68 protein-coding genes and 1 tRNA gene (1 of these 69 running past the window's edge) are annotated in these 54029 nt (G+C 63.8%); 27 read left to right on the forward strand and 42 right to left on the reverse strand.

From position 1 onward, the window contains the following. Positions 1–161, reverse strand: a 161-nt coding sequence (locus tag WP12_RS23865) for a transposase (protein WP_152663870.1), incomplete at its 3' end; no start/stop codon positions are given. A 515-nt stretch (positions 162–676) separates the two neighbouring features. Here WP12_RS23865 and WP12_RS03120 point away from each other — a divergent pair. The 4 genes from WP12_RS03120 to WP12_RS03135 all read left to right on the forward strand — a co-directional run bounded on the left by WP12_RS03120 (position 677) and on the right by WP12_RS03135 (position 2883). Continuing rightward, positions 677–886 (forward strand): hypothetical protein, encoded by a 210-nt coding sequence (locus WP12_RS03120; protein WP_046192307.1) that lies wholly within the window; start codon positions 677–679, stop codon positions 884–886. Positions 887–981: 95 nt separating this feature from the next. Then, positions 982–1058 (forward strand) — tRNA-Ile (locus WP12_RS03125). 162 nt (positions 1059–1220) lie between these two features. Further along, the gene (locus WP12_RS03130) at positions 1221–2213 is read left to right on the forward strand and encodes an L-histidine N(alpha)-methyltransferase (protein ID WP_046192308.1); all 993 of its coding nucleotides are present in this window, start codon (positions 1221–1223) and stop codon (positions 2211–2213) included. Positions 2214–2262: 49 nt separating this feature from the next. Further along, positions 2263–2883 (forward strand): ribonuclease HII, encoded by a 621-nt coding sequence (locus tag WP12_RS03135; RefSeq protein ID WP_046192309.1) that lies wholly within the window; start codon positions 2263–2265, stop codon positions 2881–2883. A gap of 3 nt (positions 2884–2886) precedes the next feature. Here WP12_RS03135 and WP12_RS25685 read toward each other — a convergent pair whose 3' ends face one another. Further along, positions 2887–3120 carry a hypothetical protein gene (locus WP12_RS25685; protein ID WP_235398925.1) on the reverse strand — a complete coding sequence of 78 codons (234 nt, stop codon included), beginning with the start codon at positions 3118–3120 and terminating at the stop codon, positions 2887–2889. A 336-nt stretch (positions 3121–3456) separates the two neighbouring features. On the opposite strand from WP12_RS25685, the gene WP12_RS03145 reads away from it, so the two are divergent. Together WP12_RS03145 and folP are read left to right on the forward strand one after the other, a co-directional pair. Further along, positions 3457–4599: a site-specific DNA-methyltransferase gene (locus tag WP12_RS03145; protein WP_046192311.1), complete on the forward strand. Its 1143-nt coding sequence runs from the start codon at positions 3457–3459 to the stop codon at positions 4597–4599. Between the two features lie 37 nt (positions 4600–4636). Further along, positions 4637–5749: a dihydropteroate synthase gene (gene folP, locus WP12_RS03150; protein WP_046192312.1), complete on the forward strand. Its 1113-nt coding sequence runs from the start codon at positions 4637–4639 to the stop codon at positions 5747–5749. A 28-nt stretch (positions 5750–5777) separates the two neighbouring features. Here the strand turns inward: folP and WP12_RS03155 are convergent, their stop codons facing one another. Further along, complete coding sequence (locus WP12_RS03155; RefSeq protein ID WP_046192313.1) at positions 5778–7217, reverse strand: sigma-54-dependent transcriptional regulator; 1440 nt, start codon at positions 7215–7217, stop codon at positions 5778–5780. Positions 7218–7374: 157 nt separating this feature from the next. Here WP12_RS03155 and WP12_RS23870 point away from each other — a divergent pair, with 157 nt between their 5' ends. The 4 genes from WP12_RS23870 to WP12_RS03170 are packed head-to-tail and all read left to right on the forward strand — an operon-like array spanning position 7375 to position 10374. Next, positions 7375–7518 carry an aa3-type cytochrome c oxidase subunit IV gene (locus tag WP12_RS23870; RefSeq protein WP_084690939.1) on the forward strand — a complete coding sequence of 48 codons (144 nt, stop codon included), beginning with the start codon at positions 7375–7377 and terminating at the stop codon, positions 7516–7518. 4 nt (positions 7519–7522) lie between these two features. Continuing rightward, the gene (locus WP12_RS03160; protein ID WP_046192314.1) at positions 7523–8644 is read left to right on the forward strand and encodes an NAD(P) transhydrogenase subunit alpha; all 1122 of its coding nucleotides are present in this window, start codon (positions 7523–7525) and stop codon (positions 8642–8644) included. Positions 8645–8666: 22 nt separating this feature from the next. Next, a complete protein-coding gene (locus tag WP12_RS03165; protein ID WP_046192315.1) occupies positions 8667–8954 on the forward strand; it encodes an NAD(P) transhydrogenase subunit alpha in 288 nt (95 codons plus the stop codon). Between the two features lie 4 nt (positions 8955–8958). Next, positions 8959–10374, forward strand: coding sequence for an NAD(P)(+) transhydrogenase (Re/Si-specific) subunit beta (locus WP12_RS03170; RefSeq protein WP_046192316.1), 1416 nt, complete (start codon positions 8959–8961; stop codon positions 10372–10374). Between the two features lie 52 nt (positions 10375–10426). Here WP12_RS03170 and WP12_RS03175 read toward each other — a convergent pair whose 3' ends face one another. The 4 genes from WP12_RS03175 to pdxR all read right to left on the reverse strand — a co-directional run bounded on the left by WP12_RS03175 (position 10427) and on the right by pdxR (position 15553). Further along, positions 10427–11560: a carbohydrate porin gene (locus WP12_RS03175; protein ID WP_235398927.1), complete on the reverse strand. Its 1134-nt coding sequence runs from the start codon at positions 11558–11560 to the stop codon at positions 10427–10429. A gap of 2 nt (positions 11561–11562) precedes the next feature. Next, entirely contained in the window at positions 11563–12876 is a 1314-nt protein-coding gene (locus tag WP12_RS03180) for a putative porin (RefSeq protein ID WP_084690940.1), read from the reverse strand. Beyond that, positions 12873–13943 carry a PepSY-associated TM helix domain-containing protein gene (locus WP12_RS03185; RefSeq protein WP_235398928.1) on the reverse strand — a complete coding sequence of 357 codons (1071 nt, stop codon included), beginning with the start codon at positions 13941–13943 and terminating at the stop codon, positions 12873–12875. Before WP12_RS03185 ends, WP12_RS03180 begins: the two co-directional genes overlap by 4 nt. A gap of 140 nt (positions 13944–14083) precedes the next feature. Then, positions 14084–15553 carry a MocR-like pyridoxine biosynthesis transcription factor PdxR gene (gene pdxR, locus WP12_RS03190; protein ID WP_046192319.1) on the reverse strand — a complete coding sequence of 490 codons (1470 nt, stop codon included), beginning with the start codon at positions 15551–15553 and terminating at the stop codon, positions 14084–14086. Between the two features lie 184 nt (positions 15554–15737). Here pdxR and WP12_RS03195 point away from each other — a divergent pair, with 184 nt between their 5' ends. Beyond that, the gene (locus WP12_RS03195) at positions 15738–16364 is read left to right on the forward strand and encodes an FMN-binding negative transcriptional regulator (protein ID WP_046192320.1); all 627 of its coding nucleotides are present in this window, start codon (positions 15738–15740) and stop codon (positions 16362–16364) included. Positions 16365–16389: 25 nt separating this feature from the next. Here WP12_RS03195 and WP12_RS03200 read toward each other — a convergent pair whose 3' ends face one another. From WP12_RS03200 to WP12_RS03215, 4 genes are all read right to left on the reverse strand, one after another. Continuing rightward, positions 16390–16683, reverse strand: a complete 294-nt coding sequence (locus WP12_RS03200) for a hypothetical protein (RefSeq protein ID WP_046192321.1) — start codon at positions 16681–16683, stop codon at positions 16390–16392. Positions 16684–16760: 77 nt separating this feature from the next. Continuing rightward, the gene (locus WP12_RS03205) at positions 16761–17954 is read right to left on the reverse strand and encodes a mechanosensitive ion channel family protein (protein ID WP_046192322.1); all 1194 of its coding nucleotides are present in this window, start codon (positions 17952–17954) and stop codon (positions 16761–16763) included. Positions 17955–17970: 16 nt separating this feature from the next. Then, positions 17971–19419 (reverse strand): putative O-glycosylation ligase, exosortase A system-associated, encoded by a 1449-nt coding sequence (locus WP12_RS03210; protein ID WP_046192323.1) that lies wholly within the window; start codon positions 19417–19419, stop codon positions 17971–17973. Next, complete coding sequence (locus tag WP12_RS03215) at positions 19412–19702, reverse strand: hypothetical protein (protein ID WP_152663871.1); 291 nt, start codon at positions 19700–19702, stop codon at positions 19412–19414. The genes WP12_RS03210 and WP12_RS03215 overlap by 8 nt, the downstream gene beginning before the upstream one ends. Between WP12_RS03215 and WP12_RS03220 the strand changes: the two genes are divergently transcribed. Continuing rightward, entirely contained in the window at positions 19676–20872 is a 1197-nt protein-coding gene (locus WP12_RS03220; RefSeq protein WP_046192371.1) for a TIGR04063 family PEP-CTERM/XrtA system glycosyltransferase, read from the forward strand. The genes WP12_RS03215 and WP12_RS03220 overlap by 27 nt on opposite strands. Before the next feature lie 92 nt (positions 20873–20964). After that, complete coding sequence (locus tag WP12_RS03225; RefSeq protein ID WP_046192325.1) at positions 20965–22449, forward strand: hypothetical protein; 1485 nt, start codon at positions 20965–20967, stop codon at positions 22447–22449. 20 nt (positions 22450–22469) lie between these two features. Here WP12_RS03225 and WP12_RS03230 read toward each other — a convergent pair whose 3' ends face one another. From WP12_RS03230 to WP12_RS03360, 27 genes are all read right to left on the reverse strand, one after another. Continuing rightward, positions 22470–22778: a hypothetical protein gene (locus tag WP12_RS03230; RefSeq protein ID WP_046192326.1), complete on the reverse strand. Its 309-nt coding sequence runs from the start codon at positions 22776–22778 to the stop codon at positions 22470–22472. Between the two features lie 504 nt (positions 22779–23282). Then, the gene (locus WP12_RS03240; protein ID WP_046192328.1) at positions 23283–24122 is read right to left on the reverse strand and encodes a DNA adenine methylase; all 840 of its coding nucleotides are present in this window, start codon (positions 24120–24122) and stop codon (positions 23283–23285) included. Positions 24123–24417: 295 nt separating this feature from the next. Continuing rightward, positions 24418–25758, reverse strand: coding sequence for a PBECR2 nuclease fold domain-containing protein (locus WP12_RS23315; RefSeq protein ID WP_052730174.1), 1341 nt, complete (start codon positions 25756–25758; stop codon positions 24418–24420). Continuing rightward, the gene (locus tag WP12_RS25190) at positions 25751–25909 is read right to left on the reverse strand and encodes a hypothetical protein (protein WP_160299131.1); all 159 of its coding nucleotides are present in this window, start codon (positions 25907–25909) and stop codon (positions 25751–25753) included. The genes WP12_RS23315 and WP12_RS25190 overlap by 8 nt, the downstream gene beginning before the upstream one ends. Positions 25910–26069: 160 nt before the next feature. Further along, complete coding sequence (locus WP12_RS03250; RefSeq protein ID WP_152663872.1) at positions 26070–26303, reverse strand: hypothetical protein; 234 nt, start codon at positions 26301–26303, stop codon at positions 26070–26072. A gap of 224 nt (positions 26304–26527) precedes the next feature. Further along, positions 26528–28561 (reverse strand): phage portal protein family protein, encoded by a 2034-nt coding sequence (locus WP12_RS23320; RefSeq protein WP_052730175.1) that lies wholly within the window; start codon positions 28559–28561, stop codon positions 26528–26530. Then, entirely contained in the window at positions 28561–30156 is a 1596-nt protein-coding gene (locus WP12_RS03260) for a terminase large subunit domain-containing protein (protein ID WP_160299133.1), read from the reverse strand. The genes WP12_RS23320 and WP12_RS03260 overlap by 1 nt, the downstream gene beginning before the upstream one ends. Further along, on the reverse strand, positions 30153–30392 hold the full coding sequence (locus WP12_RS03265) for a hypothetical protein (protein WP_046192330.1): 240 nt from the start codon (positions 30390–30392) through the stop codon (positions 30153–30155). Before WP12_RS03265 ends, WP12_RS03260 begins: the two co-directional genes overlap by 4 nt. After that, a complete protein-coding gene (locus tag WP12_RS03270; RefSeq protein ID WP_046192331.1) occupies positions 30392–30739 on the reverse strand; it encodes a hypothetical protein in 348 nt (115 codons plus the stop codon). The genes WP12_RS03265 and WP12_RS03270 overlap by 1 nt, the downstream gene beginning before the upstream one ends. Next, positions 30736–31350: a hypothetical protein gene (locus WP12_RS03275; protein WP_052730176.1), complete on the reverse strand. Its 615-nt coding sequence runs from the start codon at positions 31348–31350 to the stop codon at positions 30736–30738. The genes WP12_RS03270 and WP12_RS03275 overlap by 4 nt, the downstream gene beginning before the upstream one ends. Next, positions 31347–31889 carry a phage protein Gp27 family protein gene (locus tag WP12_RS03280; protein WP_046192332.1) on the reverse strand — a complete coding sequence of 181 codons (543 nt, stop codon included), beginning with the start codon at positions 31887–31889 and terminating at the stop codon, positions 31347–31349. The genes WP12_RS03275 and WP12_RS03280 overlap by 4 nt, the downstream gene beginning before the upstream one ends. A gap of 1 nt (position 31890) precedes the next feature. Then, on the reverse strand, positions 31891–32178 hold the full coding sequence (locus WP12_RS03285) for a hypothetical protein (RefSeq protein ID WP_046192333.1): 288 nt from the start codon (positions 32176–32178) through the stop codon (positions 31891–31893). Then, entirely contained in the window at positions 32175–32630 is a 456-nt protein-coding gene (locus tag WP12_RS03290) for a DUF2730 family protein (RefSeq protein ID WP_160299135.1), read from the reverse strand. The genes WP12_RS03285 and WP12_RS03290 overlap by 4 nt, the downstream gene beginning before the upstream one ends. Positions 32631–32638: 8 nt before the next feature. Further along, positions 32639–33091 carry a L,D-transpeptidase gene (locus WP12_RS23325; protein ID WP_052730177.1) on the reverse strand — a complete coding sequence of 151 codons (453 nt, stop codon included), beginning with the start codon at positions 33089–33091 and terminating at the stop codon, positions 32639–32641. 88 nt (positions 33092–33179) lie between these two features. Continuing rightward, entirely contained in the window at positions 33180–33665 is a 486-nt protein-coding gene (locus tag WP12_RS03300) for a hypothetical protein (RefSeq protein ID WP_046192335.1), read from the reverse strand. After that, on the reverse strand, positions 33665–34378 hold the full coding sequence (locus WP12_RS03305; RefSeq protein ID WP_052730178.1) for a regulatory protein GemA: 714 nt from the start codon (positions 34376–34378) through the stop codon (positions 33665–33667). Before WP12_RS03305 ends, WP12_RS03300 begins: the two co-directional genes overlap by 1 nt. Further along, positions 34371–34655 carry a hypothetical protein gene (locus tag WP12_RS03310; RefSeq protein WP_046192336.1) on the reverse strand — a complete coding sequence of 95 codons (285 nt, stop codon included), beginning with the start codon at positions 34653–34655 and terminating at the stop codon, positions 34371–34373. The genes WP12_RS03305 and WP12_RS03310 overlap by 8 nt, the downstream gene beginning before the upstream one ends. Continuing rightward, positions 34648–34974, reverse strand: a complete 327-nt coding sequence (locus tag WP12_RS03315; RefSeq protein WP_046192337.1) for a hypothetical protein — start codon at positions 34972–34974, stop codon at positions 34648–34650. The genes WP12_RS03310 and WP12_RS03315 overlap by 8 nt, the downstream gene beginning before the upstream one ends. Before the next feature lie 181 nt (positions 34975–35155). Further along, positions 35156–35635, reverse strand: coding sequence for a helix-turn-helix domain-containing protein (locus WP12_RS23330; RefSeq protein WP_052730179.1), 480 nt, complete (start codon positions 35633–35635; stop codon positions 35156–35158). Positions 35636–35831: 196 nt separating this feature from the next. Then, positions 35832–36407, reverse strand: a complete 576-nt coding sequence (locus WP12_RS23335; RefSeq protein ID WP_052730180.1) for a host-nuclease inhibitor Gam family protein — start codon at positions 36405–36407, stop codon at positions 35832–35834. Further along, positions 36404–36568: a hypothetical protein gene (locus tag WP12_RS25195; protein ID WP_160299136.1), complete on the reverse strand. Its 165-nt coding sequence runs from the start codon at positions 36566–36568 to the stop codon at positions 36404–36406. Before WP12_RS25195 ends, WP12_RS23335 begins: the two co-directional genes overlap by 4 nt. Next, a complete protein-coding gene (locus WP12_RS03335) occupies positions 36568–36945 on the reverse strand; it encodes a helix-turn-helix domain-containing protein (protein ID WP_046192339.1) in 378 nt (125 codons plus the stop codon). The genes WP12_RS25195 and WP12_RS03335 overlap by 1 nt, the downstream gene beginning before the upstream one ends. Continuing rightward, a complete protein-coding gene (locus WP12_RS23340) occupies positions 36945–37592 on the reverse strand; it encodes a hypothetical protein (RefSeq protein WP_052730181.1) in 648 nt (215 codons plus the stop codon). The genes WP12_RS03335 and WP12_RS23340 overlap by 1 nt, the downstream gene beginning before the upstream one ends. Further along, the gene (locus WP12_RS03345; protein ID WP_052730182.1) at positions 37592–38365 is read right to left on the reverse strand and encodes an AAA family ATPase; all 774 of its coding nucleotides are present in this window, start codon (positions 38363–38365) and stop codon (positions 37592–37594) included. Before WP12_RS03345 ends, WP12_RS23340 begins: the two co-directional genes overlap by 1 nt. A gap of 2 nt (positions 38366–38367) precedes the next feature. After that, a complete protein-coding gene (locus WP12_RS03350; protein WP_052730183.1) occupies positions 38368–40143 on the reverse strand; it encodes a DDE-type integrase/transposase/recombinase in 1776 nt (591 codons plus the stop codon). Continuing rightward, entirely contained in the window at positions 40140–41075 is a 936-nt protein-coding gene (locus WP12_RS23345; RefSeq protein WP_052730184.1) for a ParB/RepB/Spo0J family partition protein, read from the reverse strand. The genes WP12_RS03350 and WP12_RS23345 overlap by 4 nt, the downstream gene beginning before the upstream one ends. A 1-nt stretch (position 41076) precedes the next feature. After that, entirely contained in the window at positions 41077–41394 is a 318-nt protein-coding gene (locus WP12_RS03360; protein ID WP_046192340.1) for a helix-turn-helix domain-containing protein, read from the reverse strand. Positions 41395–41486: 92 nt separating this feature from the next. On the opposite strand from WP12_RS03360, the gene WP12_RS03365 reads away from it, so the two are divergent. Continuing rightward, a complete protein-coding gene (locus WP12_RS03365) occupies positions 41487–42155 on the forward strand; it encodes an XRE family transcriptional regulator (protein WP_160299138.1) in 669 nt (222 codons plus the stop codon). After that, entirely contained in the window at positions 42152–42634 is a 483-nt protein-coding gene (locus WP12_RS03370) for a hypothetical protein (RefSeq protein ID WP_046192342.1), read from the forward strand. Before WP12_RS03365 ends, WP12_RS03370 begins: the two co-directional genes overlap by 4 nt. 128 nt (positions 42635–42762) lie before the next feature. Here the strand turns inward: WP12_RS03370 and WP12_RS03375 are convergent, their stop codons facing one another. From WP12_RS03375 to WP12_RS03395, 4 genes are all read right to left on the reverse strand, one after another. Continuing rightward, entirely contained in the window at positions 42763–43140 is a 378-nt protein-coding gene (locus tag WP12_RS03375) for a hypothetical protein (RefSeq protein WP_046192343.1), read from the reverse strand. A 245-nt stretch (positions 43141–43385) separates the two neighbouring features. Continuing rightward, on the reverse strand, positions 43386–43763 hold the full coding sequence (locus WP12_RS03385) for a DUF5658 family protein (protein ID WP_046192345.1): 378 nt from the start codon (positions 43761–43763) through the stop codon (positions 43386–43388). Continuing rightward, positions 43760–43993: a hypothetical protein gene (locus WP12_RS03390; protein ID WP_046192346.1), complete on the reverse strand. Its 234-nt coding sequence runs from the start codon at positions 43991–43993 to the stop codon at positions 43760–43762. Before WP12_RS03390 ends, WP12_RS03385 begins: the two co-directional genes overlap by 4 nt. Then, on the reverse strand, positions 43990–44421 hold the full coding sequence (locus tag WP12_RS03395) for a hypothetical protein (RefSeq protein WP_046192347.1): 432 nt from the start codon (positions 44419–44421) through the stop codon (positions 43990–43992). The genes WP12_RS03390 and WP12_RS03395 overlap by 4 nt, the downstream gene beginning before the upstream one ends. A gap of 328 nt (positions 44422–44749) precedes the next feature. Between WP12_RS03395 and WP12_RS03400 the strand changes: the two genes are divergently transcribed. The 12 genes from WP12_RS03400 to WP12_RS03455 form a co-directional block, all read left to right on the forward strand. Next, positions 44750–45505 carry a hypothetical protein gene (locus tag WP12_RS03400; RefSeq protein WP_152663873.1) on the forward strand — a complete coding sequence of 252 codons (756 nt, stop codon included), beginning with the start codon at positions 44750–44752 and terminating at the stop codon, positions 45503–45505. A 38-nt stretch (positions 45506–45543) separates the two neighbouring features. Then, positions 45544–45927 (forward strand): capsid cement protein, encoded by a 384-nt coding sequence (locus tag WP12_RS03405; RefSeq protein ID WP_046192349.1) that lies wholly within the window; start codon positions 45544–45546, stop codon positions 45925–45927. Positions 45928–45968: 41 nt separating this feature from the next. Next, on the forward strand, positions 45969–46892 hold the full coding sequence (locus tag WP12_RS03410; protein ID WP_046192350.1) for a hypothetical protein: 924 nt from the start codon (positions 45969–45971) through the stop codon (positions 46890–46892). A gap of 87 nt (positions 46893–46979) precedes the next feature. Next, on the forward strand, positions 46980–47381 hold the full coding sequence (locus WP12_RS23350; RefSeq protein WP_052730186.1) for a hypothetical protein: 402 nt from the start codon (positions 46980–46982) through the stop codon (positions 47379–47381). A gap of 91 nt (positions 47382–47472) precedes the next feature. Continuing rightward, a complete protein-coding gene (locus tag WP12_RS03420; protein WP_046192352.1) occupies positions 47473–48207 on the forward strand; it encodes a DUF1320 domain-containing protein in 735 nt (244 codons plus the stop codon). Then, a complete protein-coding gene (locus tag WP12_RS03425; RefSeq protein ID WP_046192353.1) occupies positions 48201–48761 on the forward strand; it encodes a phage virion morphogenesis protein in 561 nt (186 codons plus the stop codon). The genes WP12_RS03420 and WP12_RS03425 overlap by 7 nt, the downstream gene beginning before the upstream one ends. After that, positions 48758–49174, forward strand: a complete 417-nt coding sequence (locus tag WP12_RS03430) for a phage tail terminator protein (RefSeq protein ID WP_046192354.1) — start codon at positions 48758–48760, stop codon at positions 49172–49174. The genes WP12_RS03425 and WP12_RS03430 overlap by 4 nt, the downstream gene beginning before the upstream one ends. Beyond that, on the forward strand, positions 49174–49518 hold the full coding sequence (locus WP12_RS03435; RefSeq protein WP_046192355.1) for a hypothetical protein: 345 nt from the start codon (positions 49174–49176) through the stop codon (positions 49516–49518). Before WP12_RS03430 ends, WP12_RS03435 begins: the two co-directional genes overlap by 1 nt. Before the next feature lie 3 nt (positions 49519–49521). Continuing rightward, positions 49522–50460 carry a hypothetical protein gene (locus WP12_RS03440; protein ID WP_046192356.1) on the forward strand — a complete coding sequence of 313 codons (939 nt, stop codon included), beginning with the start codon at positions 49522–49524 and terminating at the stop codon, positions 50458–50460. Between the two features lie 60 nt (positions 50461–50520). After that, positions 50521–50922 (forward strand): hypothetical protein, encoded by a 402-nt coding sequence (locus tag WP12_RS03445; protein ID WP_046192357.1) that lies wholly within the window; start codon positions 50521–50523, stop codon positions 50920–50922. After that, positions 50919–51260 (forward strand): DUF1799 domain-containing protein, encoded by a 342-nt coding sequence (locus WP12_RS03450; RefSeq protein WP_052730187.1) that lies wholly within the window; start codon positions 50919–50921, stop codon positions 51258–51260. The genes WP12_RS03445 and WP12_RS03450 overlap by 4 nt, the downstream gene beginning before the upstream one ends. After that, on the forward strand, positions 51257–54029 hold the 5' portion of the coding sequence (locus tag WP12_RS03455) for a phage tail length tape measure family protein (protein WP_046192358.1). It continues 152 nt past the right edge of the window; only the first 2773 of its 2925 coding nucleotides appear in the window; it begins with the start codon at positions 51257–51259; its stop codon lies off the right edge, out of view. Before WP12_RS03450 ends, WP12_RS03455 begins: the two co-directional genes overlap by 4 nt.

The following is a 54029-nucleotide window of genomic DNA, read 5'->3' on the forward strand; positions in this document are numbered from 1 at the left end:
GTCGGCAGATCACGCCATGGACTGCCCGTCCGGACAATCCATAGCACTGCCTCCAAAAATAGACGGTTGTTCCTCCCGCTTCGTCCCGGGTCGGTCGGCTTACCCAGACAATGCGGTTCCATCTTTGGCCACTGGGCGTCGGTCAGTACGAAGCGTTCCATCCAAAGTGTGAATCACATCTCCCCAAAAATGTGAATCCTAAATCCCCACAACCCCTAGTCGCGATAACGGAAACGAGGTGCACTTCTGCACATGCTTTTTGGGTCGTCAGGGCGCTTTTATGCGGGTACGCCACTGGCTGCTATAAGTGCTGCGCGCCCCTGAAGGCGTGGAACGGAGGCACTATGCCAGATCAAGGAGAGCAGGGTTATCATCTTGCGCGGAAACGCGAATGCGAGGTGATGGCGCGGCAGGCAACAAACCCGGCGGCTCGACTAGCTCATAAGGCGCTGGCCAAAGAGCACGAGAAACGCGCCAGAACCGATTAATTCTCTTTGCGGCAAGCTCCAGCCTTGCCGCCTTATCTGGCTAACTCGATTTTTGCATCGCAGCATAGCTTTGCTGCAGCTGCGGCCAGTTGTTGGATTCGGTCGCTAGCCAGCTGGCAACTGTGTTCAAAGTGACAGATCATTCAGCCTCCTCGCCATAATCTCATCCGATCAAAAGGGATTTGGTGATGAAAGCCCGCGATCGTAGCTATTATATCCGACGCGCCGAAGCCGAACTCGCGCTGGCCCAGTCCGCAGCGCATCCCGCCGCCAAGCGCGCCCATTATCATCTGGCCGGCTATTATCTCGACAAAGTGTACAGCCGGATCGAATCCGCCGCTACGACGCTGAACGGAAGCGGCGGTCCCGTGTCGGGCGAGGCCATCTGCGCGGCGTAGAGGCGGCCGCAGCAATTTTGATTATGAAATGTCCCGGAGCGAACCCGCGTCTTGCCGCGCGCGAGGGCGTCGGCTATCGCGACCCCCGCTGGTAGGGGCCTGTAGCTCAACTGGTTAGAGCTGGCCGCTCATAACGGCTAGGTTGCGGGTTCAAGTCCTGCCGGGCCCACCAGCATTTCGGGCAATGATTTTCGTTTCGATGTCGTCACAATGGTGAGCATCCGGGAAACTATCCACCATAACGAACTGTTTACGGCCGGCATGTTCTGTTACGGTGCTGGCACGGGGTCGGCAGGTCGGGCGCGCGCGCTTCCGCCAGTTTCGGAGACATTGCTTGACCGACAGACCAGCGGACGAGATCGCGCGCCAGGGCGCGGATATTGCCGCGTTTCACGACCACGGACTGCAGCCAGCGGAATTCCGCGAACTGTTTCTGGCCGGGATGGTCCTGCCTGAAAAGAGTATCGCCGGGCGGATGCTGGTCGATCGCAGGTCCCCGGCATTCCGGCGCCTTTGCGCCCTGCCCGAATATTACATCGAGCGCAGCGAACTGGAGATATTGCGCGACCAGGCCGTGCCGATCGCCGCCGGGCTAGGGCCATCGATCCAGCTGATCGATATCGGGCAGAGCTTTGGCCCGCAGGTCCAGCAACTGCTCGCGGTCATCGACCGGCCCTGGGGCTATGTCGCGCTCGATCGCGAGAAGGATGCGCTGCTCGATGACGCCCGCCGTGTTCAGGCGCGCTATCCGAAATTATGGGTCGAAGCGGTCTGCGCCGACATGCGGCAGGCGTTCGATCTTCCTTCCAATGCGGGCGGGGGACGGCGGGTCGCCTATCTGCCCGGTAATGCGATCGGCAATTTCGACCCGACCGATGCGCTGGCGATGCTGTCGCTGTGGGCGCGGGGATTGCGGCAGGGCGGGCTGATGCTGATCGGGGTCGATCTGCGCAAGAGCGTGCTGGTGATCGAATCGGCTTATGATGATCCGCATGGCTTGAACGCGGCGCTGATGCTCGATCTGCTCGAGCGGGCGAACCGCGAACTCGATGCCGGGTTCGATGTTCGCCTGTTCGAGCACCGAGTCCATTATGACTCCGATCGCGGCCGCCTGCGTTCCGATCTCGTCAGCATCGCGCGGCAAGATGTGAAGATCGGCGGGCAGATCTTCCATTTCGCTGCGGGGGAAGCGATCCATGTCAGCGACAGCTGGAAATATTCGGTTGAAGATTTCCAGGCACTGGCCCGCGGCGCGGGTTTCCGGCCGATCGATGTCTGGCTCGATTCACATGAACTGTTCGGAATCCATCTGCTGGCGGCGGGTTGACCGCATAAGTGGCTTTTCAGGCGGGCTTGCCCGGCGCTAAAGAAGGCAGATGCCGGGGCCGAGTTTCAGGATAGAGAAGACGCACCCGATGCCGCTCGCCGGCGTCGATGAAGCCGGGCGGGGTCCGCTCGCCGGTCCGGTGGTCGCCGCGGCGGTGATTTTCGATGGCCGTCGCGCGCCCAAGGGCATCGACGACAGCAAGAAATTGACGGCTAACGCACGTGCCGATCTGTGCCTCAAGATACGGGATGTCGCGCATGTCGGGGTCGGCATTGCCACGGTCGAGGAGATTGACGAGATCAATATCCTCTGGGCGTCAATGCTGGCGATGGAGCGCGCGGTCTCGGCGCTGGGGGTCGAGCCGGCGATGGTGCTCGTCGACGGCAACCGCTGCCCACGCTGGAGCCGGCCATCGCAATGGGTGATCGGTGGCGATGCGTTGTGCCTGTCGATCGCGGCGGCTTCGATCATCGCCAAGGAAGAGCGCGACCGGATGATGGCGGACTACGACGCCCACCATCCCGGCTATGGCTGGTCGCAGAACAAGGGCTATGGCACGCCCGCGCATCTTGCCGCACTGGCGCAACTGGGCCCATCGCCGCTGCACCGCCGCAGCTTCGCCCCTATCGCCCAATATTCGCTGTTCTCCGCTGCCAGGCAGGTCGCCTGAGCCTTATACCCCGCCGGTATAGTCGAGGCAGCCGCGCCGGAAGCCCCAGCTGTCATTAGGGCACTCGGTGGACGAACGGATCGCCGCCAGTGTCGCCCAGCGATAGCCGAGGTCGCGTTCGGAGCAGTCGTCGCAACCCGCCACATCGCCGCTGTCCGCATAGCCCAGGTCAGCGTTATTGCTGATCGGCGATGCGACGCCCGTCGGTCCGTAGGCATTTTGACGCAGCCCGTGCACTGCCGTCGCGCCGCCCAGCGCTCCGCCGATGATGGCGGCCAGTGCACAAAATGCAGCAGGGGAAAGGCGTCTGAACCGCGTCGGCATGGGGGGAAAACGAAGAGTTCGGAGCGCCGTTCCAACCATTCGGCGCAAAAGCCCGGATGGTGAGTCCTTCGCGCCACACCACAAGCTGTTGAGTCCCACACCCCTTCCGGGACTCAACATGCGGTAGCGGACTCCTTTCGTTCGCGTTGCTTCCGCAACGTCTCAGACTCTCGGGCCAAACTATTGTTCTTGACCGGAGAGTCCCGATGAATCACCTTTTCGCACAGTCCGAAGGGGGTTTATTTGTCGATGGGTGTTCTTGAGAAGATTCCGGCCGCGCGCCGGGTGCGGCAGACTACGGCCGTCAGCGAAGCGCGCCTGCCGCTCAACGAGATCATCCGCGGCGACTGCATCGCCGCAATGCGGGCGTTGCCCGATCGCTGTGTCGATATGATCTTCGCAGACCCCCCCTATAATCTCCAGCTGGGAGGCGATCTGCACCGCCCCGACGGCAGCCAGGTCGATGCGGTCGACGACGATTGGGACAAATTCGACAGCCTCGCCGTCTACGATCGCTTCACCCGCGAATGGCTGGCCGAGGCGCGGCGCATCCTGAAGGATGACGGCACGATCTGGGTGATCGGCAGCTATCACAACATCTTCCGGGTGGGCACCGCGTTGCAGGACGAGGGCTTCTGGATCCTCAACGATATCGTCTGGCGCAAGGCGAACCCAATGCCCAATTTCAAGGGCACCCGCTTCACCAACGCGCATGAAACGCTGATCTGGTGCTCGAAGGCCGAGAAGGCCAAATACACCTTCAATTATCGTAAGATGAAGGCGCTCAACGACGATATCCAGATGCGGTCGGATTGGACGCTGCCAATCTGTTCGGGCGGCGAGCGGCTCAAGGACGATGATGGTCACAAGGCGCATCCGACGCAGAAGCCGGAATCGCTGCTCTATCGTGTGATGCTCGCCTGTACCGAGCCGGGCGATCTGGTCCTCGATCCCTTCTTCGGGACCGGCACCACGGGCGCGGTCGCGCGCCGCCTCGGCCGCCGCTGGATCGGCATCGAGCGCGAGGACAAATATATCAAGGTCGCGACCCAGCGGATCGCCGCGACCCTTCCACTCGACGAGAGCGCGATGATGTCGATCCCCGAGAAGAAGGCGATCCCGCGCATAGCCTTCGGCCTGCTCGTCGAAAGCAACCTGATCGCACCAGGATCGACCCTGACCGACAGCAAGCGTCGCTGGACCGCCAAGGTCCGCGCCGACGGCGTACTCGCCAGCAGCTGCGGCGCGACTGGATCGATCCACGGCCTTGGTGCGCAGTTGCAGGGCGCCCCATCATGCAATGGCTGGAGCTTCTGGCATATCACGACCGACACCGGTCTCGAGCCGATCGATGCGGTGCGCCAGCGCCATCTTGCGAGCATGGGGGAATAGCGCCTAGGTCGAGCCTCTCCGGCTGCGGACCTGATCCATGACCTTCTCGCGCTACGCCCGCCTTTATTTCCTGCCGACCGCGTTCATCGCGTCGCCCTTCGATCGCGATGGCGAGGTCGCGCGGCTGGCTGGTGGACTGGTCTGGTTCTCGGCCTATGAGGTGATCGCGGTCGATGGCGGCATGCGGACTGGAACCCGGCTGGTGCCAATATGTGAGATCGACGCTTTCATCGCCGGACTCGCCGATGACCAGGCGGAGGCGGCGCGGAGGACGATCGCACGGATCACCGCGCCGCGTCCGCCGATACAGCTTGGCGACCGGACACTGCGCCTCGATCAGCCGCAGATCATGCTGATCCTTAATATGACCCCGGACAGCTTCTCTGACGGCGGCGATCATCTCGATGATCCTGAAGCGGCCGCCGCCAGCGCCTTCGATATGGTCGAGGCCGGCGCGGCGATCGTCGACGTTGGCGGAGAGTCGACCAGGCCGCGCGCCGAACCCGTCTGGGAAGGCGACGAGATCGCGCGCGTCGAGCCGGTAATCCGCGCGCTCGCGCGGGGCGGAGCGATCGTGTCGATCGACAGCCGCAAGGCCGCGGTGATGGCGGCGGCGCTGGCGGCGGGGGCGGCGATCGTCAACGACGTATCGGCGCTGACCCACGATCCGCAAGCGGCGGCGCTGCTGGCCGGCCAGGACTGTCCGGTCGTGCTGATGCACCATCAGGGCGATCCCGCGACGATGCAGGATCGGCCGCATTATGACGACGCGCTGATAGAGGTTTACGACTGGCTGGCCGAACGTATCGCTGCCGCCGAAGCCGCCGGCATTGCGCGGAGCCGGATCATCGTCGATCCGGGAATCGGCTTTGGCAAAAATCTGCGTCACAACCTCCAGATATTGAACGGCCTTGCGCTGTTCCACGGCCTGGGCTGCCCGATTCTGCTGGGCGCTAGCCGCAAGCGTATCATCGGCGCGCTGTCCAACGAGGCGCCGGTGGACGAGCGGCTCGGCGGCTCGGTCGCGCTGGCGCTCCACGGCGCGCAAAGGGGCGCCCAGATATTGCGGGTCCATGACGTGCCGGAAACCTTGCAGGCGATCCGCATCTGGCGCGGCCTGCGCGATGAGGCGCTGACGCCGCCACTTTAAGAAGTACCTGTCCGGGCGGGGCTAGTTCCTAGCTCGCCTGCTCGATGCCCAGTTCGCCGAGTTTGCGATAGAGCGTCGAGCGGCCGATCTGCAGCCGGCGCGCCACTTCGGTCATCCGGCCGCGATAATGGCCGATGGCAAGGCGGATCAGGTCGGCTTCGATCGCTTCCATTGGCCGGACATGACCATCGGGGCCGAACAGGGCGACGTTCTGGATCGCATTATTGACGATCGCAGCCCCGCTGGACGGACCGTCGTCATTGGCCGGCGCATGGTTATGGACATGGGCGAGCTGCGGAAGGTCGCCCGCGCTCAGCCGTCCGTTGCGGCAGAAGATCGCGGCGCGGAACAGCACATTGTGGAGCTGACGGACATTGCCCGGCCAGTCGTAATTGCGAAGGAGGGCGAGCGCGCCGTCGTCGATCGCGAGATGCGCCAGGCCCAGTTGGCGGGCAATCCTGCTGAGCAGATGCTCGCTCAGCGGCTCGATGTCGCTCAGCCGCTCCCGCAGCGGCGGCAGCGTGACCGGCACCACGGCGAGGCGATAGAAGAGATCCTCACGGAAGCGGCCGCGCGCCACGTCATCCGACAGACGGCGGTTGGTTGCGGCGATTACCCGTACCGACACCTTACGCGCCGACGACGCGCCGATCGGGCGGATTTCGCCCGATTGCAGGACGCGCAGCAGCTTCGCCTGCGCGTCGGCGGGCAGATCGCCGATTTCGTCGAGGAAGAGGGTGCCGCCATCGGCATTGGCGAACAGGCCGTGCCTCCGTTCGAATGCGCCGGTGAACGCGCCGCGCTCATGGCCGAACAGTTCGGACTCGACGAGATTGGCGGGAATCGCGCCGCAATTAACCGTGACCAGCGGTGCTTCGGCGCGTGGCGATGCGCGGTGAATCGCCTGGGCCAGCACTTCCTTGCCGACCCCGCTTTCGCCCTCGATCAATATCGTCGCCGGAGCGGCGGCGGCGCGCATCGCGGTGTCGACCGCCTTGCGGAAGGCCGGGGCCGACCCGACAATCTCGGTAAAGTCGAGCGCCTCGGCCCATTTTTCGGCAAGCGGACGCAATTCGCCGGCCTTGTCCTGCGTGGCGATCGCATTATCGAGCGCGGCCAGCAGGCGGTGCCCGGCGATCGGCTTGATGACCACGTCGCGCGCGCCGGCACGAACCGCGCGCACCGCGAGATCGACCGAATCCTGTGCGGTGACGACAACGATGGGAAGCTCCGCGAAGCGGCTGCGCAGCAGCGTAATCGACCGGATCGCATCCTCGTCTGGGGACCATAGATCGATCAGCGCCGCGTCGAGCCGGATATCGCTGGAACGGATGAGATCGGCGGCGGCGGGAACATCTGGCGCGCGCAGCACGCGCCAGCCGGCGCGCTGCGCAAGCGCGCTCATCAACCCGGCCTGGGCGGGTTCGCTATCGATCAACAAGAGTCCCAGGGGACTGTCGCGACGCATCCGCTACATCCTTTCGAGACGCTTTTAACATCGAAAAGCTAAGGAAAATTAAACCAGCATGGGGGCCAAGAATAACTAATCTATTTGCGCCTTGAGGCACGAAAGACCTGAGTCTAGAAGGTCCGCGAAAAGGCCACTCAGCCCCGGGGAAGAATGCATGTCCGACGATCATGGCGCGCCGATGGATTACAAGGCTCATAACAACACCTATTCGGGTTTCCTGTCGCTGCTGAAATGGGGCACGATCCTGAGCGCGCTGACGGGGCTGCTTGTCGTTTTCCTGATCGCCCCAAAGGGCTGATCCGTTGAAAATCGCTGTCCTGAAGGAGGCCGTGGCTGGCGAAAGCCGCGTGTCTGCGACGCCTGAGACCGTCAAGAAATTCATCACGCTTGGCGCCGAGATGGCGGTCGAGAAGGGCGCCGGCGAAGGCGCTTCGATCTCCGACGCCGATTACGAAGCGGTGGGCGCCAGGCTGGGCACGCGGGCGGCGACGCTCAAGGATGCGGACATCATCTTCGGCGTGCAGGGCCCCGATCCCGAATCGATCGGTGGGGCGAAGGCCGGGGCATGGCTGATCGCCGGTCTCAACCCCTTCGGTGAGCGTGCGCGGACCGACGCCTATGCCGCCAAGGGCATCGAGGCGCTGGCGATGGAGTTCATGCCGCGCATCACCCGCGCGCAGTCGATGGACATATTGTCGTCGCAGTCGAACCTTGCCGGCTACAAGGCCGTGCTGCTCGCAGCCGGGGAATATGGCCGCGCCTTTCCGATGATGATGACTGCGGCCGGCACCGTCTCCGCTGCGCGCGCCTTCATCATGGGCGTCGGCGTCGCAGGGCTTCAGGCGATCGCGACCGCGCGCCGCCTCGGTGCACAGGTTTCGGCGACCGACGTGCGCTCGGCGACCAAGGAGCAGATCCAGTCGCTGGGCGCGAAGCCGATCTTCGTCGAGGCCGTCGCCGGTATCGAGGGTGAGGGCGCGGGCGGCTATGCCACCGAGATGTCGGAGGAGTATCAGAAGGCCCAGGCCGAACTGGTATCGAGCCACATCGCCAAGCAGGACATCGTCATCACCACCGCGCTGATCCCGGGGCGTCCCGCGCCGCGGCTGATCACCGACGCGCAGATCGCGACGATGCGGGCAGGTTCGGTGATCGTCGATCTCGCCGCCGAAAGCGGCGGCAATGTCGAGGGCGCGGTGTCGGGCCAGACCGTCGTCAGGCACGGTGTGAAGATCATCGGTGCAAAGAACATGGCGGGCACCCTCGCCGCCGACGCCTCGGCGCTGTTCTCGCGCAATCTCTATAACTTCCTCAGCGCCTTCTGGGACAAGGAGGCCGGCAAGCCGATCCTCGATGAGGAGATCGGCAATGCGGTCCGCCTGACGCAGGGCGGCAAGGTCGTCCACGAGCGGCTGCTCGGCTGATCACGGGAAAAAGGGGGCTAATATGGATTTCATCTCGATCCTGTCGATCTTCGTCATGGCCTGCTTCGTCGGCTATTATGTCGTCTGGTCGGTGACGCCGGCGCTGCACACGCCGCTGATGGCGGTGACCAACGCAATCTCGTCGGTGATCATCGTCGGCGCGCTGATCGCCAGCGCCGCGGAGGGCAGTGCCACCGCCAAATATCTCGGGCTGATCGCGGTCGTTTTCGCGAGCGTCAACATCTTCGGCGGCTTTGCAGTCACCGAACGCATGCTCGCCATGTACAAGAAAAAAGAAAAGAAGGGCTGAGGGCATGCATGAACTCGCCGCCACGCCCGCCTGGGCCTCGCTCGCCTATCTCGTCTCGGGCATCCTCTTCATCCTGGCGCTGAGGGGGCTGTCGAGCCCGACCAGCTCGCGCCGGGGCAATCGCTTCGGCATGCTCGGCATGCTCATCGCGGTCGTCACCACGCTCGTCCTTCACGGCACCGGCCTGGTCGAGATCGCCATCGCGATCGCGATCGGCGGCGCGATCGGCTTCATCACCGCGCGCAAGATCGCGATGACCGATATGCCGCAGCTCGTCGCCGCCTTCCACTCGCTGGTCGGCCTTGCCGCGGTGCTCGTTGCCGTCGCTGCGTTCCTGAACCCGGGCGCCTTCGGCATTCTCGACAGCGCCACGGGCGAAATCCTGACCGTCAGCCGGATCGAGATGGGTCTTGGCGTCGCGATCGGCGCGATCACCTTCTCGGGATCGGTGATCGCCTTTCTGAAGCTCAACGGCAATATGTCGGGCGCGCCGATCATGCTGCCGGCGCGGCACGTCATCAATCTCGGCACGCTGGCCGCGATCCTCGGCCTGATCGCCTATTTCGTCACCGACGACGCGCATTGGGTGTTCTTCACGATCACCGCGCTCAGCTTCGTGATCGGCTTCCTGCTGATCATCCCGATCGGCGGCGCGGACATGCCGGTCGTCGTCTCGATGCTCAACAGCTATTCGGGCTGGGCGGCGGCGGCGATGGGCTTCACGCTGCACAACACCGCGATGATCGTCACCGGCGCGCTGGTCGGCTCGTCTGGCGCGATCCTGAGCTACATCATGTGCAAGGCGATGAACCGCAGCTTCATCAGCGTGATCGCGGGCGGCTTTGGCGGCGGCGATGCAGTGGCTGGCGGCGGTGAGAAGGTCGACCGGCCGTGGAAGCGCGGCTCGGCCGAGGATGCCGCCTTCCTGCTCAGCCAAGCCGAACAGGTCATCATCGTCCCCGGCTACGGCATGGCGGTTTCCCAGGCGCAGCATACGCTTCGCGAGATGGGCGACCTGCTCAAGGCCGAAGGCGTGCGCGTCAAATATGCGATCCATCCCGTCGCGGGCCGCATGCCCGGTCATATGAACGTGCTGCTCGCCGAGGCGAACGTGCCTTATGACGATGTGTTCGAGCTCGAGGACATCAACAGCGAGTTCTCCCAGACCGACATCGCCTTCGTCATCGGCGCCAACGACGTCACCAACCCGGCGGCGAAGACCGACAAGACCTCGCCGATCTACGGCATGCCGATCCTCGACGTCGAAAAGGCCAAAACCGTGCTGTTCCTGAAGCGCTCGATGGGTGGGGTCGGCTATGCCGGCGTCGACAACGACGTCTTCTACATGGACAACACCATGATGCTCCTCGGCGACGCCAAGAAAATGGTCGAAGAAATCGTCAAGGCGATGGCGCACTGACGGCCGGAGCAGGTTCGCCGCTCAAAGGGCGAACCTGCTCCGGGCTTTCCGCTCAATCGACCAGCCGGAAGCTCGCCTCGAACCGCATTCCCAGCACCAGCGCGTCGCCGATCGTTGGGTCGGCGCCGGGATTGCGTACATATTGGATATTGGGCTGCAGGTTCAGCCAGCCGGCGATCGGGGTGCGGTAGCTTAGTTCGATTGCCGTCTCCGCCTTGCCGCCGCCAAAAGCGGTGCGATAGTCCTCCGCGGTGAACGCGCTGGCAAAGGCGATGCCGAGCTCGTCTTCTTCGGCCCAACCACCCGTCAGCTTAAGGCCGGCGCTGGCGAACCGGTCGAACATATTGATCCGGCCGCTCGCGGTGCCGATCCGGAAAAAGCCCGCAAGGTCACCGATCGAGCCCGAAGCGATCGGAGCCTCGCCGCGCAGGTAGACACCGCCATTGCCGCGCCGCCGCCCGCCGCCATGATCGTCGAAACGCGCGGTGTAGCGCCAATGGCCCAGCAGGATCCGGCCGCCGAACAACGGTGCTTCGGCCTCGCCGATCAGCAGCGCGCCGTGATCGCCGCCGATGCCGGGTGCGCCATCGAGCACGGCGCTGCGCAGCGCCCATCCTTTTGCGGGCCGTATTTCCAGCCGGGCGGCGAGCGAGGTCGCCGGAAATATCGAGGGCCCATTGAGGCCGGTCTGGCTGATGTCGGTCCCGATGCCGTGCGCGCTGCCGACGAACAGGCCGGAGGCGTCAAGACTGTCGAACTCCGAATTGAGATCGTAGCGCCCGGCGCGGATCGAGACATGCTTGCCGATCTTCTGGTCGATCCAGGCTTCGTAGAGACGCAGCTTGCGTTTGCCGGTCTCGATATTGCTGGCCCCTTGCGCATCCCCGATCAGGTCCGAGATCGACTTGCCGTTATTGTACAGGCCATAAACATGCAGTTCCGCGCCGCGCCAGCCAGCGACCGCTTCGAGATCCGCCTCCAGAACGATATCGAGATTGTCGAGATAGCGTTCGCCGCGTCGCAGCCCGCCGTCCAGCACCGACATGACTTCGCCGGTATAGGTCGCCTCCAACAGGATCGGACCCTGCATTTCGTCGATCTCGCCGCCCGCATGGGTATGCGCGTGGGGGTGATGACCAGGCGTAGCCCCGCCGATGGCGGTGGCGATCAGGAGAGCCGTCAACATCGTCAGAAGCTCAGCATCATGTTGAGGCGGATGCGATTCAGCCAATCGTCCGGTTGATTCGCACCAGCGTAAAAGCTGCGGAGCGGACGATAATGATAGAGCGTCGCGTTGAGCAGAATATTCTCGGCCGGCACATAATCGACGGCGAGGCCATGCAGCTCATAGTTGGTGGCGATACCGATATTGTCGTGCGAGAAGGCCGCGAACACCGCGTCCACGCCGACCTGCGAATAGTTATAGAATAGCCGCCAGTCACCCTCATGGGCGGCCTTGCCCGCGCTGAACTCGATATTGAAGCCACTGTCCGACGCAGTCCGCGCCCCCCGATTGTGAACGGCATCGGCAGTCAGCATGAGTGGCCAGCGGGAGCCAAGTCCCGTCCATGTCAGCGCCGCCAGCCCGTTGACCAGCCGGAAATCCGACAGATAGCGTCCACCGACGATCAGGTTGCTCCGGAAGTCTCCGGTGTCGCCGCCAGCGAGCGAGCGTAGCCGGTAGTCATAATAGGCGCCGGCGAACAGCAGCTTGAAATCATTGCCGATCGGCGTCTGCACCACGCCCTGCACGCCGATCATGGCGCTGTCCGGCCCACTCGGCGCTTCGTCGACGATGAAATAGATCGCCCGCGCATCGAGTGTCGCATGCCCGATCGGTAGCGAGTAGCTGACGCCGACGCCTTCGGGCGAAACGTCGCCGTCCCAGACCATGTCGGTGCGTTGGAAGATGTTGAGGAATTTGCCGGCATAGGCGGTTAGTCCGCCGGCCTTGTAGCGGATCCAGGCCTGGTCAAGCGAGATGTCGAGGTCGTCGTTGAAACCGGTCAGCGTGACGTCGGTCGAATTCGGATCGTCGGGATCGCCGGTCGTCAGCTGACCACCGACCGAAAAATGCTTGTCGATCTGGTAGGTGGCTCGCAGCCGCGCGCGAAGCACGCTGCGGGTGCGGGTGCGTGTATCGGCGTCGGAGACATTGAATTCCTCACGCACGCGCACATCGCCGGCCACGTCCAGCCCGGGTAGGCGGAAGGCGTCGCCGCTCGGCCTGGCGAAGGATGCGGTCGCAGCGGGCGAGGGCGCGACCGGGGGCTGCGCTACGGGTGCCGTGGCGATCTGTGACGTGGCGGTGAGGCGTTCGAGTGCGGCACTCTGCTTTTCGACCAGCGCCTCAAGCCGGGCGATGCGATCCCTCTGCACCGCAAGCTCACGTTCCAGCATATCGACATGGCTCGCCGGACCTTGCGCCTGCGCCGGAACCGCCATGAACAGCGCGAGGGCGGGCAGCGCCGTCGCGCGTTGCAAGGATAGCCGAAATGTCATGCCCTAGCTCCTGTCTTGCGCCGCCTCGTCCAGAGCCAGAGGCCCAGGATGATCATGACGGTAATTCCGACGCCGGTTACGAGGACCAACATGCGCGCGACCGGGCCGCCGACCCGCCCGGTATGGATCGGCACGATCGCGTTGACGAAGCGGGTGCCGAACGACGCCTCCACGATCGGGAAGCTGCCGCGCAACGATCCGTCATTGGCATCGACCAGCACGAAGCTGGCGCCATAGGCGCGCAGCATCTCCTGTGGCGTGGTGACGCGGACGACATAGGTGGCGTCGCCACTCTCGGGAAAGGCGACCGAGGTAAGCGTGCTGCCGGGCAGGGCGTTCAGCGCCGCTCCCGCAGCCCTTGCGAAACCGACCGGCTTGCCAGTCGCGGCGATGGTAGGAAGGGTCGGCCTGGTGGCGCCCGCCGCCTTGTCCAGCGCATCGGGAAATTTCAGCATCGTTCCGGTGAGAGCGATGAGCATCGCCGGCACGATCAGCCACAGGCCAGCTGCGCGATGCCACGAGTAGAGCCTGGCGATCCCATTGCCCCGAACGATCGGTTTGAGCGCGACCCGCCACTTGCCTCTTCGCGGCCATGCCGAAATCAGGCCGGCGATCAGGTTGGTAGCCAGCAACAGGCCGCTGATCCCCACGATCCAGTCGCCCGCTGCACCCGCCAGCAGATTGTGATGGAGCCCGACCAGCGTATCCAGCACCCCGCCGGATGGGGCGTCGGGACCGCGCAGGACGCTGCCGTCGCCTGCTATGCGCGCGGAACGGCTCTCCCCCTGGCTGTCGGTGAAATAGATGTCGTAACGATCGGGAAATCCCGCCGTCGTCCAGACAGATCCGATCGCGGCAGTGCTGCCCGGTGGCGCCAGCGAGTCCATCCGCTGCTGGATCGCGATCAGATCGGTGGGCGGCGCGATCTGGCTGATCATCGCATCACGCATTTCCCAATGGAAGACGATCAGCGTGCCGGTAATCGCCTGGATAAGCCAGAACGCCGCCGCCGCGAGCCCCAGCCAGCGATGGACTGTCACAATGCGGGGGCGCAGCCCTTTCGTCACGACGGAAGCCCGTCGGCGCGAAGCGCCGCCGCGACGTTGCATCTGGTCAGAGTCATGCGGGCCTCCCGGGACAAGGCGGCAGGCTGCGCGCTAATGATGGACCGGGAAACATCCAATTCGCGAAAGATCTACGGGCCAGATTAGCTGTCGAGCGCCGCCTGCGCGAGGGTGGCGATGGCGGTGTCCGCTTCTTGTTCGGTCAGGCTCGCGAAGCCGATCCGCAGGCCGCGTGGCGCATCGTCCGACGCCATGAAGGAGCGTGATGTGGCGAAGCGAAGCCCCATCGCGGCGGCCCGCCGTTCGATGCCGTCCAGGTCGGCGTCGAAGCGCAACCAGAAAGCGAGACCACCGTCCGGAAGCCTGTAATCGGCAATTCCGGCGAGCGCGCCGTCGACTGCCGCCGCAAAGGCGGTGCGGCGTCGGGCATATATCTTCCACACCTTGCGCGCGTGCCGGCGCAGTTCGCCACTCTCGATCAGGTCGGCGGCGACATCCTCGGTCAGGCTATTGCCCATCCCGTCGGTTAGCGAGACGCCATGCGCCAGGGCATCGATCACCGGTTCGGGAGCTGCAACATAGCCGATGCGCAGCGCTGGCAGCAGCAGTTTCGACAGCGACCCGACATAAAGGACCTGACGCGGCGCATAGGCGGCCATCGGCAGCAGCGGTTGGGACTCGAAATGGAATTCGTGGTCATAATCATCTTCGATGATCGCGAAGCCGAACTGCCGCGCGAGTTCGAGAAGCTTGAGCCGGCGCTCGGGGCGCAGCGACACCGTGGTCGGGAACTGATGATGCGGGGTCAAGAACAGCGCCCGGACGGCCTGACGGCGGCATGCCTGTTCGACGGCCGCGACGTCGATGCCGTCATCGTCGAGCGGAACGGGCACCACCGTCGCGCCCAGGGCGCGGAAAGCGGCGACGGCCGGTTCGTAGGTCAGGTCCTCGACGATGACGGCGTCCCCCGGTCGCAGCAATACCTGGGCCGCGAGGAAGATACCGTTCTGGCTCCCGCGCGTGATGCAGATATTCTCGGCGGTGACGGTCAGGCCGCGTTGGCTGCGCAGCATCGACGCGATGCTTTCGCGCAGCAGGGGAGAGCCACGCGGGTCACGATATTGGAAGCCGTTTTCGCGGGAGGCGCGGTGGGTCGCGGCGCGATAGGCCCGGCTCAGCAACTCGGCCGGGAACAGCCGTCCGTCGGGCGCGCCCTCGTCGAGCTTCAGTCCGCGCCCGGCCGGCAGTGCGAGCGGACGTTCGGGCGCGGCCGTGTAGCGATAGCTGATCGCGATGCTGCCGACACTGACTGCATTGCCGGAATCGGCTCGTTTCGACGTCGGGCCAGGCAGGAACGCCGAGACCATCGTCCCCCGCGTACCCGCCGAAGTCAGCCAGCCTTGAGCGATCAGGTCTTCATAGGCGAGCACCACGGTCTTGCGGTTCACGCCCAGCACCGCGGCGAGTTCCCGGCTGGAGGGGAGATAGGTGCCTGATATCAGGCGCTGGCGTTCTATGTCGCGGATCAGCGCCTGGATGATCTGCATATAGATCGGCACGTCCCGGGCGGGATCGATGCGTTCGCTCAGGCTGACTTGCCATGGCCGCAACATTGGCCCGCTCCATATTCATATAAGGGCTCATCCAATGGTCCAGTCTACGTGGGTATCAACCCCGTCGCAAGGCGGTGCTCTGTTGAGATCGGGGAGGGGGCTGGACCCGCATGATTTCTGGAATTGGGGTTTGTCGGCCCGCTTCGGGCAGGAGAAAAGGGGACAAACAGCCAGGATATCCAATGTGACCAGTCCGCAGTCGACGAGCCCTTTCGAACGTTTCAGCCCTGAGGATGTACGCGCGCTGATCGGCGATTACCCGCTTGCGTGGGTGATAGCGCAAGGCGGCTCCGGCGAAGAGTCCACGCCGCTGCCGTTGATCGGCGTCTATGACGCGGACGGGCAGCTGGTCGAGCTTATCGGCCATATGGCGCGGGCCAATCCGCTCCACGCCGCGCTGGCGGCGGACCCACGTGCGCTGATCCTGTTTCAGGGGCCGCAGAGCTATGTGTCGCCCGATCAGGTTGGACGCCGCGATTGGGCGCCGACCTGGAACTACACCCAGCTCCGCATCCGCGCCGATATCACGTTCGAGCCCGAACGGACTGCCGACGCGCTCGATGTGCTGATCGACGCGGTCGAAGGCGATCGGTCGGCGCCGTGGCGCGCAGAGGAACTGGGGGCCCGCTATGATGGGCTGCTGGCGGCGATTATCGGATTTCGGGCCAGGCTGGTGTCGCTGCGTGGCAAATTCAAGCTAGGCCAGGACGAAGCCCCCGCCGACTATCGCGCTATCCGCGCGACGACCCGGGATCCGGCAATGTTGCACTGGATGGACCGGTTCAACGGATCGCGCGGGTCGGCGAGTTAAAAAGGGGGGCAGTGCCCCCCTTCCTTTAGTTGCCGTCAACGACCGCCTTCTTCTGGGACGTGGTCATGGCGTCGGCATTGACGTCGGCATCGTCGATCGCCTCTTCCTTGGCGTCGCCCGTCTCGCGGATCGCATCGGCCTTGGCTTCGGTGGCGTCTTCGGCGGCGCCCGTCATGTTATCGGCAGCGACGTCGAGCGCGTCGGCACGGTTTTCCATGGCTTCTTGCGCCTGGTCACCGAGCTTGTCATCGCCTTTTCCGCCACAGGCGGCGAGCGAGAGGGCAGCGGCAGTCATCGTGGCAAGCATAAGAATTCGCATGGGAATCTCCGTTCGTGAAATCCCCTGCACAGCGCATGTGCGCCTAGAAGGTTCCGGAAGCGCAATCGATGCGTCGTTCAGGCGGTGCTCTTTTTGCGCGCGGGTCGACGCTCGGCGAGCGAACCGGTCGGATAGGGCATGACCGCCGTTCCGTCAGGGGCGGCGGTGAAGCTCGTCTGCGTCGGATAGGCGAATTCAATCCCCTCGCTGGCGAAGGTTTCGAGGATGGTAATGCAGACCTCGTGGCGGACGCGGTTGAACACCTCGGCATCCTCGTCGATCACATCGAACAGCAGTTCGAAATCGAGGCTCGACGCCCCGAAATTGATCATGAAGCAATGGATGAAGGCGCTCTTCTCCTGTCGCGTTACGATCGCCTTGACCATCTCGGGAATGCGCCGGCAGACGTCCGGCGGCGTCTGATATGTGACGCCGAGCATCAGCGTCGCGCGCCGCCGCATGGTATGGGCGAGGTTGTGGAGCTCCTTATTGAGCAGGTTTGTGTTAGAGATCACCACCTCTTCGCCGGTAGTGGCGCGGACCCGGGTCGTCTTCATGCCGATCCCTTCGACAGTGCCGATGGTCTGGTCCCAGCGCACGGTGTCGCCCCGGCGAAAGGGCCGGTCGAAGATGATCGCGAGGCTGGCGAACAGATCGGAGAAAATACCCTGCGCGGCCAGGCCGATCGCGATGCCGCCGATGCCGAGACTTGCGACCAGGCCGGTGATGTTGACCCCGACATTGTCCAGGATCACGAGCATAGCGACGATGAAGCAGGCCGATGTGACCAGCAGCCGAATGATCCCGATCGCCGATGCGAGCGTCGATGCGCCGCCTTCGTCATCCCCGGCGCGGTGTTCGACGATGCCGATCACCAACTCGCGCACCCATAGCGCCGCCTGGACTGCGGCGGCGACGATGAACAGGAAGCGCACCGTGTCGTCGACCATCTTGGGCGCCGCCGCATAGCCGCTGACGATCTTCGCGGAGAGCATGACGATGAAGAACAGGTTCGTGCGCGTGATCGCGCGGCCGATGATTCGCGGCCAGTGACCGAGATGTTCGCGGCGGCACAGCCGGCCGCCCAGCATCCGCAGGCCGTAGAGCACGGCGATGATGACCGCGCCGACCGCGCAGGCGATCACGATATTGAGATAATGGCTGGAGATCCAGGCGAAGGTCTGGTTCCAGAAAAGGTGCGCATCGGCAGCTGACTGGATCAGCGCGCCATTGTCGTTGGGGGAGTCGGCGGCGTTGCCGGTCTTGCTCATGCGGTCGCTCTGTCTGTCATTTCTGGTTTACGGTGCCCCAACGAGGCTGGGTGCGCCGCCGTTCCCCCATCGAAGGCTCGGGCTCTGTCGGCTCGGGAGGCAGGTCGGGTTCGGGCTCGGGCTCGGCGTCGAAGCCGCGCTTGCGCTTGCGGAACGGATTCCAGGCGCGTTTCTTGACATGGGTCTGGACATATCGGTCGAAGCCGATCTCGACCGCGATGATGAAGTAGATGAACGGCTGGAAGGCGATGCCGACGAAGGAGCAACCGAGCATATAGATCAGGTGCGCGTTCTGGAGCGCGCTCGCCAAAGGGGCGACCCAGGCATTGTCCCCTTGATGCTTGGCATAGGTTCGTCGGACCACCTCCATGCGGAATATGCCGATCAGGTGGACGGCGAGGAACATCGCAAGCCCCGGATAGCCCTGCTCGCCGAGCATCTCGAAATAGGCATTGTGGAAGGACCGCCCGACGTCATAGCCGACCACCTTGACCAGTGTTCCGTCGGCCGTCTTGTAGCTCATGTCGATTTCGAGCTTGTTGCCGATATAGGCATTGAAGCCGCCGCCCAGCGGGTTCTTGCTCGCATAGTCGATCGTCCACTTCCACACCGCGATACGCGTCGAGGCCGATGCGTCGGCCTTGTAGGTGTTGATGGTGTCCATCCGCTCTGTGTAGCTTTTCGGCAGGAACGGAAGTCCCACGACGACGATCGCCGCCATGACGCCAAGATACATCATGCGCCGCTTGGCCGCGCGCAGCTCGAGGAAAGCCATCAGCACGATACAGAGGAGGCCGGTGCGCGTTTGCGTGCCGATCGGGATCAGCAGGCAGGCGAAGGCGAGGCCGTACCAGTAAAGCCGCGCGAAGATGGTCGGCGGTACGATCGTAGAGTACTTCGCCATGTAGAGGATCAGCGGGATCGAGCAGATCGAAAAGGCGGAGATGGTACTGCTTTCGTACATGCCGCTGTTGTTGGCGACCATGAGATTGAGCGTGCCGTAGCCGCCGCCACCGGCGAGCGTCTTCGCGCCGCCGACCAAGGCGATCGACGACAGGCATACCAGCATGACTAGCAGGATGCCTTCGATTCGGACGCGCGTGTACAGCGCCATCGGCATGAAGATCGCGAATATCATCGCCTTCCACACCCAGTCCCACTTTTCCCACGCGGCGTCGGGATGGGCGGCGGTGAGCGTGGTGAAGCCGCTATACAGCAGCAGCAGTATCAGGATGATCTGCCGCGGCGTCGGCTTGCTCAGCGCCTTGTCGTCGTTGATCGCCCAGCCGAGAAAGGAGGCTGCGAAGAAGATCAGCGAGACCGGGATCGAACTGAGCAGATAATAGGAAATGCGCTGCGGCGAGACGATATCGACATAAATGTAGGTACACAGGAACAGGAACGGCCGCCGGAAGCCCAGCACCGTCATCATCATCATGAAACCGATAAGGAAAAGATCACGCACGGTTGGATCCGGGCCTGGATTCCCCGGTTTCGACGCCGGCGCGTTTTTTGGCTTGCTGCTTTTTCGGCAGAACCTGCTTGAAATGGCGGCCCGACTGCGTCGGTTCCTCGTTTAGGTCGGGATGAAGAAGCAGTTTGATCGCGACGAAACCGAGCAGGAAATGCGCCAGCAACAACGATAATGTGTCGATCATCGGTGACGCCCCGACCTGAATCCGGTTGACAATGAAAGGCTGTTCATGCGCGTTTCGACGCTCATGAAAATCCTCCACATTCTCGATCATAGCCTGCCCATCCACAGCGGCTATACATTTCGTACGCGTGCGATCCTGAAATCGCAGATCGCCATGGGTTGGGAGGTGATGGGTGTCACCGGCCCCCGCTATAATGCTCCCGATCCCAACCCCGCCGAGGAGGAGGGGCTGACCTTCCACCGCACGCCCCAGGTCGAGCCGGCCCGCGCGCCGATAGGCGAATGGCGGGAGGTGCAGGCGCTGACGCGCCGGGTCGCCGAAGTGTCGACCGAATGGCGGCCGGATATCATCCATGCGCATAGCCCGGCGATGATCGGGCTTGCCGGGCTCCGTGCCGCGCGCCGGCTGAAAATCCCGTTCCTCTACGAGATCCGGGCATTTTGGGAGGATGCCGCGGTCGGTAACGGCACCGGGCGCGAAGGATCGGCGCTCTACCGCATGACCCGCATGCTGGAGACGCATATCGTCCGCCGCGCCGATGCGGTGGCCGTGATCTGCGAAGGGCTGCGTGGCGATCTGATCGCGCGGGGCATAACCCCCGACAAGATCATGGTCTCGCCTAACGGCGTCGATCTGGAGCTGTTCGGAGATCCGCCGCCGCCAGACACGGCGCTCGCCCGCGAACTGGGCCTGGAAGATGCAGACGTGATCGGCTTCATCGGCTCCTTCTATGATTATGAAGGGCTCGACGATCTGATCGCGGCAATGCCGTTGCTGGTCGAGCACCGTCCGCGCGCCGCGTTGCTGCTCGTCGGCGGCGGGCCGATGGAGGCTGCGTTGCGGGCCCAGGCCGCGGCGTCCCCCGCCGGCGACCGAATTCGCTTCGTTGGCCGGGTGCCACATCAGGAAGTCGAGCGATATTATAGTCTTACCGATGTTCTTTGCTATCCGCGTAAAGCGATGCGGTTGACTGATCTCGTCACCCCGCTGAAACCGCTTGAGGCAATGGCGCAACGCCGGCTGGTCTCGGCGTCCGATGTCGGCGGGCATCGCGAGCTGATCGAGGACGGCGTGACCGGGACATTGTTCGCGCCCGACGATCCGGCAGCGATCGCCGGAGCGCTGATTGCCTTGCTAGACGACCGCGCGCATTGGGACGAGCGCCGCACGGTCGCCCGCGCCTTCGTGGAACGCGAACGTAATTGGGGCGTAAATGCCGCGCGCTATCGGCCTGTTTACGAAAGACTGCTTGCCCGCTGACGCATCCGCGATCATTTCGATCAGACAACGGATGCAAAGAATCCAAATTTTGCCGTAATATAAGGCGATAGATGTCCAATATGGGCTTACCGATGGTTCAGAAAGACACGAGGCGGCGATCGAGCCTGATTTTGGGCGTCCTGCTGGCGTTGCTGCTGGGGGTGGCGGCGGGCTTCCTGGTGCTCGCGGTGCCGATCCGCATGCTCGAGACGGTGACGACCTTCACCCGTCTCTCGAGCCTGATGGTGCAGGCGGAGCCGCCCATCTCGCCGAGCGACCGCACCTTGCTGGCGGTGCTGGCTGGAATTTTCATCGCCGGAATTGGATGGGTGCTGGTCGACTGGCTGTTGTTCGGCCGGGCCGGCATGAGCACGATCATCAAGCCGCGCGAAGATGAATATGAGGATGAGGATGGCGATAATTTCCGTCCGACCGATCCTCTCGACCTCGTTTCCCCGGTTTCGTTGCCCGTACAGGAATGGAACCCGGCGCCCTCTGGCGATGCGCGCCGGCCGTTGTCCGCCCGCACCGATATCGGTGAGCCTGCATCGCCCTTCGGCGCACCCGCCATGCCGCCTTCCGGTGGCGAGGCCTCGCCAAATCCCTTCGGCCAGATATTGCCCGGGGTCGGCACGTCTGCGCCGCCGCTCCAATCGGTGATCCCGCAACCTTCTCAGCCCTTCGGAGCGCTGGTGCCGCCGCCGCTGGTGCCGCAGCTTTCGGGCGGGATCTGGGGGACGCACGATCCCGCTGCTTCCGCCGGCCCGCTTCACGGCGCGCAGCCGCCGCTGGACCTGTCCACGACGGCGCCGGCCGCACTCGATGCTCTTTCCACGGATATGCGTACTGCTGCTCCCTCGATGCGGGGTGGCTGGCTGCCCACCCCTGGTGTGCGACCGGATAGCGGACAGTCGCGGTTCGAGAGCGACGACTGGACCGTCAACGATATCGCGCAGCCTGGAACTCAGTCGGTCGCGCCGCCATCGCGGACGGTTCCACCGGTGCTGACGCCGCAGCCGACGGTCGCGACGGCGTCCGAGCCGCAGCCGGCGCCTGCGACGACTGCACAGCCCTTTTTCGCTCCGCCGGCCGAACCACTGTCACCGGGGCCCGTTGCGGCTAGCTCGCTGCCTCCCTTGCCGGAGCCGGGCTTCGATAAGGTGCGACTGGAAGAATTGCTCGTTCGGCTGGAGCGCGGGCTTCAGAACCGCCGTGCCGTGGCAGCCGCCGCAGCAACCGCTGCTGCGGCGGCCCCGCTACCGCCGGCGCCCGAGCCTGCCATCGCCCAACCGGTGGCTCCTCGTGTTGAGCCGCCTGCCGCCTATGCCGCGCGGATGCCCGAAGTCCCGCAGCCCATGCCAATATATGCGGAGCCGCCCGTAGAATCGGCGCCGATCTTCAGCATTGCGCCTGCCGTGCCGCAGCCGGCTACGCCCGCACCGACTGTTCAGCCCGATCCGGCTAGCGCGCCCGTCGCTCCTGCGCAGGCGGCAGAATCCGCCGCACGGAACGACGAGATGCTCGATCAGCCATTGCATGTGACGCTCGAGCTGCTGCGTAACATGGTGAAGCGCTGAAGCCATGGTCCGCGAACCCCTCAATTGCGGATCGTCACCGCGTCGAGTTTGATGAGCGCGTGATCGGCGCATCGGTCGATCGCCGCCACGCTGATCTCTGCCACCAGATGACCGGGTATGACGAAGTCCGGCACCCCGACTTCATCCTGCAGTGCCACGATGGCTTCATCGATGCGCTCGCCATCAAGCCGCAGCGCGATGTGATGGCGGCCCCCGTCGAACAGCAAGCTTTGCCACGGATCGCTGATTCCCTGTTCGAGCGACAGATCGGCGAGACTACCGCACCGCCGCCGGATTCGTCCTGTGATCGCCTTGATCGGGTCGGTCATCGGCGCGGTCCCATGGGCGCACGAATCGAGCTAAGGTAGGCGGCGACCCGCCGGATCGTTTTATCGCGCGGTTCGCGGCCCCGCCGCAACATCGCGACAAAGCCCGGATCGCCCATCGCATCACGCCCGAAGCGCGATGCGGGGACGCCGCTTTCGCGCAGATAGCGCTCGATGTGACCCGACAATAAATACTCAATGCTAATCCGGGGGATGCCGGGGAATGCCGGGGCGAAATGGGCCGGAAAACGGCGCTTCGGGCGCTTGGGCGGGCTACGGCCCCAACTGGGAAGTTTCTGTCGCGCGACGGCTGATTGCGCTCAGAACGGGCGCTGAAGCGATTTTGAAGGGCCCGTAAAACGGGCATTTCGTCTCGACCGATTCCCGGTTCGGTATCCAGCGATTCCCAGTTCGCGATTCCGCCGAGAATAACGGGGCAGAATCGCTGTCGTCGCCCGTCAGGAAGCCGGCGCGAACTGGGAATCAAGTTTTGCCGCGAACTGGGAATCAAGTGCGCGATCCACCGCCGGTGATGATCAGCTCGCGCGCCTTCGGTCGATCGCCTTTCAACGCCACTGAATAAGTGGTTTCGACCTCCTGAAAAACGAAGGCGGCGAAGATCCTGCGGATCTCGGGATGATCGTTGATGCTGAGAATGAAGCGTCCCCGCAGCGACGCGAGCTGCTCTGCCATTTCGGCGAACTCCGCCCTGTCGAACATCTCCTTTCCATAGTCGTCCTCGGACCCATAATATGGCGGGTCCAAATAGAAGAGCGTGCCGGGCCGGTCATAGCGCTCGAGGAATGTTTGCCACCGCAAGCGCTCGATGATCACGCCGGCCAGGCGCTCATGGATTGCCTCGAGCACCGGGCCCAGCTTTGTGACGTCGAACCGCGCCGACTGCGTCAGCGTCACGCCGAAATTGCGGCCGCGCACCTTCCCGCCGAAGGCGAGACGCTGGAGATAGAGGAACCGGGCCGACCGCTCGAGATCCGTCAAGGTCGAAGGGTCGGTCCCAGCGAGCTGCTCGAATCGAGCTCGGCTCGTGACCTGAAAACGAAGCATATCGAGGAAGGCGACATAGTGCCGCTGCAGCACGCGGAAGAAGGTGGATACGTCTTCCGACCAATCGTTGATGACCTCACAGCGAGGCCGCTCTTCGCGACGCAGGAACACGCCGCCGCCTCCGACGAACACTTCCGCATATACGTCGTGAGGAACGGCTGAGATCAGGCCGGACAGCCGTCGCCATAGGAGCTTCTTGCCGCCGATCCATGGAGCGGCTGGCGCGCATGAGTTGGCCGGTTCGAGCGCAGCGAGACTCGGAGCAGAGGTGGTGCCTTTCATTAACTTTTTCCATTGATTGTGCCCGTGCCCTGCAGGGGTGGCGGGATCGGCCCAATGCGGACCGGTTGGGTCGTGGCGGCTAGTACCCGCCGGCTAGGAGCGTTGGCGCGCTCCTGCCCCCGTCGCGGTCCATGACCGCGCGAAGATCTCGTAAAATCGGGCGTTGGTTGCTGGTTAACGCTTCCCGAGTTATATGATGCGAACCGCCCAGCGGACGCGCTGAGCAGTCCCAATTCGGCCCCGGCGGCTCGGGGGCCCGGAAGACTGCCAAAAACGTGCTTTGGCTTGCCTATTCTCACTCCGATTCGGCGCGGCGATACGCGAGCACGCCGCCCCTCACATTATCGGTGTCGAGATAGGCTTGGTCGCTGTTCTTGAACGCCGTCACGCCGCGCCAGCCGCCCTGACCGTACTGCATGACGACGATGAACGACCGCTCCTTTCCGTCGATATCGAAGCGCGCCACATAGCGCCGCGACAGCCGCGGCCGAGGCGAGCCGTCGGGGGCCTTGGCGTCTACCCAATGCCACCATATCTCGTCGGGATCCTGGAGCGCATCGGCGATGAGGTTGATGGCCTGAATACGTCCGCGGTCGAGCTTGGGCTTGTTGCGATCTCCGCCGCGATAGAAGAAGCTCTCGTCCAGAACGAGCGGCTCGCCCAGCTTGTCGCTCGTCAGGACGGTCGAGCCATCGCTCGGACCTTCGAAGCGCTTGAGGAAGGTGTCGATCGCCGCCTGCGTGCCGCTATTCGGATCGATGAAGTCAGCCGAGCTGCGCGATCGCGCAGGCGGCATCGGAGGCTTCGCTCCAACGATTGGATATGGGCGATCGAGCGGACCGGCAGGCGGTGGCGGGACAAGCCCTTCAAGAAAGTGCTCGCCCGGATTGTATGCCCAGCCCGGATCGATGCCGGCCGGCACCATCACGGTATCGCCGTTCGACCGCTTCCACTCGCGGCGATCGCCGCCGACCTCGCCGTTCGGGCCGATCCACCCGAGCGCCGCCAGTTCGGCATCGGTTGTCACTCGCAGGCCACGGCGCGCGAGCGTCCGCGTGCTCAGCTGCGAGACGCCGCATCTGCAACCCCATCCGCAGGGCGGAAAATAGATCGACCACGCGGGGTGGTCGACAGGCAGGATAATTGGCCGACCGGTGTCCAGGCCGCCCCACAGGCGATGCTCGGGGCGCGTGTGGCGATCGTTGATCGCGTCGTACATCAGATAAGGCGCGACTTCCTTGAGCGCCTGAATCCGCTTCCACTTTCCGGCCGATCGCGCCGCGCGAAGATTCGCGTCGTATATCGTCCGAAGGCGGTTGCGGCCGATGAAAACGGCATGATCGACGCCGGTTATCTCGCGGTCCTGCACGCGGCCATACCAGCCCGCCGCTTCTAGCTTGGGCGTGATGCCCGCTTTCCATTGCTCGAAGGTGCCGCCGTCGCTCAATACGCGATCGAGCGAGCGGCGCACTTCTTCGAGCAGCGCGCCGTTCATCATCTTCGTGACGGTGAAGAAGCGGCCGTGTTCCTGTTGCCAGGTCTCATCCCAGCGCGCTTGGACGGTGTAGCCCTTGGCGCGAAGATATTCGGCCGTCTCGGCGGGCGGCAGACGAAAGGAAGCGCTGATATCAGCCATGCGTCAACACCGGTCGGCAGATCAGGCCGAAGCCGAAGCCGAACAGCTCCAGTTCGAAGATTTCCCACGCCCATGGCCCTTCGAGGCCGATAAGGTGCTGTTCGCCGCGATCGATTGGGCGCCATCCGGCGCGAAACGGTCCGATCCTCATCACAGTCCCTTCAACCGATGCCGCGCATTCCATTTGGGGCGCGGCCGCCCATATCGCGGCTCGCCGTCGACGAGATGATGAAGTCTGCGCACCTCGACCGGTGTCAGATCTTCCCTCGATTCCAGTTCCGCGATCTGGCGAGCGACGACGGCGTTGCTCATCATTCCCAACCGAAAATCGCGTTGATCTCGGTCATATCGATGCGTCCGCCTTCTTCGACGGCACGGCGAACGCTTTCCCAATTTCGGTGATGAAGCCAAGCGATGCGATCAGTCCAACCTCGCTTCTTCGCCAGACGCCGAAGCGCCCGATCGCGATGTCGAAGCCGCTTCGGCCCCAGTCTCCAATGCCGGCCGCACATGACGGCGTGGTGGTACGTGTCGCCGTCCTTCATAGAAAAGGTCCGACCGCAGCCGCTGATCACGCAAGGCAGCCGACCGACATGCTTTTCGCATCGATATACCGCGCTGGTGTCGTTGGCCGAGCCTGCCACCAATCGCACGGCATGGAAATTTTTGACTTGAATAGGGCGGCCACTGCGAAGGTCGTTTACTGAAGCGATCGGCACCCCGCAGCAGCCGCAGACCGGCCGGGAAACCTCTGTCGGTAGGCAGAGCATCAGTCCGTCCCTCCTTCCTCCGCGGTTCGAATGGCGAAGCCGGCGCGCGCCAGCGCCTCGGTGAGCTCGTCGACTTTCGACTGGTCGAGCGACTTGATTAGCAACTCGTCGAGCTCCTCGGCCGACGTGGCGGCAGCGATCGCGGCGGCGATCGGCGAGACGATCGGCCGCAACGGCTCCCAGCCTTCGGCGATGATCATGTCGACGGCCTGGTCCACGGTGTCGCGCGCGATCAAGGCCTCGGCGAAGCTGATCTCTGCGAGCTGCGCCTCGTAGCCGGATTCGATCGCGCGGAACCGCTCGGGCCCGAAGCGCAGTTCGCCTTCGAATGGCTCCAACGCGGCGAGATCGGGATATCCGATTCCGTCGTGGACCGGCGCGATGGATACGTGCGCCTGGTAGGTTGGATAATCCCAACTCGCGCCCTTCTCGCGCATCTCCTCATTGCGGTAGCGAAGGGCCGGACTGTCGAAGTGCAAGACGATCGAGTCGCCAAGCAGGTCGACGCTGCGAGGGCCGCCCGGTGGCACGATCAGTTTGCCATCGGGGCCGTCCCATGAGCTGCCCATCGCGAACCAGTTCACGGGCCGACGCGAATAGGCGACGGTGACGTGAAGCTCCGAGGCCGCGAGCGTAGCGGTGAAGCCGTTCCGTGTCGCCCAGTCGAGCAGCTCGCCGCTGTTGAGCAGAGGGCGGCTGACATATAGCGGCCGCGGATCCGCAGCGGCGAAGCTGATCGGCTTTTGAACCGGGCGTTCATCCCGCTTCAAACTGGGGTCAACAACAGGTTGCGCGGCATTGTCGTTGACCGGCGGCGCGCCGGGCGCACCAATTTTCGCCTTGGGATCGGTCGGATCGACCGTGTTCGACCGCTCGTAGCCGTCGCCATAGGTATCGCGGTAGCTCTCGTCGGTCCGTTCCCAGCCGAGAGCCTTGAGTGCGCCGTCGGTCTCAGCTTGGGTTTTAAGATCCTTCTTAGCGTCGATCAGGCGGACGAGCTGCGGCGGCTCGACGTCAGCGCCGAAATTGTATTCGCACCACCACGTTGCCGGGCCGAGATTGAAGCTCTCGCAAATCAGATCGGCGTCGCCGGTCACGACCTCGAGCTTCACGCCCGCGTGAACTTCGGCCTGGCTCAGCGAAGAGCCGCTCGACGTCGTCATGGTCTGACTGAGAACGACTTTGGCGATGGCCTCGTCCATGTAGCGAACCAGCTTCTCGAAATCGCCGGTTCCCGATCGCGAAGCCTCGAGCAACTCGACAACTACGCCCTCGGGCACGACGAAACCCGCATCCGTCGATATCGCGGCTAGCGCGCCCAGGAGCTTCTCGACGTCGGCCTGCGGGGTGCCGCGGCGATAGGTGCCTTTCGCAGTGGGATTACCGAACTTGTCGAGGAAGGTGTTCCAAAAGCCGATGCCGTTGCGCTTGAACAGCGTCGGCCAATAGAGATCCTCACAAAAGCCGCGACCATAGGTCTCATCGTCGTCGCTGGCTCCCGTCACCAGCGGCCAGAACTTGCGATCCTCCAAGATCTCGCCCTGCATATTGCGCGAGGTCAGCAGTCGAAGGCGATTTTCCTTGTCCCATCGAAAGCGCCGAGCATGGCGGACCTTGATGTCAGCAAACTGCCAGAACCCGTCGCGATACCCCCAGATGAGCTCGGCGACCGAATAGCCATAAGGCAGCGCATAGAGCATCTTGTCGGTGAAGCGATCGACGCCAACCCGCTCGAGGTTCGCCTTGAGCTTGTCAGCGGCGTCCACCGAGCGTGGATTCTTCTTCTCGCCGGGGATGATGTCCCATTCGGCTGAGGTGACAGCGCGGCGGCGCTGCTGAAACGTGGAGCGGACCTCCGGGTCCGCCAGAACGCGGTCATAGACGCCCCAGTCGATAGCGTGGAGAAGCCGGGGGTTGCGCGGCTGCTGCAGCTCCATGATCCATGGGCGAGTGATGTCGCGGCCATCGCGCGTCGTCGCGATCTCGCCCGCGATCGGCGCAGCCAATTCCTTTTTGCGCGGTTGCCTGGCCATCAATAGTCTCCCCAAGATTTACGGCGCTGGACGGTGCCGAACCCGCGCCCGGTATTCGCCATCTCGCCGGCAAGGGTGCGGCGCTGGCCGGTCGTGCGGACTTCGATCGGCACGACATCCTCGTCGGCTGCAGCGACCAAATTCATGAGCGCGATCGCGACGTCGCCGTGGCGCTTGCCCTTTGCGCCATCGGCCTTCGAATTCACCGATCCGCGCGGGATCATCGGGACGCCGCGGACGAGCTTGATCATGCGGAGATCTTCGAGAACCCCTTCGTCACGCGGGATCAGCATCGTGCGATCTTCGAGCCGCGCCTTCAGCTTCGGCATGAAGGCGAGGTACATGCTCTCGGTTGCCTTCAAGGCCTCGATCCGGTCCGCTCCCCAGGTCTGCTGGGCAAATTCGGCCATCGCCGAGCCATTGCCGGTCGCGTCCATCTTGCCGGCCGTGAACAGCGGCACGCGCGCCAGAATCCAGTTGAGGATAAACTCCTGCTCGCGAAACGGCACATTCCGCATCTCAAGCACGAACCGGCAAATGAGATTCAGGCGCTCATCATATTGCCCAAACGCAATGGGAGAAACGTCGCCAGAGCGCGCGAAATCCTGGCCGAAGAAGGTCGACCTGTTCTGATCGAATGTGTCGAGCAGCGGGCGGACATGCTGCTCAAGCCATTCGGCAACATAGTCTTGGCGGACATGCTCGTTTCTAAGCTCGAATCCGTCGGGGCAGCGAAGGCGCACCACGGGTAGGTCGGCCGACATCGCGGCCTCGATCGTCGATCGGGGCAGGTAGGTGCCCGAACCGCGCGCCGGGATCACGTCAAGCTCCTCGGCCGCGCCATCGCCATAGCGTTTGCGCAGGGCACGCTCCCACTCGGCTTCGAGCTCGGGCGTCCATATCTGGCCCGTCCGCAAGCAAATGCGCTTGAACAGGCCCTGGGCAAGCGCGTCAGCAAGATTGAGCCGCATCACTTCGCCTTCGAGCTTCCCCGCGCGAACGTCCTCGATCGTCGTGTTGAAGGCGTTGTCGGCCCCGTCATGGGTCGAGATGACAACCACGCTGCCGCCCCACATGGTCAGCGCCATCGCGGCCTTCAGCAACTCCTCGAAACCGTCGTGGAAGGCAGCCTCGTCGATAATGACCTTTCCCTGCATGCCGCGCAGCGAACGCGGCTTTGAGGAAAGTGCGACGATCGCCTTGCCCGATGGAAAGTCGATGCGGAGGGCCTTGATGCCCTTCTCCGAGCCATCATCGAACAGGATCTCGGACGGCTGCGGCGCGACTTGGTCGAACGCCTTGGCGAACTCACCGCAATAGCCGATGAACTCCCGCGTCATGTCGAGATTATAGGCGATATAATAGACATTCTGCGGGTTCACGGCCGGCGAGGCCGTCAACACCGCATCGGCGGCGAAGGCATAGCTAATGCCCGTTCGCCGGCTCTTCTCGATCAGCAGGAACGGCGTCGTGTGGCTGAGCTCGATAGCCTCGACCTGATAGGTCAGCAGGACGGCGGGCACATCGTCGGCGACAGCCTGGCCGACGGCGAGCGCGGCCTGAGATGGGTGGGCTAGCGAGCTGGGCGCGATCATCCGTAGATTTCCTTCGCCGCGCCCTCAGCGGTGAGCGTCACCAGGGCGACGGCCGCCTTCGCCGAGATCGCTCTGGTCGCCGCGAATGCCACCGCTACCGCGACGCAGGCGCCGACGGCGATCGAATGCACATCGCGATCGTCGCCGCCGACGGCCACCACCTTTGCGGTGATCATCGAAATCAGATCCTCGCTGATCGCGCCCGTCGCGGCGGCACGCTGAAATTCGTCCAGCATCAACGCCTCCGCCGCCGCGGCCGGCGCGTCCGACCGACTGGCAGAATCGCTGCGGTCAGCACGGCGTGGAAAAATGCGGTGATGAGAGCCTGCCCGCGCGGCCCTACGACGTTGACCGCGTCGAAGTCGGGCGGCGTGAGGTGCGCCGGGGAAGCTCGCTCGCCAATGCGGACATGCCACTCGAAGCCGCGGCCATCCCGAAACTTTACGTGACGGGTGGTCGAGTGCCGAAGCTTGCTGACGATCAGCTTCACGTTGAGGAAGCCAAGGGCCACGGCCTGGTCCCGGATGCGCAGCGCGATATCGGATGGCGTCTGGGCGGGTGAGGTCTGCTGAGCGGATGTCATGCGCCCGCCGATGCCTCGCGCTTGATCCAGCGCGTGTCGGTCGGGCCGGTATAGCCGATTTCCCAGATGACCCAGCAATAGTCGATGGTGCCGCCCTTGAAGGCGCGATCGCCCAGCTCGGCGATCTTGTTGCCGGGAGGCATCGACGGCCTGGTCGACAGGACGAGCACCTCTTTCGGCGGAAACTTCGCGAACAGGTCGAAGCGAACCTGCGTGCAAAGCCATTTGATCGGGACCAGCGCGGCAACCTTGTGCCGCGCGAGCTCAAGGGCGCGGCGGACGAATGCCTCGGCGATGCGAGGCCGGTAGCTGTATGGGGAGTTGAAGACGAGGTTATCAATCCCTTCGAACGTAGAGGCGTCCGTCAGGAAATCGGCCACCGCGTCGAGATGTTCATATCCGCGATCGTGTAGATCGGCCGCGACGGTATCGTAGCCATAAGCGCGCGCGGCCGAGGGGATCGTGCCCAGGCCGCAGCACGGGTCGCCGACCTTTCCCAGAAAAGCGACGTGACGGAAAACCAGCTCTGCGGCCCAGCGCGGCTCGACATACCAGTCGAACGGATGCCGATCCTTCCGCGGGCCGGCGCTCCGCTTGCGACGCCGCGTCACGACGAAAGGCCGAGAATGCCGGTGCGGATCTTGCGGAGCGTTTCCTCGCTCGCGCCCGCCGCCCGACCGGCTGTTTCGGCTACGTCTGCCGCCTGGCGAGCCGTTTCCTTGCGCTCCGCCTCGCGAGCGGCACGAAGCTGGAGCTCGAGTAGATTGCCCTGCGTTTTGGTCACGCGCTGGCTCATCTGCGTCAGCGCGCTCAAATCCTTGAGTGAGAGCTCGACGTCCTCGTCTTCGATCAGTGGCAAAATCGCTCGGGTGGCGAGGGTCGTGACCAACTGGGCGAAGACGCGGCTCTGCGTGTCGTCGCTCGCCTGCGCTTCGTCCACGAGGCAGCGCGTAGCCTCCTGAATCTGGCGTTGCCGCTTAATGGATTCTTCGTAACGGAGAGCGTAGCGGCCGACCGCGCTTTTCGAGACCTTCTTGCCGGCAGTCAGCAGCGCGCTGACCACATCCGCCTGGGTACAGCCACGCGTTAGCGCGGCGTCGACAGCTTCACGAATGACGGGGTCGCGTTCGATTGAACTGCGGGGGGGCATATCATTCCCCCGTTTTGAAGCGGCTGATGCCGTCGATGTTCATCCGGCCTTCGGCGACGTCGCGACCGTCGGAAGTGATACGGGCGACGATGAAGATGCCAAGAACCTCGGTGATCAGGAGCTGTAGCTCGGCAAGGTGCGCTATCTGCTCAGCAACATCCCGCCGGGCCACGCGATGGCCCTGAAGGTTAAGATGGGTCGCCAGTGTCTGGTCGTTATGCTCGCCGCCAATGTCGTTGAGCAAATCCAGAATGGCGCGCCGGATGATCGGCGCGATTATCTCATTCATGAGCCTTTCAACCCCCGTTCAATCAGCGTGTGCAGATAGGTATTGGTCGTGCCGAGCTGCTGACCGACGCCCTTCATTTCCCCTTCCAGGCCGGACATGCGTTCGCCCAGCTCGGCGATATCTTCCTGAAGTTCGATCCGGGTCGGCGTCTCGCCGCACAGCTCCTCAAGGCGCTTGAGGCGGCCCTCGTCCTTGGTCTGCTGGTCTTTCATGCCGTAGACCGTCGACTTCAGGGAATTGAACGCGGACACCGATGGGAACCGCATGGCCAGGCCCAAATAGAGACCAGCTCCAACCGCGCCGATCACCGTGACGAGGATAGGCCAGATAGCCCTAATCCAGTCGGACCAGGCCACGGCGGGGGCAGCGTGCTCGCCGGCCGGCTCGGCCCAGGCGTGATCAAGCCCGAGCATGCCGGCGATCAGCACCGTGATCGCCAGCGCGAGAGACACGAACGGCCTCATGCCTGGACGATCGAAACGTCGAAACGGAGCTTTGCAGCGGCCTTGGCCAACGCCGCCATATCTCGATCAAGAAGACGGATGCAGCCGTGCGTCATCTTAAAGACTTCGTCGCCGCGGCCGCCGTGGATGCCGAGGCCCGTGCGTCCGGCGTCCTCCGCCTTCTGCGCTTGGCCGCCAATCGGATCCAGTCCGACCCACAGCGAGCCGATGCCGGTAATCGGCCTGGCCAGCGTCGTGACGAAGGTAACGGCATATTCGCCGAGCGGCGTGTGTCCGCGATATTTCAGCGGGTCGCGGGTAGGATTGTTGGCATGCCCGGCTGAGCGGCCGAGGCAGCTGCACGAAAAAATCGGCTTGTCGGCGGGGCCCGCGGCGGGCGAAAAGAGCATGAGCTTGCCCGGCAGCTTACGATCGCTGGGCAGTTTGATGACAAGATGGCCGACGGTCATAGATCCCCCGCGAGTTGAGATCAGACAGTGCCTTCAGGTGGCTAAGGGGACGCCCGTCCGCTGACAGACGGTTGTCGGGATTGTTCCGTTATTCGGGTTCTTCGCCGAACATATCCATTTGGCGGGTATCGACCGATCGGGCGGCCACGAAGGGCTTCGCGTCTAGACCTTCGCCGGTGTTATTGACCAGCTCGGACATATAGGATCGGGACGTGCCAATCATGCGCGCGGCGCGGGCGATCGACAAGCCTCCGCTGCGAGCGGCTGCAACGACGCCAGCGCGCCGGGCGCGACGTAGGGCATGGCTGGCAACTGGAATCAGCAGTCGGCAGCTACGATACTCGCGGCAAATTAGGGCTGCGCGGTCGAGCCCGATGATGTCCTTGAAGCGGCTGCGCTCCGGGTCGGCCGAGATGTAAACCTCCTCCCCGCCGAACTTCTCGACGATGCGCAAGGTGGCATAGGGCCCAATGAGATTCGCCCACTCGACCATTTGCTCGGTCCAGCCTGGCCCAGGAACAACGTCCTCCGGGATCGGCAGGTGAGCAAGGTTATCGAGATGGTGCTCGCCCATCAGTCGATCTTCCGACCGATGTGGCGGCGCAGCTGCCGGCCGAGGGTTCGGATGGCGGTATCGATCTCCCGCGCCGTCCAATGGTATTGGCTCATGCCAAGGCTGTGTGCGCGCGCGACGAACGACCAAGGCGTAGAATCGTAGACCTGCCCGGCGTCGCGCAGCTTCTCCCAGATCGCATCAATGACGGCGAGGCGATCGGCGACCGGCCGAGTGACCTGCGGGCCGTGGATTCGCGCCATGTCGGCGACCCATGCGTCGCTATGCCAGCGCACACCGGCGCGCGACGCCCAGGACTTGAGCGCCTCGATAATCGACGGGGCGTGACGATGGTCGACGAAGCGCAATGCGGCGAGGCCAGTCTGGCGGCGGGTGAATCCGTCGAGCGCGGCGTCGTTCGGCTCGATGTCCTCGCCGACCCAATAGAGCGTCCACCATAGCGCCCGAATCTTGCCTACGTGCGAGCGGTGCGCCATCGGCGACTTCACGTCGCGGTTAAGGCGATCGAGCACCTTTCCGATCTCGCCCGGCGTCATGTCTGACATCGAGGCCTTCCCCACGACCTCAAGCTGGATAGCGCGGCGGTCATCGTCGGCGAGCTGCAGGCGCTTCGATGCGGCACGAACGGCACCGATCAGCTTGTTGCGGCTGTCGGACTTGCCGGCCGTCGTGCGCAGCTGGCGCTTGGCGAGGTCCGCGAACGACTTAGCCATGATGCGGCAACCCGGCGTCTATGGTGTTGATGAGCTGGCGCACGGGCGAGCAGCCCTGGCGGCGCGCCTCGGCGATCACTCGGGACCAGAGCTCGGGCCATTCCGCGCGTACGACCCGCACCAGGTCGGAGGGCGTCGCCAGCATTTCGCTCTGCATGATCTCAATCGCCGATGCGGCGAGCGGGCGCGCTACCGAGCCAGTGCTGCGCGCATCGCGGCGGCGCTGCCCGGCGCGCGCCGCCTCGACTTGGACGTCCTGAAGGAGAGAGTTAGCCATTAGCGACCATCCGATCATGCTGGGGCATGCGCTCATCGAACTTTTCGAGCGTGAAGCGGATTAGTTCGATCGGGTCGAAGCCCGCGGCGAGCGACAAGAAGGGGCGCGGCAATAGATCGACCTTCAGGCCCAGCGCCTCACTGGCCTTCTGAGCGCCTACGAGCATGGCCAGGACGTGGCTCTGCCACATCGCCGAGCAGTTGCCGTCCTCGTCCAACCAATGCCGTTGCTCGGCGGCGTCGATGATCCCAACGAGGAGTGCGCGCTGCGCTACGCGACGTTCAGCCGCATAGATTTGGATGCCGAACTCCGAGCTCATGCGCGGATCCAGTCGACAATCGTCACGACGCCTACGCCAAAGACGGCCCAGAAAAGGACCACGCCGATAACCATACCCAAGAATACGCCCCCGCATCCGCGCGTATCCTGGCCTACGATGGGCCTCGACAACATCTCAGGGGTTTCACACTGTCGGGGGCCGACAGCAGGCATTTCGTCGATCATTGGAATTGCTCCTTCGTTGCAGGCGTTGTGAAAGCGGCGCAGAGCGCGTTGGTCAGTTCGCGGAACGGCAGGTGCGAAGCGCGAAGCGCCTCAGCGCGGCGAAGGCCGTGGATGACAGTCGTGTGGTCCCGGCCGCCGAGGCGGCGACCGATCTGCGGCGTCGATAAGCCGATCGACTTTCGCGCCGCCCACATGATCGCCCAGCGCGCGCGGGTATGTTCGATCTCGCGCAGGCTGCTCTTGATCTCACGGGGCGCTAGGCCGGTACGATGGCCGACCCATGCGACCATCTCGTCCACCTTGTTGAAGATCGGGCGGTCGCTTAGATCGACGACGGGCCGATAATCGCCGTTGTCGTCGATATCGCTAGGGTTGCTGCTGCGACCCGGCGTTCCCACATTGTCGGGACCATCGTTGCACCCGCACCGGCACAGGTCGTCGTCTGGATCGGCAGGCCAGAAGGGTTCGTCGCTCATCGCGCCGCCCCCGCCGGGATGATGATCTCAGCCGCCGCAGGAAGGCGGCTAGGGTCGAGTTGAGGAGCTCCGCCGTGCCGAATGTCGCAGGCTGGGCACAGAGTGATCCATCCCCGGCCATTCATGAACACGGTGGCACCAAAGCGCGTCGGATAGCGACAATCGCCGCAGACGACGGGATGATCGAGGACGCGCTTCACGACCGCACCTCGTCGGCCGCGAGGTCATCAACCTGCTCTGTCGCTGGCTCCCTGGGTGGAACCCGGTCGACGAAGAACTCTTCGCGTTGCTTGCGCGTGAAACCGAGCAGGATAAGCCGGCCAGCGTCCTCATCGCCAAGCGCCAGCTTCTTGAGCAGGCCTTGTTTATCCAAGCTCAGTTTTTCGCGAAGGAACTGGAAGCCATCGATCCACGGCACCTCCTTCAGCAGGGCGACCGCGTTCTCTTCCTTGCCCGGATAAGCGAGCTTCGGCGTCGTCATCCGCGTGCCGAGCTGGCAGCCGGCAAGCTCGATCGACTTGCGCTTGCCCTCAGTGAGCTCCGCCCCCGCGACAGCCCACCATGGGCTCAGCTGTCGGGCCATGTCCTTCAGCGCCTCCTTCATCGGCGCGGCCAATTTGTCGGCGGCGGCATCGATCGCGGCTTTGCTTTCGGAGCGATCAACCTCAATCTGATCGAGGCCGGCGGAGATCGCGGCGTAACGCGTGAGGAGCGCAACGGCCTCCTCGATCGTGGTAGGCGCGGTCAGCGCCACGGATTTACGGCGGGTCATTGGAAAACTCCCATGAGATGGCGGACAAGGTGGATGGCGCCGATCGCGCCGATCGCGGCGACGACGCCGAGGCCGAAGCGGGCGGACAACTGATCGAGGCGGACGTGGTCAGTGAGAGCGAGGCCGTCGCCGAGCAGCCAGAATCGGAGGAGCGCGCGCATCAGGCCTCGCTCCGATCCGTGTTGATCGGACAGGTCGGGCAGTTCCGCGCCCACAGCCGGTGGACGAGGTTGACTGCCGCGCCCTTGCGGCGGCGGTTGGTGCGGCATCCGGCCAAAGGGATATCGCCGGCCACAGGACAGTTCACCGTCTCGCTACCGTAGGTGGCGCGGACCAAGCTCTCCGCCTCGGCCATGTCGCCGGTGTAGGTCCGGCTGATCAGGCGGCTGACATAGGCGCTGGACTTCCCGAGCTTGCCCGCGACATCGCGCTGGCTGCTCTGGTCGCACGCAGCGGCGAGCAGCCGGACCCACTCAGGCAGAGGTTTGCCCCAGCCCGTCTCGGCGCGCGTGAAGTTAGATTCGGAATTGAATGCCATTATGCGGCGCTTTCCTGATCCGCTGGCCGGCGTGCGATCGTGGCCGGCCCTTTGCGGCGGCGCACTTCGCGCCGCGGCGGGGTCGGCCAGCTGCGGCCGGTGTTCGGATCGAACATTGAGGTTTCACAAAAGACCGGCGCTTTAGGCCCGCTGTCGCGGACGAGCCGGTAGGTGGTTAGCTCGCCAGCCTGGCCATTGCCGTTCGCCGCGATGGTGACATGGCCGGAGCGGGCGAGCTGGCGGATATAATCCGCCGCCGTGGTGTTGTGCGCCTTTGCCTCGCGGGCGATGGTCGATGCATCAAACGCGCCGGTCGCCTTGCGAAGCGCGACCCAGATGCGTTGACGCGTCGATTGTGTGCGCGTCATCAGCGTCGGTATCGGGTTCGGGTCAACGATCTTGCCGCGGCTCACATAAGGAGCTCTCGGTCCCTCGTTGCGGGCAACGCGATAGATCGCCGGCACGCCCTTGGCAGGCGCGCCGGGATTGCCGACCACGAGATGGCCGCTCTTGACGAGCAGCTGAGCATAGGCCGTGGCCACCGCTTCCGTCGTCCCGGCCGCGATGGCAAGGGACACGCAATCGAACTGGCGCAGCACGCGGGCGGCCGACCAGAGACGCTGACGAGAGGGTGCGACCGCGCTCATCAGTGGCTCTTGGGATGGTGGTGGATGGTGGGCAGGTCGCCGGTCATCACCGTGCGATTGCCCCAGGCCTTTTTGTCGATCGTGGTCACGCCGAGTTCGTCGATCGCGGCGGTGTTAGCACGCTGCAGATTGACGATGATCCGGCGGGTGATGCCCTGGCAGCGGTGGGTGAAGTAGTCGACCAGGTCATCGGCGACACTGACACGCTTGCAATAGCAGTCGCGCAGCATGCGCCCGTCTTCGATCGTTGCCGGCATCGCCTGGTTGATGGCGATCAGGCGATTATCGAAGCGGTCCCATTCCTTCAGCTTGGCGGGGAGCTTCTCTTCGCCGATCATCATCACCGGGATATCGGTGGCGTCGTAGATGTCGCGGATGACCTCGGTGACGTTCTTTCGGGCGAGATGGTCCATCTCGTCGATCAACAACGGGCGCGGCTGAACCTGTAGCTGCTCGATAATCTGGTCCATCAGCCGGGTGGCGGTACGCTCGAGGCTTACGAGGCCGACTTCGCGAGCGGTCGCTTCGAGGAACGCGCGCTGGGTCCAGACAGACCGGGCGAGGACATATGCTGCGCCGGTGCGTGCCGTGACATAGGCTGCGCCCACCGTCTTGCCCACGCCCGATCGACCGAAATAGACGGCCATGCGGGGCGCGCCTTCCTCAGCATGGATAGCGGCATTCATCGTGTCGAGCGCGCGGCTCATATTGCCGAGCGCAGCCCAGCTGCCGATCGTGGCAGATGAAAGCGTTGGTGCATTTGTTTCGGTCAAAGTTACCTCCTGTGCGGCAGTGAAAAGTTGATGATTTTGCCGGTGGCGAAGCCGCTCTCCTGCCGTGCCTTGAAGCCGGCGTAGGCAGGACCGCTGGCGAAGGCCTGGGCCCAGGCGAGCTGGTCGGCGGGCACTTCGTGGCCGTCATCCGCCTGCGAGATCAGGTGATCGGCGCGCGCGACGCGCGTTGCGACGACATCAGGGTCGATGGGCTGTGGCAGCGGCGTTGGCTCGGCCAGGCTGTCGAGGACGGGCGTGGAGCGCTCGACTGTGGCGCGCGGCAAGATCGCGAGCTTCCCTGCCGATTCAGCATCGCGGCGAAGAAGGGCGTCGCGCGCGTCCTCGAAGCGAAAGTTATTCTGCTTCTGGCGGATGTCCGCCCGCGCAGCCTTCATATAGGCGGCCTGCTGGCGACGTGCCTCGACGGCGAATGCCTCCTCCGAGATGCCAGCACGCTCCGAGTTCGTGGCCGTGCAGATGAAGCGGCCGTCCTCGCCGAAGATGAACAGCTCGCCGAGCTCGTCTTCGTCGCGACGAACAAGCACCGGCCGACCGACAAAGGCGGCGAGCTCGGGGGCCCAGTACCGCCCTTTTTTCCATTGGACGCCGCGCTTGCCGACAGTGACCGACCCCACCAGGGCCGAGAGGGCCATCAGCAGAACGTCGCGGCTCGGGGCGGCGGCGGGTGCGGCGGTGCAGCTTTGCCATTTCGCCATCGGCGACATGCCGAGCGAGCCGTGCCGTCGCTGATGATAGACCCCGTCGACCCAGGCATCGAGAACCGCCTGAAGCTCCTCCGGCTCCATCTCGGGGATGATGACGGCCCGGCCAGTTTCCTTTTTTGCACGACCGCGGAGGCGCTGCGCATCCGCGACATTGTGGCCCGCATAGCCGCCAAGCAGCTCGGCGCGCTCGCGGGTGAACGTGCCAAACAGCCGCTCGACGAAAGGCTTCTTCTCAGGGCTACCGGGTGGGCAGAGCTTGTGCTCGATTCCCAGCGCCTCAAGTGCCGAGACGATCGATTTGTTGATGTAGCCGGAGCCGTTATCGGTCGCGACCGCTTCCGGCATCACGCCCCACGCCTGGATTGTATCGATCAGGAGGCGGCGAACCGACTGGCCGGATTCCGATGGCGCTATGATGAATCGAGCGCGCCGGGAGAAGCGGTCGATGAGCCCGAGTATCATGATACGGCCGCCCTTTGTGAGGACGTCGGCCTTGGTCGTGTCGAGCTCCCATACTTCGTGGGCGCGGGTGGTGCCTGCGTCGGCGCGGCCAAGGGCTAAGCGATATTTGCCCTTGAAGAGATCGGGGTCGCGCGTGCTGGCGAGCAGCGCCGGCCTGGTCGTTTCATAGTGCTTGATGAAGCGCTGCAGCGACCGATCCGATGGAAGCTCGATATACCTCGTTTCGAGCAGCTCCCGGATGCGCGCCGCCGAGATCTTCTGGCGAGCCAGGATCGAAACGACCGCATCGGCCACCTCGGGGTTTTGCGTCCAATAGTCGGATCCCTTTGGGCGTCCGACGCTGCGTGAGATATCGTTGACCGGCTTGGGTGCGCGAACCGCCAGGCGCGGAGCGGTGCGCTGCTCGAGCGCAGACCGCAGGCGCTCTGGCAAATCTTCGACACGATAGAGGCCGGCATTGCCCCGGCCGCCAGTGGCGAAGGGTTCAACCTCGTTCTTGGTGAGATAGGCGAGGATGCCGCGCTTGGTCGCCGAGAAGTCGGGAAGCTCGAATGCGGCGATTTCGCTCGCGCTGTACAGCTTGGCCGTCATTGTCCGCGCGCCTTCTGAAGCGCGTCGATCAGGTGATCGGCCTGTTTCGAGCCGAGCTCCGATGCGAGACGGGTGAGAGCCGCGCGCTTATCCTCTGGCGGCATGGCGGAAAACGACCGAAGGAATGCGTTGATGCGCTTATCGCGAGGGTTCGGCTTGGGCCGCTTTCGGATGGTCGCCACAGCTTCGGCGACCGACTTCGCTTCGTCGGCCAGGATAAGGCGGATGGCGTCGGCTCGTTCGCCCTGCTCAAGCTTAGCGAGCGCGAGCAGCTGCGTGCCATTGCGCGTGATGGCGTGGCCAGCATCGCGAAGGTCGCTTAGTTCATCCGGCGTGAAGCGACACCGCAGCACAAGGTCGCGCTCGATCGAACGCTTCGAAAGGCGCAGGCGCTCGGCGATTTCCGCGGTGAAGCCATATGCGTGCGACACGATGTCGCTCGCATCCGAAGCTTCGCCCTGGATCGACTTGCTGGCGTCCTTCCAGCGCGCCTGTGCGGCGAGGGACTGGGCCGATTGATCGGGCCGAATGCCCGCCTTCGCCTTCAGGAGGTCGTGCATTTCCCCGACGAAGGTGGCGCGGTCGAGCGGATCGAGGTCGCGCCGCCAGATATTCTCGCCGATCTCGCGGAGCTTCCGTTCGATCGTGTCGCTACCGACTTCGATCGCGCGAATAGCCGGGAGGCCCGCCATCCGAGCGCCGGTAAGCCGGTGAGCGCCAGTGACGAGCCGCCAAGTCTTGCGGCCAGGCAGCTTGCACACGGCGATCGGCGTTTCCTGGCCGTTCGCCATCATGAGGCGGCCGATGGCTTCAGCCCACAGCGGATCTACCCTGCGAAGGCGGTCCCCAAGCTCGATCTGATCGACCGGGATAAGAAGGATTGAACCGGCAATCTGCGGTTCGACTGTTGGATTGTCGGCCCCCTGGCTCATGTCAGGCCCCCCCACCGGCCCAGGCGGCAGCCTGCGGCGTCATTGGCCAGGCCTTGCCGCGAGCGGGCGCGTAATTGCGGGTTGGTTGCGGGGAAAACCGCTCGCCATCCTCGGCGTAGCGCGACGGCCAGATCTGGCTTGCGGGGCGATCGAGCGCCTCGGCCACTGCGCGCTCGACCTGTTCATAGGGGCGGCGCAGCCCTGCCGCTGCCGAGTTGGGACGAAGCCCATATTCGGTTTCAAAATGTTGCAGGCTGCCGAACTTCTTGCGAAGCTCCGCCTTCAAGTCTTCGGGGTGAGAATCACGGACGACTGTCACATACGGCCCTTATGGCTGTCGAATTGGTCAGTGTTTTTTTAAACACAGACTAATTTGACAGTCAAGGGGTCGTTTTTGTCGTGGGGCGAATGGTGGATTTAGATCCTGAGAATGTCGCGATTGGTGAGCGGCTTCGAAAAGCGCTTAAGAATAGTGGCATATCTGTCACAGCTGCCGCCAAAATCGCGGGGGTTGCCGAGAAGACGATGCATCGCTGGCTTGGCGGTGAAGTGAGTGCCGATGCCAAAGGCCTGGCCAAGCTGGCGGCCCATAGCGACGTGACGATCGATTATCTCATCTCAGGCATCAGTTCAGAATCGGGCGATTGGGAAACTGGCGAAGGTGCCACGCCCCCCGGCTTCGTTCGCATACCCATCTATCCCATCGGCATCGGCGCGGGCGGTGGTCGAGCTGCACTCGAAGCCGATCCTCTACATTGGCTGATGTGGCCCGAAGCGTTGCTCCGCCGCTATGGCCGCACCGAAGATCTGAAGCTGTTCCCGATCGTCGGCGAGTCGATGGAGCCGGAACTGCAGGACGGCGGCCTGGCGCTCATCAACGAAAGCGAGAAGTCGCCGCGCGATGGGATCGTCGTGGCGCGCCTGGGCGATGACCTTCTGTTGAAGCGAATGCGGCTGCTCGGCGGCGGCCGTGCTGAGCTGGTCTCGATCAATCCGGCCTATCCGCCGATCCCGGTGAACCTGATGAGTGATGATTTTGCGGTGATCGGCAAGGCTGCAATGGGGTTTAAAGCACTATGATCAAGACGCTGATAACGCTCGCCCTGGCGCTGGCTGCGGCTCCCGCGGCCGTCGCCGCCCCGTTGCTGTGGGGCAAGGTCGAAATAGACATGCCCTTTGAAAGCGCGCGGGCAGCTTATCCCGATGCGGAAGTGTCGACCGGCAAGGGGCTGTTTCGACCGATGCTGTCTTTCGACCAGGTCGTCGATGACTGCCAGGTTTCGGTAATGATCACCATTGATCGGAAAGTTGCTGAGCCGGGAGCCAAGGTTGATTTCGTGCAGCTATCCGGAGAAAAATGCGACGCGAAGATGTTCACGCAGCTGCTCGCAAAATATGGCGAGCCCCTGACGCTCAATAATGACAATCGGGACAAGAAGAAGACGGCGCGCTGGAACGCCGACGGGCGTTCGATTGTCTATAAGCGCGAGGCGGGTGAAGGCTTCTCGCCCGACCGGTGGGAAATCACCTATGCGGCGGTTAAAGAGCTCGGGCTCTAGCCTGCCGAAGGGTTCGATGCCGGGCGCTGGATTTTTCGCCCGTTGAGCCGATCTGAGTGCGTTCAGCGGCGCTCCCCCCAAAAAGTCGCTCGCCACCCCTGGGAAGGCTTCCCACGGCGCTAATGGGGTCATCGTCTCGGCTTCGGTGGCCTTGATTCGCGAAGAACCTCCGCAGCCCTTTGTCGCGCTTCAAACCCGCGCTTGCGGATCTGCCACTCGAGCTCGATCCAGCCATCGGCTTGGCGGTCTGTCCAAAGTGGTCGCATCACGCCGCTTTGATACCGGAAACGATTCCAACCCTTGCAGCCCGCCGTGAGGCGGCAACGTGCGCGCCGGTTGATCAGGGAAAAGTCGGCACCCTTGGTTTCGACGATCGCGGCAAGATCAACGTCGCGCGCTTCCTTGCAGGTGTCACACATCACCATAACGTGCTTGTGGCCACGACCGTCCTGCACGGCCAGCATCTTGCCGACCGTCGTCGCCCAATCGGGGAAATAACTCACCATGAGAACGAAGCTGGAACACCGCCGACGAGTCGGTCAATGGGCTAGCTGGACTAGAGGACTGAGGTTCCGGCAAATTCGTACCCGACGATGTCCCAGTCGCTCTCGCGCGGGGCTGCTTGCCATCGCTGCCAGCGCCGAGCCTTCGCCTTTATCGGCTCTGAGATCTTCCCGTTACGATAGCTGACCCGGACGATGCTCTCCGGCTCGACAGGACACGCGCCGCCGTCATGTGGTTTCATCATCAGTTAGAGCGCGATCGTCAGGTTCCAGATGACCACCCCAGCCTGCACGCCCATCGTGATCTGGGCGGCCCGCCGCGCCCCGGCAGGATCGCGATCCTGCAACAGCGAAATGCCGGTGAGGTAGAGCAGTGACTTGCCTGCCGCATAGGCGGCGAGCTTGCCAGCTGACGGACGGCGGCCGACGATCGCGCGCGCCACTGGGTTGGCCTCCTGCCCGCCTTGGCGGACGACCGAATAGGTCGAGCCAGCGTCAGCGAAAAACAGAGCCGAGGTTCCCCATGCTTCGTCGGGCATCTCGGCGATGCGATCGCCCAGTGAGCGACCGTGCGCCGGACTGGCGGCGGCAAGCGCCAGCGCGATAGCTGCCAGCACCGCCTTCACGATTGCGCCTGGCGCGCGACGAGCGCCGCGTCGAATAGTTGGCCGATGCGCAGCGTTTCGGCATGGGTTCGATCGAGCATCGCCTGAAGAACGGCGAGATCGTCGGTCGCGAACGCCTCGCGCGCCTGGTCGACGGCGGCGATCGCGGTGTCGATCGCTTGGGCCGTCTGGCCGGCGAGTACAACGGCGCGCAGAACGGTTTCCGCGATTTCGAGGTAGGACGCGCTCATTGCGAGCGCGCCGCAATGATGCGGAGGATTTCAGCGGTGCCGAGCGCGATCGCGTCGGCGAGCTGCAGGCGCTGCTCGGCCGTGGGCGCGTTGTAGGCATCACTGAGGGCGCGGACCATCGCCGTGTTGATCTCGCGAAGGCGAGGCACTGCGCTGTCAGGGATTGTGCCATTCGCCACGAACGGTAGCGCCAGCATTGCGGCCGACTGGAAGGCGGTTTCGGCCGCGATCAGGCATTGCATGCTGGCGGCGCGGGCCTTTGCCGGCGTGGCGTTGAGGCCGGCGCGCGCCGCGGCGCAGATATCGACGACTGCTGGCGCGGCATCCGTGCTGGCGGAATTGACGGCCAACGGGCCGCATGCGGTAAGTGTCGGGGTGGCCAAGCATAGCGCGACCGAAGACCCGATCAGGCGGGCAATTTGTTTCATGGGAACCTCCTGCACGATCGACCGGTTGCATCCCGGCGATCGATGTGCAGGCTTGGGGGACGAATCACGCTGCAATAACCGTCCGACATCGGACGGTTAGCGGGATCGATCTTGCCCCTTATCCCTTGGCGTCATGAATGAGACGCCCCCAATCGAGATTTTCCGCCCTGGCACTTTCGAGAGTGCAGAAGGCGAGACCGTCAGCTTCTCCGCGGAGTATCTCGCCTCGATCGCGGCCGGCTATAGCCCCGCGCTTTTCGACGCGCCGATCGTCGTAGGTCATCCGAAGATGAACGCTCCAGCCTATGGCTGGGTCGCAGGGTTGCGGATGGACGGCGACATCCTCGTCGCGGATCCGCAGGACGTCGATGTCAGCTTCGCCGAGCTCGTCCGCGCAAAGCGTTACAAGAAGGTTTCCGCGCAGTTTTATCCGCCGAACCACCCAGCGAACCCCACGCCGGGCGTCCATTATCTCAAGCATATCGGCTTCCTTGGTGCTGCGGCGCCAGCGGTGAAAGGGCTTCGCGAAGTCTCGTTCTCCGAAGAGCAGCAAGCCGACTGCGTCACCCTCGACATTATCGACCAGGAGAAAGACATGAAATCCCAGCAGGAGCAGGAGGCGTCCTTCGCCGAGCGCGACACCGTACTGACGCAGCGTGAAAACGCGCTGAAGGCACGGGAGGATGCCGCGGCCAAAGCCGAGCAGGATGCCCGCCACGCCTCGAACGTTTCATTTGCCGAGGCGCAGGTCGCCGCCGGGTTGCTGCTTCCCGCCGGTAAAGATCTCGCCGTGCTCGTCCTAGATGGCCTCGAAGCCGTCGAAACGATCTCTTTCGGTGAAGGCGACGTGATCGAGCTCACGCCCAACGCTGCATTCCGGAAGCTGTTCGACCAGGCTGTTCCAATGATCTCCTTCGGAGAGAAGGCCAAGGGGTCCGATAAGAGTGAGCCCCTCGACGCCCACAAGCTCGCTGCCGAGGCCCAGTCCTTCATGGAAACCGAGCACAGGGCGGGTCGCATGATCACCATCGCCGCGGCTGTCCGTCACATCGAGAAAAACGGTCCTGCCAAGCCGGCCGCCTGATCTAGCGACAGTTCCGAAACAAAATAACGGAGTTAATTATGACCGGCACCTCTGCCCAAGGCACCAAGGGATTTAAGGCGGGCGGCGCGATCGGCGCGCGGCTCTTCATCAAGTTCGGCTCGGCAGACGATAGCGTCGTCCAGGGCGCGGCCGCTACCGACCTGTTGATCGGGGTATCTACTGACATCTCCGCCGATAGCGGGGAGCCGGTCGATGTCCACACCGACGGCATTCGCGAGATCATCTATGGCGGCAACGTCACTCGCGGCGCGAAGCTGACCTCCGACGCGAGCGGCAAGGCGATCACGGCCGCGCCGGCCCAGGGGGTCAATAATCAGATCGGTGGGATCGCGATGGTCAGCGGTGTGTCTGGTGACATCGGCCTGGTGAAGATCGCGCCCAGCACCATGCAGGGTGCCTAACCTCCCGCCAATTCTCGAAAACGTCCACAGGAGACCGTAACGTGCTTTCCCCCTATCCCATCGATCCGGCGCTCACGGCCATCGCGGTCGCCTATCGCAACGCCGACTATATTGCCGACCTGGTCCTGCCGCGAATCCGCGTGAACAAGCAGAAGTTCAGCTTCATGCAGTATTCCTCGGACACGTTTTTCAACATTCCCGACACCAAGGTCGGCCGTAAGTCGAAACCGAATGAGGTCTCGCTCGAAGGCACCGAAGTGACGGACTCCACCGAGGACAATGCTCTCGACGGTGGCGTTCCCATGGCCGACATCGACAATTCGGACGAGCGTTATGACCCGCTCGGCCTAGAAGTGATGCTCATCCAGGAACTGATCGCGCTCGCGCGAGAAAAGCGGGCGGCCGACCTAGTCTTCACCGCGGCGAATTATCCCAGCGGATTGAAGGCCACGCTGAGCGGCACGAGCCAGTTCAGCCATGCATCTTCGACGCCGATCAAGACGATCAACGACGCGTTGGACCTGCCGCTGATGCGGCCCAATCAGCTCGTCTTCGGACAGAAGGTGTGGACCACCATCCGGTCGCATCCCCAGATCGTCGAAGCCTGCCTGGGCACCGGTGCCGCTGCAGGCAATGTTTCACGCCAGCAGGTCGCCGAACTGTTCGAGGTCAAGGAAGTGCTAGTCGGCTCGGCTCGAGGGAACAGTGCGAAGCGTGGACAGGCCGCAAGCCTGACCCGGCTTTGGGGCAATCAGCTCGCCATGCTCTACAAGGCCCCGGTCCCCGACGCCAAGGATGTCGTCACGTTCGGCGGCACCTTCGAGTTTGGCGATCGCATTGCTTCGAAATGGGAAGACAAGAACATGGGAATGCGCGGCGGCATCGCCGTCCGCACCGGCGAGAGCGTTAAGGAACGCGTGATCGCCCAGGACGCGGCATACCTTTTCGACGCCGCTATCGCCTGATCTCGGGCCCGGCGCGTCAGCGCCGGTTTCCCGGCGAGCGGCTCGGGGGCGTGCCGCTCGCCCAGAAACCCAGCCAGGAGAATTAAGATGGGCTTCACTGCCAAGCATACCGTCCACCACAACGGAACCGAGTCCGTCGAAGGCAAGCCGGTGAAGTTCACTGACGCCGAGATGGCCGAATATCGGAAGGATCAAACAGGCCCGATCGCCGACCTGCTCGAACGCGGAGCGATAGAGGGTGCGCTCGACAAGGAGGGCGGGGCGAAGGCTGGCGGCGGCAAGGCCGCTGACAAGCCGACCGCCGCCGCATCGGCCGACGAGGCGGGCGAGAAACCACTCGCGGAAATGCTGCCAATGCAGCTGGGGGCCCTCGCGAAGAAGCTTGGCATCCCGAAAGAGCCGAAGCTCGTCGGCGAGGATCTGATCGCCGCGATCGAAGCGAAGCGCGCCGAGATCGCCGCTGCCGCTGCGCCCGCCAGCGCCGAGTAATATCACCAGATAGGGGCGCTCCGATGATCAGGATGGCGATCGCTGGATTTTTGACGATCGTCGGCCTGGTCATCGGCTGTGAGGCTGACCGATGATCGTTGTGCAGAACATCGTAAAGCAGCCTGAAGAAGCGCTGCACTACGTCTTCGAGCTCGGCCAGGCCATCGCCTCGGTCACATCGATCGGCGCGATCGTGCGCGAGCTCGTCGCCGGCAGCGCGGACCTTGTCGTCTCGGCCTCGGTCGTTGACGGCGCTGCCACGGCCGAGATCTCTGGCGGCACCGATGGCGAGCGCTATTTGGTGACACTGCGCGCTGTGCCGTTTTCCGACGAAGATGGCGTGGTCGAGGCCGAGCTCGAAGTCGCCGTGGTCGACGGCAAATGGACGATGCCCGACGGCGGCGTCGCATATCTTTCCATCTCCGATTTCGTCGATAGCTTCGGCCTCGAAGAAGTCGTTCGGATGACGGACAACGGCTCCGGCCGGATCGATAGAGCTATGCTGGTCGGCGCGCTGCGCCATGCGCAGGGTATCGTCGATATCAATTTGGGCGGTCGATACGCCGTGCCGCTCGCCACTGTTCCGGACGCCATCAAGACGGCGATCGCCGATATAGCTCGCGCTAGGCTCTATCCACGCGGCGCGCCCGACGGGGTCGCTGATGCCGCGAAGGTGGCCCACCGAATGCTGGAGCGGATCTCCACCGGCTCGCTGCCGCTGAGCATTCCGGCCGGCGAGCAGCCGGCCTCGGCCGAGAGCGATGCGCCCATCATGTTTACGCCTGGCCGAAAGGCCTACCCGGGCGGGCGCGGTTCGTCATGGTAGGCGGCCTCAATCTTTCGGTTGAGTTGCAAGATCAGCTCAGCGCCGGCCTCAAGGGGCTTGAGGGCGCGGCGTTGAACATGACGCCCGCCTGGGCCGGGATCGCGAATTATTTGGTAGAAGAGGCGGAGGAACGGTTCCGCACCGAGACCGATCCGGCCGGCGTCCCGTGGAAGCCGTCGAGGCGCGTGCTGGACGAGGGTGGGCAGACGCTGAGCTTGTCCGGCGATCTCCGCCGCTCGATCAAGCCGGACTGGGGATCCGACTTTGCATCCGCTGGTCCCGAGGCATCAGGCGGCGCGGCCGAGTATGCCGAGATCCATCAACGGGGTGGCATCATCCGCGCGCGCCCTGGTGTGGCGCGCAGCAAGGCGGGCCATGACGGTTCGACCCACTTCACCGCTCGAGCGCTCAATACGCCATTCGGGCCTCGCCAGTCCGTCACAATCCCGGCGCGTCCATATATGGGCCTATCGGCCGAGGGCGTTGACGAAGTGCTGTTCATCATCGCCGAACATCACCAGCGCGCGGCGGGCGGCGGCGAGATCGTTCGGTGAAGGCTGGGCCGATCAAGGACCGGCTGAAGCCACTCGATTTTCGTCAGATTGGCGGCGAGGTCGAATGGGCTGGGCTGCGCCAGGCTCCCCCAGTCGGGCAGTTGCCCGCAGGGTTCATCGTCTTCGAGCAGGAAGTGGCGGGTGGCAATCAGCTCGACACCGGAATCTCTCAGGACGTTCCGGTCGATTTCATGGTCGCCATCATCCTCGACGCCCAAGGCCGTCGACCGGACAAGATCGACGACGCTCTCACGGAGCTGCGCGACGCAGTGCGCGATCATATAATCGGCTGGACCCATCCCGAGGCCAACCGACCCACGCTCTACCGGGGCGGCCGTTTGCTGTCCGTTGACGGACAGACGATCGCCTGGGGAGTCCGCTTTAGGACCGGTTATCATCTGAGGAGGGTTTAATGGACGCTGACCAGGCGGCTGCCGGCACCGGCGGCGATCACACGAGCGATATTATCGAGACAACGATCGCGCCTCCGATCGTGCCGGTCAAGCCGGTGAAAGCTCGCGCGCCGAAAAAGGCTAAGTCTCGGGCGGCCCGTAAGCCCGCGGCGACCACCGTTGCAGTCCTGGCCGACGCCGGCACGACGCGGCCCCGGCCCCGTGACGAGAGCGGCCGCGCCCTGGACGAGCATGGCCTGCCGCTCAATGGCCCAGCTCGCGTCCGCGCGCTGGACGCTCTCGGCAAGCCCGATCCCAACACCCATCCCGATCAATGGCCCGCCCAGGGCGAGGTCCAGGAGTAAGCTATGTCCGCCATTCCGAAGTGCATTCTTGGAAAGAAGGAAAGCGTCTACGCCACCGATCCGACGCCTACGGCGGCGGATAACGCTGTGCTGACGCGCAATTTCGCCTCAAAGGCCATCGAGCTCGACGTCGTCGAGCGCGGCCTCGATCTCCCCCATGCCGGCAGCACGCGCGGTCTGCATGGCAATGAGCGCAAGCGAAACACCTTCGAGATCGAGATTGCCGGTTCCGGTGACGTCGACACCGCTCCGGCCTGGATGGAGTTCCTCGAATGCTGCGGGATGACCGCGCCCGACATCACTCCCGACACCAAAGTCGAGCAGAAGATGTTGGCCGCGGGTGCTTCGGTGTCGTCGCTCGCGATGTACGACTGGTACAATAACCAGAAGCGGGTCGGCGTCGGCGGGCGCGGGACGTTCGGATGGGACTTCACCGCAGGCGCGGTGCCGTTTTGGAGCTTCGATTTCCAGTTCCTCCTGCCTGCCGCCAACGCGATCGTGCAGAATAGCTTCTCAGCACCCACGCTCACCCGCTGGGCTGAACCGGTGCTGGTTAATACTGCCAATACCGACTTCACCGTCGATGGACATGCACTGACGCTGCGCAGTTTCTCAGGCGCGGCCAACGCTTCGGTCGAGGTCCGCAATCTTGTCGGCGGCAACTATGTGAAGCGCGCCAACCATGCCGTGACCGTCCGGATCCTGGCCGAAGCGCCCGATGTGAGCACGAAGAACTATTTCAGCCTTCTTCGCTCCGGCGCTCACGTCCCTGTGCAGCTGATCCACGGCACGGTCGCCGGTAACATCGTGCAGTTCGACAGTACGCACCTCGAGATCGTCTCGATCGACATCAACGAGGAAGGCGAAGTCCCGATGATCGAGATCAACGGCAAGCTGAATATCTCGGTCGGCCAGGACGACATTCTGATCACCACTAAATAACCGCGCCGCGTGGGTCGGGCGCTTCGGTGCCCCGCCCTGTCGGCCGGGGGGAGACTTCCAATGAGCTACAAGATCGTTGCCAACCGTCGGGCCTGGTGGCCGGTGACCGTCCCGGTGACAGCCGAGGACGGAACCGTAGGCGAGCACGCTTTCGAGCTGCGGTTCATCCTGCATAAGGTCGATCGCCAGGAAGAGCTCGAGGAAATCGTAAAGGCCAAGATGGTCGAGGCGGTAAAGGCCAAAGAGGCCGGCGACGACGTCACGTCGTCGATGGTGCAGCGTGACATGCTCAAAATGTTCGCTGACGACTGGCGGGGCGTTCTCGCCGAAAACGAAGAGCCGCTGGTCTGGAATGACGAAAACGTAAGGCTCCTGATGAACGAGCCGCGATTATTCGATCGGGCGATGGTGGCCTATCGCCTCTGCCTGGCAGGCGGACAGGAAATCCGCCAGGGAAATTGAAGGCCGTCGCGCGCAACTGGGCCGGGGAGCGCGGCGGTGCCGAAGCCACGGCCGGAGATCCGCTGACGGCGGCTCTCATCGCGCAGATGCCTCCACGGGCAATGGCGCTCGCCGAGACGTGTGAGATCGCGATCGAGGATGTGCCAACCGTAAAGCTCTTCTTTTCGCTTTCGACGCAATGGACCCATGACACCATGAGCGGGCGACGCATCGGAATCGACTATTCGCGCATTCCGGCAGTTGCCGGGATGCTCAAGATCGACGATCTGCCCGAGCGGTTCCTAGATATTCGGGCGATGGAGGCGGCGGCGCTCGGCGTCTTCGCGGCAAGCCGATGACCCAGCTTGTCTTCGGCGTTGTCCTTAAAGGCGACGGCAGCGGGCTTGTTAGCACGGCACGCGCGACGACGGCTGCCGTTGATGGCCTCCGATCGTCGGTGGGCAGCGCCTCAGTCGAGACGCGGCGGCTAAGCTCCGACACAAGCGCGAACGCGGCCGAGCTGCGCCGCCAAGCAGGCGAGGCACAGCGATCGGCCGAGGCCACGGGCCGGCTGTCAAATGCCTCCCGAGCCGCCGCTTCCGCGCAGCGAGAAGCTACGGGCGCTGCGCGACAGGCGCAGTTCGGCATGCGCAACTTGGGATTCCAGATCAGCGACATTGGCGTACAGGTCGCATCGGGCACGAACGGATTTCTGATTTTCGGCCAGCAGGCGGCCCAGGTCACTGGCGCGATGGCGGACATGGGCGGCAAGGTTGGCCTCCTTGGACGCGCACTATCCGGCCCGCTCGGCGCTGCATTCATCTCGATCGTCGCGATCGCGGGCGTCTTCGCCTCCAAGTTGTTCGAAACGGGTGAAGCCGCCAAGGCCGCCGAAGCTGGAAGCTCTGGGCTGGCAGAGGCCCAGAGCGCGCTCGGTGGCATATTCGATCTCACGTCCGGCAAGATCGATAAGCAAAATGCTCTGCTTATCGCGAATGCGCGCCTGACTGCGATAAACCTCCGCGGGGAAGCTGGCCAGGCGCGGGCCAGCGCTGGCAAGACCCTGCAAGATTCGCACGAAAACTCGGGCGTCCTTTCCCTTCTGCGCGGCTTTGCCTCTGGTGGCTTGAGCGGTGCTGTCGAGGCTCGTCGTCGCAACGCTGCCGCTTATTTCCAGCTGAAGGATGTCGGCGACGCAAAATCCGATGGTGATCGCCAGAAGGCGGTCCAGAATGCGCTGAGCTTCAGTGAAAAGACGGACTTCAAAGGCCTGAACGTCACGGCAGAGCAATTCCGCCAGGCCGTCATCGATCTCGCCGCCGCCGCCGCCAAGGAAGTCACGGCCGGCGAGATCGACAAGGCGCTCGACACCGGCAAGCTGCCATCAGTTTTCAAGAAGGACGTTAAGACACCCAAGCCGAAGAGCCTGGACAGCACGCTAGGTTCCATTCTGAAGGATCTCGACCCGCTCGCGGCCATTCAGAACGACTATGCCGAGCGTCTGAAGAATATCGACAAGCTCGCTAAGGCGAAAGTGATCAGCGATACCAAGGCGGATCAGCTGCGTCTTGAGGCGGAACGCGCCATGCGCGATGCCCGCATTAAACTCGATGACGATGTCGCTAAGGCGTACGAGGAAGGGCTGACAAAGGCGTCATCGCAAGCTTTCCGCGACATGGTGTCAGGGCCGGTCCAAGTGCTTAGCTCTTCTCTTGACCAGGCCGGTGAGCAGCTCGGCAAAGGCGCGCGCAAGTCAATCGAGAAGATACTCCCCTATGTTGCGAACGCGCTGGGGAAGACGCTCGACAGCCTCGGTGCGGGCTCCAAATTTAGCTCTATCGGTGAAAAGTTGCTGGGCGGTAGGTCTTACGATTCCGGCTTCGGTGAGTTCCGCGCCGAGCTAAAGTCTACGTTCAAGGATATATTCTCGGCCGAGGGTGATTTCGGCAAGCTGTTCAAAAGCTTTGGTGAAACGCTGGGCCGGATCGGTGCTGCCGCGAGCCTTGGTGCGGAGATCGGCGGCCTGATCGGTGGTGGAAGCACTGCTGGGAAGGTTGGCGGCGCGCTCGGCGGCATTTTCGGGAAAGAGGCTGGCAAGCTCGCCGGCCCCGCAATCGCCAAGGCGATCGGCGGAGACCTTGGCAAGATGCTCGGCGGCGCAGCCGGCCCGCTCGGCTCAATCGCTGGCGCTGTCTTGGGTTCGCTGGCAGGCAGCCTGTTCGCCACGGTGAAGAAGGGCTCGGCCACGATCGGCAATGTCGATGGCCAGGCCAGCGTCACGGGAACGGCCGGCAACAGCCAGAGCCGGATCCAAGCGGCGAAGGGGCTTGCCGGCAATGTCGGTGACGTCCTTCAGCAGATTGTCGATCAGCTCGGGGGGCAGCTCGGCAATTTCAAAGTCTCCATCGGGGTCCGGAAGGACAAGTTCGTCGTCGATCCGAGCGGCTCGGGGCTGACCAAGGGCGCGGGCACGACGAATTACGGGAAAAGCGAAGCGGAGGCCGTCATGGCGGCCGTGTTCGACGCGATCAAGGATGGTGGCATCGTCGGGGTCTCGGCGCAGGTTCAGAAAGCGCTGCAATCGTCGCCTGATGTCGAAAAGAGCGTGCGCGAGGCGTTGAAGGTGCAAGAAGTCGAGGATCTGCTCGGCGGCCTCGGTGCGTCGATGCAGCGCGAGTTCAAGGCTTTTGAACAACAGGCGGCCGAGCGCCTGCGCGTCGCCAAGAAGTACGGCTTCGACCTGGTCAAGCTCGAAGAGCTTAACGCTAAGGAGCGCGCGGCTGCGTTCGACAAGATCCTGTCGAATAGAATTGAGCCGCTGAAGGCGCTGCTCGACGACATGAACTTTGGCGACCTGGCCGAAGGCACGGCTGTCGATAAGCGCAACGCGCTGCTCGCCCAGGTCGCGAAGGCCCGCGCAGATGCCGAAGCGGGTGTCGATGGAGCATCAACGCAGTATGCGGATCTTCGTCGTCGCTTGCTCGATCTCGACCGCGAGTTCTTCGGCACGGCCGGTGCGGAGTTCTCCGGCGACCGTGACGCCACCAAGCGCGAGCTCGACGCGATCATCAAGATCGAGACCGATCGTGCGCAACAGGCCCAGAAAGATGCCCAGGAGGCACTTCAGG

Origin of the sequence: Sphingomonas sp. SRS2 (assembly GCF_000971055.1) — a bacterium.
GTDB lineage: Bacteria > Pseudomonadota > Alphaproteobacteria > Sphingomonadales > Sphingomonadaceae > Rhizorhabdus.

What these genes read in the sequence shown, in the direction of transcription:
- WP12_RS03120 (WP_046192307.1), top strand. Translation starts at nt 677, where the DNA reads ATGAAAGCCCGCGATCGTAGCTATTATATCCGACGCGCCGAAGCCGAA.
- WP12_RS03135 (WP_046192309.1), top strand. Translation starts at nt 2,263, where the DNA reads ATGCCGGGGCCGAGTTTCAGGATAGAGAAGACGCACCCGATGCCGCTC.
- WP12_RS03145 (WP_046192311.1), top strand. Translation starts at nt 3,457, where the DNA reads ATGGGTGTTCTTGAGAAGATTCCGGCCGCGCGCCGGGTGCGGCAGACT.
- folP (WP_046192312.1), top strand. Translation starts at nt 4,637, where the DNA reads ATGACCTTCTCGCGCTACGCCCGCCTTTATTTCCTGCCGACCGCGTTC.
- WP12_RS03155 (WP_046192313.1), bottom strand. Translation starts at nt 7,217, where the DNA reads ATGCGTCGCGACAGTCCCCTGGGACTCTTGTTGATCGATAGCGAACCC.
- WP12_RS23870 (WP_084690939.1), top strand. Translation starts at nt 7,375, where the DNA reads ATGTCCGACGATCATGGCGCGCCGATGGATTACAAGGCTCATAACAAC.
- WP12_RS03165 (WP_046192315.1), top strand. Translation starts at nt 8,667, where the DNA reads ATGGATTTCATCTCGATCCTGTCGATCTTCGTCATGGCCTGCTTCGTC.
- WP12_RS03170 (WP_046192316.1), top strand. Translation starts at nt 8,959, where the DNA reads ATGCATGAACTCGCCGCCACGCCCGCCTGGGCCTCGCTCGCCTATCTC.
- WP12_RS03175 (WP_235398927.1), bottom strand. Translation starts at nt 11,560, where the DNA reads ATGTTGACGGCTCTCCTGATCGCCACCGCCATCGGCGGGGCTACGCCT.
- WP12_RS03180 (WP_084690940.1), bottom strand. Translation starts at nt 12,876, where the DNA reads ATGACATTTCGGCTATCCTTGCAACGCGCGACGGCGCTGCCCGCCCTC.
- pdxR (WP_046192319.1), bottom strand. Translation starts at nt 15,553, where the DNA reads ATGTTGCGGCCATGGCAAGTCAGCCTGAGCGAACGCATCGATCCCGCC.
- WP12_RS03200 (WP_046192321.1), bottom strand. Translation starts at nt 16,683, where the DNA reads ATGCGAATTCTTATGCTTGCCACGATGACTGCCGCTGCCCTCTCGCTC.
- WP12_RS03205 (WP_046192322.1), bottom strand. Translation starts at nt 17,954, where the DNA reads ATGAGCAAGACCGGCAACGCCGCCGACTCCCCCAACGACAATGGCGCG.
- WP12_RS03220 (WP_046192371.1), top strand. Translation starts at nt 19,676, where the DNA reads ATGAAAATCCTCCACATTCTCGATCATAGCCTGCCCATCCACAGCGGC.
- WP12_RS03215 (WP_152663871.1), bottom strand. Translation starts at nt 19,702, where the DNA reads ATGATCGAGAATGTGGAGGATTTTCATGAGCGTCGAAACGCGCATGAA.
- WP12_RS03225 (WP_046192325.1), top strand. Translation starts at nt 20,965, where the DNA reads ATGGTTCAGAAAGACACGAGGCGGCGATCGAGCCTGATTTTGGGCGTC.
- WP12_RS03230 (WP_046192326.1), bottom strand. Translation starts at nt 22,778, where the DNA reads ATGACCGACCCGATCAAGGCGATCACAGGACGAATCCGGCGGCGGTGC.
- WP12_RS03240 (WP_046192328.1), bottom strand. Translation starts at nt 24,122, where the DNA reads ATGAAAGGCACCACCTCTGCTCCGAGTCTCGCTGCGCTCGAACCGGCC.
- WP12_RS23315 (WP_052730174.1), bottom strand. Translation starts at nt 25,758, where the DNA reads ATGGCTGATATCAGCGCTTCCTTTCGTCTGCCGCCCGCCGAGACGGCC.
- WP12_RS25190 (WP_160299131.1), bottom strand. Translation starts at nt 25,909, where the DNA reads ATGAGGATCGGACCGTTTCGCGCCGGATGGCGCCCAATCGATCGCGGC.
- WP12_RS03250 (WP_152663872.1), bottom strand. Translation starts at nt 26,303, where the DNA reads ATGAAGGACGGCGACACGTACCACCACGCCGTCATGTGCGGCCGGCAT.
- WP12_RS23320 (WP_052730175.1), bottom strand. Translation starts at nt 28,561, where the DNA reads ATGGCCAGGCAACCGCGCAAAAAGGAATTGGCTGCGCCGATCGCGGGC.
- WP12_RS03260 (WP_160299133.1), bottom strand. Translation starts at nt 30,156, where the DNA reads ATGATCGCGCCCAGCTCGCTAGCCCACCCATCTCAGGCCGCGCTCGCC.
- WP12_RS03265 (WP_046192330.1), bottom strand. Translation starts at nt 30,392, where the DNA reads ATGCTGGACGAATTTCAGCGTGCCGCCGCGACGGGCGCGATCAGCGAG.
- WP12_RS03270 (WP_046192331.1), bottom strand. Translation starts at nt 30,739, where the DNA reads ATGACATCCGCTCAGCAGACCTCACCCGCCCAGACGCCATCCGATATC.
- WP12_RS03280 (WP_046192332.1), bottom strand. Translation starts at nt 31,889, where the DNA reads ATGCCCCCCCGCAGTTCAATCGAACGCGACCCCGTCATTCGTGAAGCT.
- WP12_RS03285 (WP_046192333.1), bottom strand. Translation starts at nt 32,178, where the DNA reads ATGAATGAGATAATCGCGCCGATCATCCGGCGCGCCATTCTGGATTTG.
- WP12_RS23325 (WP_052730177.1), bottom strand. Translation starts at nt 33,091, where the DNA reads ATGACCGTCGGCCATCTTGTCATCAAACTGCCCAGCGATCGTAAGCTG.
- WP12_RS03300 (WP_046192335.1), bottom strand. Translation starts at nt 33,665, where the DNA reads ATGGGCGAGCACCATCTCGATAACCTTGCTCACCTGCCGATCCCGGAG.
- WP12_RS03305 (WP_052730178.1), bottom strand. Translation starts at nt 34,378, where the DNA reads ATGGCTAAGTCGTTCGCGGACCTCGCCAAGCGCCAGCTGCGCACGACG.
- WP12_RS03310 (WP_046192336.1), bottom strand. Translation starts at nt 34,655, where the DNA reads ATGGCTAACTCTCTCCTTCAGGACGTCCAAGTCGAGGCGGCGCGCGCC.
- WP12_RS03315 (WP_046192337.1), bottom strand. Translation starts at nt 34,974, where the DNA reads ATGAGCTCGGAGTTCGGCATCCAAATCTATGCGGCTGAACGTCGCGTA.
- WP12_RS23330 (WP_052730179.1), bottom strand. Translation starts at nt 35,635, where the DNA reads ATGAGCGACGAACCCTTCTGGCCTGCCGATCCAGACGACGACCTGTGC.
- WP12_RS23335 (WP_052730180.1), bottom strand. Translation starts at nt 36,407, where the DNA reads ATGACCCGCCGTAAATCCGTGGCGCTGACCGCGCCTACCACGATCGAG.
- WP12_RS25195 (WP_160299136.1), bottom strand. Translation starts at nt 36,568, where the DNA reads ATGCGCGCGCTCCTCCGATTCTGGCTGCTCGGCGACGGCCTCGCTCTC.
- WP12_RS03335 (WP_046192339.1), bottom strand. Translation starts at nt 36,945, where the DNA reads ATGGCATTCAATTCCGAATCTAACTTCACGCGCGCCGAGACGGGCTGG.
- WP12_RS23340 (WP_052730181.1), bottom strand. Translation starts at nt 37,592, where the DNA reads ATGAGCGCGGTCGCACCCTCTCGTCAGCGTCTCTGGTCGGCCGCCCGC.
- WP12_RS03350 (WP_052730183.1), bottom strand. Translation starts at nt 40,143, where the DNA reads ATGACGGCCAAGCTGTACAGCGCGAGCGAAATCGCCGCATTCGAGCTT.
- WP12_RS23345 (WP_052730184.1), bottom strand. Translation starts at nt 41,075, where the DNA reads ATGAGCCAGGGGGCCGACAATCCAACAGTCGAACCGCAGATTGCCGGT.
- WP12_RS03370 (WP_046192342.1), top strand. Translation starts at nt 42,152, where the DNA reads ATGATCAAGACGCTGATAACGCTCGCCCTGGCGCTGGCTGCGGCTCCC.
- WP12_RS03375 (WP_046192343.1), bottom strand. Translation starts at nt 43,140, where the DNA reads ATGGTGAGTTATTTCCCCGATTGGGCGACGACGGTCGGCAAGATGCTG.
- WP12_RS03390 (WP_046192346.1), bottom strand. Translation starts at nt 43,993, where the DNA reads ATGAGCGCGTCCTACCTCGAAATCGCGGAAACCGTTCTGCGCGCCGTT.
- WP12_RS03395 (WP_046192347.1), bottom strand. Translation starts at nt 44,421, where the DNA reads ATGAAACAAATTGCCCGCCTGATCGGGTCTTCGGTCGCGCTATGCTTG.
- WP12_RS03400 (WP_152663873.1), top strand. Translation starts at nt 44,750, where the DNA reads ATGGACGGCGACATCCTCGTCGCGGATCCGCAGGACGTCGATGTCAGC.
- WP12_RS03405 (WP_046192349.1), top strand. Translation starts at nt 45,544, where the DNA reads ATGACCGGCACCTCTGCCCAAGGCACCAAGGGATTTAAGGCGGGCGGC.
- WP12_RS23350 (WP_052730186.1), top strand. Translation starts at nt 46,980, where the DNA reads ATGGGCTTCACTGCCAAGCATACCGTCCACCACAACGGAACCGAGTCC.
- WP12_RS03420 (WP_046192352.1), top strand. Translation starts at nt 47,473, where the DNA reads ATGATCGTTGTGCAGAACATCGTAAAGCAGCCTGAAGAAGCGCTGCAC.
- WP12_RS03425 (WP_046192353.1), top strand. Translation starts at nt 48,201, where the DNA reads ATGGTAGGCGGCCTCAATCTTTCGGTTGAGTTGCAAGATCAGCTCAGC.
- WP12_RS03435 (WP_046192355.1), top strand. Translation starts at nt 49,174, where the DNA reads ATGGACGCTGACCAGGCGGCTGCCGGCACCGGCGGCGATCACACGAGC.
- WP12_RS03440 (WP_046192356.1), top strand. Translation starts at nt 49,522, where the DNA reads ATGTCCGCCATTCCGAAGTGCATTCTTGGAAAGAAGGAAAGCGTCTAC.
- WP12_RS03445 (WP_046192357.1), top strand. Translation starts at nt 50,521, where the DNA reads ATGAGCTACAAGATCGTTGCCAACCGTCGGGCCTGGTGGCCGGTGACC.